We start from the raw sequence: 57,671 nt of genomic DNA, 5'->3' as shown, positions 1-57,671 counted from the left end.
CTTGAAAATGCCTGACGATACCAGTAACTGATTGCGAAACACGGACGCCCCCTATAGGCGGTCTATTTGTTGCAGTCTGGGACAGACATTCGCACGGTGCAGGTGTTGTTGGGCACTCCGACGTCAGCACCCGAGCCTTCATACGATAGTCAACGTCCGCTTTTAGACGTCGAGTCTCAAACACTGTAGATCGGTAGCAGTCGCTCAATAACGATCTATTCCTGTCAGACGCCTCAGTTATGTAGATCAAACTGGTACTGGTCTTTACAAGCCGACTGGTCAGAAGTTCCCGGACCAATGGTCTGTGATTTCCGGAATACGCACACGGGACAAATACGGTCCCCCACAGATGTTGCCGGATATACGACTGCAGGCGCTTCCCCAACAGCCAATCTATCGGTCGGTTATTCCGCTTGTGAGGGCGTCCATGTAGGAAGGGTTAGGCGGCACTTTGCAACCTTCTCTCATTGCAGCCGGAGGCAGCTCACCTGCCTGATCCAGCGACGGCAAACGAAAATCCGTCAAACCCGCAAGCGCCGAATCAACTGTTCCTGCAAGATCGTGATCTCCGCACCCCATGCCACACGCCAAAAAGCAGAACTTTCAGGGCAAAACATGGCGCGTTAGAGTGAGTCACCCACCTCAGATACTCAGGGTTTCTACCGCTACATTGAATAGGCACTGACGCTCAGTGCGCAAGCGCCGGGCCGCAGTGTGAAAAGGTTGCTCTTGGCACTTCCCTCATCAACCTAAAGGAACCGACACCATGTCCAAACGCGAAGAATATACCCAGAAGCTGAAAAACGAACTTGATGCGCTGAATGCCAAGATGGACGCACTGGAAGCAAAGACCCAGGAAGCCAAGGCAGATGCGCGCGACGCTTACAAGGCCGAGGTCGCAAAGCTGCGTCACCAGTCCAAATTGGCAGTTGCCAAATACGAAGAGTTGAAAGCCGCCTCTGAAGACTCATGGGACAAGATGGTTGCGGAAACAGAAAAAATCCGCGACGCATTTGTTCATTCGTTCAACTACTTCAAATCGCAGATCTAAGCCTTACACGTCGTGACTGGCCCGCGTAACATCGGGTCGGGCATTGACTGCCCCCGGGGCGTATCAAGCCTCGCGCAACGCTTTTTTCAGCTCCACACCAATCTCCGGCTTGTGCAAAAACGGGCTGGTCGGGTTGCGCGCCTGCATGATGTCTTCCAGTCGCGTTTGCACCGAGCCAATGGCCTTCGGGTGGCTGTAGATATAAAACTGGTTGGCTGCCACGGCGTCAAACACTTTTTGCGCCACGTCTGCCGCGGTGACCTTGCCCGAGCCCACTGCCTTGTCGCTCATGGCCTGGCCGATGAGCTGGCTTTTAGTGGGTTTGGTGGCGGGCAAATCGCCCGGGCGGTTGCGATGGCTCTGGCTGATGCCGGTGGGCACGAAGTACGGACATAACACTGACGCACTGATCTGGTCGGTGACCAGTGAGAGGTCCTGGTACAGCGTCTCGCTCATGCTGACGACTGCATGTTTGCTCACGTTGTAAATGCCCATGTTGGGCGCGTTGAGCAAGCCGGCCATGCTGGCGGTGTTGACGATGTGGCCTTGCCATGTTGGGTCTTTTTTGGCGGCCTCCAGCATCATCGGGGTGAACACGCGCACGCCGTGGGCCACGCCCATCAGGTTGACGCCGATGACCCACTCCCAGTCCTTGAGCGTGTTTTCCCAGATCAGGCCCCCTGCTCCCACGCCTGCGTTGTTGAAGACAAAATGCGGCGCGCCGAAACGCGCTTGCACTGCTGCACCCAGTGCTTCCACCTCGGCGGCTTTGGAGACATCGAGCCGGAAAGGCAGCACCTGCACGCCGGTGGCAGAAATTTCGGCAACGGCTTTGTCCAGCGCATCCTGCTGCACATCGGCCAGCACCAGGTTCATGCCCAAGCGGGCGCCGATGCGCGCGCACTCCAGGCCAAAGCCTGAGCCTGCACCTGTGAGAACGGCGGTTTTTCCTTGAAAGTTGGTGATCATCAATAACTCCTGATTTTTAAATGGTGCGCAGCATTTCGATATGTGGAATGCCGTCTTCGATATAAGGCGCACCGGCTGTGACAAACCCGTGCCGCCGGTAAAACTTTTCAAGCCGCGCCTGTGCACCTATGCGTATGGGCTGCGGGCCCCATTGCTGCGTGACACACGTGATGGCCTGGCGCATCAGCTCATGGCCGAGGCTGGTGCCGCGCGCGCTCATTCGGGTGATCACGCGGCCAATGCTGGCTTCGGCAAACTTGATGCTGGCTGGAAAGCAGCGCGCATAAGCCACCAGCTCATCGCCGGACATACCCAGCACATGCACGGCTTTGTTGTCAGAGCCATCCATGTCCTGAAACACACACGCCTGCTCGACCACAAAGACCTCGGTGCGCAACTGCAAAACCGCATAGAGCTCGGAAGTGCTCAGCGCAGCAAAGGGCAAAGCCCGCCAAACCAACGCGCTCATGCGGATGCGACGGCTTTCAGAACGTAGCCAATGCGCGGGAAATGTACATGCACGTGGCCGGCGCGCTCGTCGGTGCGGCTCAGCGTGAAGTGTGTGCGTGTGGCAGCAATCAAATCGCCCTCGGTGGGCTCCGGGCCAAAACTCTCGGAAGTGATGGCCACACGGCTACCCAGCGGAATACCGTGATCGTCCTGAAAAGTGCTGTCGCTCAGATAGCCCTGCCCCACTGGCGTTGGTTCAGCTGCTGCGGCAACGGTAATAGCCCGAGTGGAGTCAAACTTTTCCATGATGCCCTGGCCTATGGCCTGCATGCGGTCCATCCAGGCAAGGACGGCGGGGGTGTGATCCAGAATGTCTGCAACCACCGGCGTGCGCACACGGGTGAACCACAGCGGGTGGTAGACCGAAAAGTCGGCAACGCAAGGCGCCTGGCCCAGCAGAAAAGGCTGGCCGTCCAGCATGTCAGACAGGCGGCGCAGGTAAGACTTGTAAGCCGCAGCGGCGTCGGGCGGCCGCAAGCGCGTCATGGCAAAACTCATGGCCTTGCGGTCGTCGCCAAAGGCGCGGGCTGCTTCGGGCGGCATGCCAGCAAACATGTGGGCCGCACCTTTGGGCCCCAGGTTGTGCGCCATGGCCGCCCAGAACAGCGTGCCATCGGCCCACTGGGCCACGGTGCGGGCCAGGCCTTTGCCCGGCTCGGGGTAAATCGACGGGCTGGGCTGCAGGTGCTCCAGCACGTCGCAGATCAACGCGCTGTCGCAATAAATATCAGCGCCAATTTGCAAAAAAGGTGTTTTGCGATAACCGCCGGTCAGTGCCACCACATCGGGCTTGGGCATGAGGGTGGGGATCATCACCGACTTCCAGGCCATCTTTTTGTAGCCCAAAATCAAACGCACTTTTTCCGAGAAGGGAGATGCCGGGTAGTGGTGAAGAATCAGGTCAGCCATGGGAGGTGTCTTTCAGTGAAGTGCTTGCCAGTCAGACAAGCTTGACCAGTTGCTTGCCGAAATTTTTGCCCTTGAGCAAACCCAGAAAAGCCTCAGGTGCGTTCTCAATGCCCTGAACCACCGACTCTCGGAACTTGAGTTTGCCGGTGGCAACCAGGGTCCCCAGCTCTGTCAGGGCTGCGGGCCAGTGTTCCATGTGTTCACTGACGATGAAGCCCTGCACCTTCAGGCGGTTGGTCAGAATCAGCTGCGGCTGCAACAGTGGCAGCGGCTGGCCGTCATAGCCAGCGATCATGCCGCACACAGCAATGCGACCATAGGCATTCATGCCGCTGAGCACAGCGTCAAAAATCACACCGCCCACGTTTTCAAAGTAGCAGTCCACGCCGTCGGGCGTGGCTTCTTTCAATGCGTTGTAGAGCGACTTGGCATCCGGATGCGCCTTGTAATCGATGCAGGCGTCAAAGCCCGGCTCTTCAACCACGTACTTGCATTTGTCCGGTCCACCGGCCAGGCCAACGGCCCGGCACCCGCGCGCTTTTGCCAACTGGCCTACCACACTGCCCACAGCGCCACTGGCTGCGCTGACCACCACGGTTTCACCGGCTTTGGGCTCGCAAATTTTGCTCAAGCCGTACCAGGCCGTCACACCAGGCATGCCAACCGCGCCCAAATAGGCGCTCAAAGGAATGTGCGCTGTATCCACCTTGCGCAAGGCGCCCGGCTGGCTGGCGTCAACCACGCTGTATTGCTGCCAGCCGCCCATGCCGACCACTTTGTCGCCGGCGGAGAACTTCGGATGTTTCGACTCGACCACCTCACCCACCGTGCCGCCGCCCATGACCTGTCCGAGCGGTTGCGGCACGGCATAACTTTTGGCGTCATTCATGCGGCCACGCATGTAAGGGTCCAGGCTGAGGAAGTGGTGGCGCACCAGCACCTGGCCATCCTGCAGAGCCGGAGTTTCAGCGCTGAAGAGTTTGAAGTTGCTGGCGACAGCATCACCTGTGGGGCGGTTGTCTAACAAAACTTGTTGATTGTTTGGCATGTGGAGTCTTTCAATTGCTATGCTATTCATAGCTAACTATGCCCGTCATTAAAGGGCAAAGTGGTGATTTCGCTAATAAGAACGTGCAGACAAGCCGAAACCGGTTAATCCGTCGAAATCCCCGTGTTGAGCGGGTGCACGTTTTTGGGGCCCACGGCGAGCCGTTTCACAAACTTGAAGGTGCCGGTGGCGTGGGCGCAGGGTTTTCCGCTCTCGTCAAAAACCGAGGCTTCGGTAAATCCCATGGTGGATGTGCGGTGCATCAACCTGCCCTTGGCAACCAGCTTGCCCCGCGCCGGTTGCATGAAGCTGGTTTTCATCTCGACGGTGATCACTCCCATTTCCTTATCGACACTGCGCGCTGCCACGGCCATGGCAACGTCCAGCAAGGTCATCAATGCACCGCCGTGCGCGACAGAAAACGAATTGAGATGCTCAGGCTTGGGCTCGTAATGAAGTTCGGACTGCCCGGCTTCGAACATCTGCAGCTCAAAGCCAAGAAGGTTGACGAAAGGGATCTCAATGCCGAATTTCATGACGAAGACTCCATGCAGGTTTCAACGGAACACCTCAGTCAGCATACCGCCAAGCGACTGGCTTCGGGTCAAATGCTCAACCGCCGGTCACTGATGAAACGCCGCCGTCCACCGCCATCCACTGCGCGGTGATATGTTTGCCGGCGTCAGATGCGTAGAGCACGCACAGACCCTTCAAGTCTCCGTCGTCGCCCAGACGACCCAGGGGCGCGTGTGCGGCCAGCGCCTCTTCGCCCAGTGCTTTCAGAGTGCCAATGGTCATCTTGCTGGGGAAAAAGCCCGGGCAGATGGCGTTGACGGTGATGTTGTACTTGCCCCATTCGCAACCCAGCGCACGGGTGAAGTTGATGACCGCGCCCTTGGATGTGTTGTAGGCCACCGTGGTCATTTCACGCGGGTTGCCGCCCAGGCCGGCGATGGACGCGACGTTGATGATGCGACCGGTTTTGCGCGCGATCATGCTGTGTTTTGCAATATGCTGGCTCAGGATGAAGTAGCCGCGGATGTTCAGATTCATGACCTTGTCCCAGGCTTCTACCGGATGGTCTTCAGCGGGCGCGCCCCAGGCGGCGCCAGCATTGTTGACCAGAATATCCACATGGCCCATGCGCTTGATGGTTTCGTCGGCTAGCGCGCGGATGTCGGTCTCCTTCGCGCAGTCAGCGGCAATCCAGTCGACGGCAATGCCGGCAGCCTTGAGCGTGGCGGCGGACTCTTCCAAGTCTTCGGCCTTGCGCGAGCTCAGCATGATTTTTGCGCCTGCCTCGCCCAGTGCTTGCGCCAGTTGCAAGCCCAGCCCGCGCGAGCCGCCCGTGACAAGTGCGGTTTTTCCACTCAGATCAAAAAGTTGTTGAATCGTGCGTGTCATGGTTTGAGTCCTTGTAGCTTCGGAAAGATGACTGCAGTTTCGCGCAATGCGCACTCAGGCGCTGTCGCTTTGTGGACGCTTCAGTTGCCTGGTGTGAGTCGCGAGCGAACGTAGATCAGGAAGGCGCCGATGGCAGCCAGAATGCCCCCGCCCACCACCATGGACCAGCCGATGGCATCGTTGGTCCGCTGGACTGAAACACCCAGCGCCAGCGTGAGCAGCCCGCCGTAGATCAGCGCCCAGATCAGCTTGTGCAGGCGAAGAATTGCCTTGTTCGACGTGGTGTTGTCTGCGTCCTTGAAAAATCCCATCAGAAAGCCTCCTCCGGCAAATCGGCACAGGTCAGATCCCGATTGGCAACGACCCTGAGCCAGGCGTCGATTTTAGGCAATTCATAGTGATAAAAATACCGCACCGCCCCCATTTTTCCGGCGGTAGCAGCTATTGATTTTGTAGCATCTGCCTGCAGCGCTGCGAGGGCAACATCCAGCCAGATCCAGGCCAGCACGGTATGCCCAAAGCCCTGCATATAGGGCACGGCGTTGGCCAGTGCATCCTGCGGGTTGCCGGTGGCCCAGGCGGCTTTGGTTGTGGCGCCAACCTGCTGCAGGGCCTGGCCCAGCGCGTTGGCGTATGCGGCCAGCTCAGGCGCTTGTTTGGCGCGTTCGATGGTTGTGTTGATGCGAGCCGCCAGCAAAGCCAGGCCCTTGCCGCCTTCCATCAGCACCTTGCGGCCCAGCAGGTCGGTGGCCTGAATGCCGTGCGTGCCTTCGTGAATCATGTTCAGGCGGTTGTCGCGCCAGTATTGCTCTACCGGAAAGTCACGCGTGTAGCCGTAACCGCCATGGATCTGGATAGCCAGTGAGTTGGCCTCCAGGCACCACTCGCTGGGCCAGCTCTTGGCAATCGGCGTCAGCACTTCCAGCAACAGGCGTGCGTCGTCGGCGACGGATGCTTCGGCCGTGTGCTGCTCGTCCACCAAACGCGCGCAGTACAGCTCCAGCGCCAGTGCGCCTTCGCAATAGGATTTTTGCGCCAGCAGCATGCGCTTGACGTCGGCATGTTCAATGATGCGCACCTGCGGCTGCGCTGAATCTTTTCCCGCTGGCCCGACCGGCCTGCCCTGCGGCCGATTTTTGGCGTAATCGAGGCTGGCGTAATACCCGGCCATGCCCAGCATGGTGGCGGCCGTGCCTACGCCAATGCGTGCCTCGTTCATCATGTGGAACATGCAGCGCAGGCCTTCATGCGGCTTTCCGACCAGATAACCCACTGCTCCCGCTTGTCCGTCCACCGGATATTTGCCTTCACCAAAATTAAGCAGGGTGTTGGTGGTGCCACGCCATCCGAGTTTGTGGTTCAGGCCGGCCAATGCGACGTCATTGCGCACGCCTGTCAGCTCACCTTGCGTGTCGACCATTTTCTTGGGCACGATGAAAAGCGAAATGCCACGCGTGCCAGGAATCAGCTTGCCATCGGGGCCCGGGATTTTGGCCAGCACCAGATGAACGATGTTCTCGGTCAGCTCATGCTCGCCCGACGATATCCACATCTTGTTGCCCTTGAGGCGGTAGCGTGGGCCGAGCGGGTCGGTTTCAAAATCGTCGCCGTCCGGCACGGCACGTGTGGTCACATCGCTGAGGGACGAGCCGGCCTGCGGCTCTGAGAGGCACATGGTTCCAGAAAAGCGGCCCGAAAATTCATTCTTGGCAAACACCTCTTGTTGTGCCGGCGTCCCGTGCACCATCAGCAAGTTGGCATTGCCCGTGGTGAGCAGCCCAGAGCCTATGCTGACCGATGCCATTGCAAAAAAAGCATTGGCGGCGGCCTCCACCGTGTACGGCAGTTGCATACCTCCCATCTCATAGTCCTGCGCCGCGCTCAGCATGCCGGATGCCGCGTAGGCTTTATGGGCCTCGTGCGTGGCTTGCGGCAGGATGACTTTTTCGCCGTCGAAATGCGGCTCTTGCGTATCCACTGTGCGGTTGAATGGCGCGTACTTTTCCCGCGCAATCCGCTCGCAGGTGTCAAACACCGCGTCAAACGTTTCGCGCGAGTGGTCGGCAAAGCGTTCGCGCTGGTTCAGCGACTCGGCCTCAAGCCAGTTGTACAGGAGGAAGTCGAGGGTGGGACGCAAAGACATGGGAGGATCTCCAGGGAGTTGTCATCCCGGACTCGATCCGGGATCCATGTCACGATGACTGCTATTCCGCGTCACACCACCATGGATGCCGGATCAAGTCCGGCATGACAGCCGGGCGTTGGGATGGCCGACAGACCGTTTTTACAAAACTTCGAAAACACCCGCTGCGCCCATGCCGCCACCAATACACATGGTGACGCAAACGCGCTTGGCGCCGCGGCGCTTGCCTTCGATCAGAGCGTGGCCGGTTAAACGCTGGCCTGTGACGCCGTAAGGGTGACCCACCGCAATGGCGCCGCCGTTAACGTTGAGCTTGTCCATCGGGATGCCCAGCTTGTCTGCGCAATACAGCACCTGCACGGCAAAGGCTTCGTTGAGTTCCCAGAGGTCAATGTCACCGACCTTCAGGCCCAGCTTGGCCAGCACCTTCGGGATTGCAAAAACGGGGCCAATGCCCATCTCGTCAGGCTCGCAGCCTGCCACCGCAAATCCGAGAAAGCGGCCCAGTGGCTTGAGGCCTTTACGTTCGGCGACGGTTTCGTTCATAACTACCACAGCGCCGCCGCCGTCGGAAAACTGGCTGGCGTTGCCAGCTGCGATCACTCCACCAGGGATGGCTGGCTTGATGCCGCTGATGCCTTCCTTGGTCGTGCCTTCGCGAATACCTTCGTCCTTGCTGACCGTCGTCTGTTTGGTGGTCAAGCCCATCACGGCATCGGCCACACCCATGGTCACGGTGATCGGTGCGATCTCGGCATCGAAGAGGCCGCCTGCGAGTGCGGCGGTGGCTTTTTGCTGGCTGGCCGCGCCGTACTCGTCCATACGCTCGCGCGAGATGCTGTAACGCTTGGCGACCTGCTCCGCGGTCTGCAACATGTTCCAGTAGATTTCGGGTTTGTTCTTTGCGAGCCAAGAATCGGCCAGCATGTGGGTATTCATCTCCTGCTGCACGCACGAAATGCTTTCCACTCCGCCGGCAACATAGATGTCCGCTTCGCCAGCAATCACGCGTTGTGCCGCGGTTGCGATGGTCTGCAGTCCGGAGGAGCAAAAACGGTTGATCGTCATGCCTGACACGGTGACTGGGCAACCGGCGCGCAAGGCAATCTGGCGCGCAATGTTGGCGCCAGTAGCGCCCTCAGGGTTGGCGCAGCCCATGATGACGTCGTCAACTTCGGCGGCCTCGATGCCTGCGCGCTTGATGGCGTGCTCAACGGCGTGGCCGCCCAGGGTGGCACCGTGGGTCATGTTGAAAGAGCCCTTCCAGCTTTTTGCCAGGGGGGTACGTGCGGTGGAAACAATTACAGCTGAAGTCATGGAGTTCTCCGAAATGTGTGGGGACGTTAGTTGAAGTTTGCTTTCAGCGGCAATCAGTTGAAGCTCTTGCCCTCAGCGGCAAGACGGGCCAGCAGCGGCGCAGGCTTCCAGAAGGCCGCGTCATCCAGCGGGTTCTGGGCAAAACGGTTCATGCTTTGCACCACATTGAACAGACCCACCTGGTCGGCATAGTTCATGGGGCCGCCGCGGTAAATCGGGAAGCCATAACCCATGAGGTAGACCATGTCGATGTCGCTGGCCTTGGACGCAATGCCCTCTTCCAGAATGTGAGCAGCTTCATTGACCAGCGAATAAACCAGACGCTGAACGATCTCTTCATCAGAAATCTTGCGTGGCGTGACGCCCAGTGCGGCGCGATGATCTTCGATCATCTTCACCACCTCGGCATTGGGGATGGCGTCACGCTTGCCGGGCACATAGTCATACCAGCCAGCGCCTGTCTTTTGGCCAAAGCGACCCTTCTCGCACAGCAGGTCAGCCGTCTTGCTGTACTTCATGTCCGGCTTTTCGGTATAGCGGCGCTTGCGAATGGCCCAGCCAATGTCGTTGCCGGCCAGGTCACCCATGCGGAATGGACCCATGGCAAAGCCAAACTTTTCGATAGCTTTGTCCACCTGCGCGGGTGTGCAGCCTTCGTCCAGCAAAAAGCCGCCTTGACGGCCGTACTGCTCAATCATGCGGTTGCCGATGAAACCATCACACACGCCTGACACCACTGCCGTTTTACGGATCTTCTTGCTGACGGCCATCACGGTGGCCAGCACGTCCTTGCCGGTTTTTTCGCCGCGCACCACTTCCAGCAGCTTCATGATGTTGGCAGGGCTGAAGAAATGCATGCCCACCACGTCTTGCGGACGTTTGGTAAACGAAGCGATCTTGTTGACGTCCAGTGTGGAGGTGTTGGACGCGAGGATGGCGCCGGGCTTCATCACGCGGTCGAGTTCCTTGAACACTTTTTCCTTGACGCCCATTTCTTCAAACACGGCCTCAATCACCATGTCGGCGTCTTTCAGGTCGTCATAACTCAGAGTGGTGCTCAGCAGGCTCATGCGCTGCTCGTACTTGTCCTGCTTGAGCTTGCCTTTTTTAACCTGGGCTTCGTAGTTTTTGCGGATGGTCGCGATGCCGCGGTCCAGCGCATCCTGCTTCATCTCAAGCATCTTCACGGCAATGCCGGCGTTGAGGAAATTCATGGCAATGCCGCCGCCCATGGTGCCCGCGCCAATCACAGCAATCGATTTGATCTCACGCTGGGGCGTGTCTGCAGGTACGTCCGGAATTTTGGAGGCGGCGCGTTCGGCCGCAAAGATATGGCGCAGGGCCTTGCTTTCAGACGTGAACATCAGCGCCGTGAAAATTTCGCGCTCAAAAGCCATGCCTTCGTCAAATTTCTTCTTGGTTGCGGCTTCGACAGCATCGACACACTTGCCGGGCGCAGGAAAGCCTTTGGACATGCCCTTGACCATGTTGCGCGCAAACTGAAAGTAGGCGTCGCCGTTGGGGTGGCGGCATGGCAGATTGCGCACCATTGGCAAGGGGCGGGTATCAGAGATGGATTGCGCAAAGGCCAGGGCTTCTTCAGCCAGGGATTCAGCCGAGGCGGACAGCTTGTCGAAGAGTTTCTGGCCCGGAATCTGGGCCAGCAGCTCACTCTTGACCGGCTCGCCGCTGGCAATCATGTTCAGTGCGGGCTCGACACCTACCGCGCGCGGCAAGCGCTGCGTGCCGCCGGCGCCAGGGATCAAGCCGAGCTTGACTTCAGGAAGCGCGACGCTGCAACCTGGCGCGGCGATACGGTAGTGGCAACCCAGTGCCAGTTCAAGACCGCCGCCCATGCACACCGTATGAATGGCTGCGACCACGGGCTTGGAAGAGTTTTCCACAGCCAGGATGACGCTGAGCAGGTTGGGCTCTGCCATCGCTTTGCTGGTGCCGAATTCCTTGATGTCAGCCCCACCCGAAAAAGCCTTGCCTGCGCCGGTGATGACAATGGATTTGACTGTTGCGTCGGCATTGGCTTTTTGCAGCGCGTCTGTGATGCCCTGTCGGGTAGCGTGACCCAGGCCATTGACGGGTGGGTTGTCCAGCGTGATCACCGCGACGCTGCTGCGGACTTCGTATTTGGCTGTCATGTGCTTTCCTTTATGGGTTGTTCCAGGGAATTCTTGCCGGACGGTGGCAGAACGATTCGGGTCAGGCCGGCAAAAATAGTACGACCGTTCTATTTATCGATTGTAGGGGGCTTATGTGGCACTGTGGTGTATCGCGTTGTCCCAGTTGCGACAAAGTCTTGGGTGCCCTGGTTCGGGATGAGCTGCCCATCACAGGCCCAACAATGTCTGTACCGGAGGGCTCATGATGACTGGGGGAAGCTCACTAATCAGACTTCGAGCCACTCCTTGCGGGTGTACGCATCAGCGCGCAGGCTTTCCGGAGTGCCCTGAAAAACAATGCTGCCGTGTCCCATGACCAGGGCGCGGTCAGAAATGGCCATGGCGATGGTGAGTTTTTGCTCTATCAGCAGGACCGAAATCCCTTTGGCCTTGAGTGTCTGCAGGTATTGCCCAACCAGCTCCACAATCTTGGGCGCAAGCCCCTCGGTAGGCTCGTCAATGATGATCAGGTCCGGATCACCCATCAGCGTGCGGCACAGGGTCAACATCTGCTGCTCCCCGCCGGACAGGACACCGGCCTCGGTGTGCTGACGCTCCTTCAGGCGCGGAAACATCTGGTACATGTCTTCAAAAGACCAGCGGCTGCCCTTGCCCGCCCGCTTTTGTCCGAGCATGAGGTTTTGCTGCACGGTCAGGGTAGGAAAAATGTCGCGATTCTCCGGCACATAGCCAATGCCCAGGTGGGCAATTTCATAGGCCTTGCGGCCCGCTATCTGCTGGCCTTTCCAGGCAATCGCCCCCTGGCAATCCACCAGGCCCATGATGGCCTTGGCCGTGGTGGAGCGCCCAGAACCATTGCGCCCCAGCAAGGCAACGATCTCGCCGGGTTGAACCTCGAAGCTGACGCCATGCAGTACGTGGCTCTTGCCATAGTAGGCGTGAAGGTTTTCGATTTGAAGATTGGCAGCCATAGCTCTAGTGACCCCCTGCCTGAGCGTCGGCAACGTGGGAGCCAAGATAGGCTTCCTGCACCCGCTGATCGGCGCGCACCGTATCGGGCGTGTCAAAGGCCAGCACCTCGCCGTAAACCACCACGGCGACCCTGTCGGCCAGCCCGAACACTACTCCCATGTCGTGCTCCACCGTCAGCAGAGTCTTGCCGATGGTGACCTCCTTGATGAGACTGATGAAGCGGCTGGTCTCACTGCGGCTCATGCCCGCAGTCGGCTCGTCCAGCAGGATCACCCGGGCGCCTCCGGCTATGGTGATGCCGATCTCGAGTGCACGCTGCTCGGCATAAGTCAGGTTGGTTGCCAGCACATCGCGCTTCCTGTCCAGCTTGATCATGTGCATGAGCTCCTCGGCTCGATCGTTGGCGTCGTCAAGATCAGCCAGAAATTTCAAAAAGGTGTACTTGTACCCAAGGCTCCAGAGCACCCCGCAGCGCAGGTTTTCAAACACGCTCAGCTTGGGAAAGATGTTGGTGATCTGGAAGCTGCGGCTCAGGCCAGCCCGGTTGATCTCGAACGGTTTCTTGCCGTCAATGCGCTGCCCCTCCAGCAGTACCTCGCCGCTGCTGGGCTCAAAGCGCCCACTGATCAGGTTGAAAAGCGTCGATTTACCCGCGCCGTTGGGCCCGATGATGCCAACTCGCTCACCAGGGTGAACGGCAAGGTTGACGCCACGGATGATTTCGGTTTTGCCGAAGCTCTTGCGGAGGTTTTTGAGTTCCAGAGAGTAAGTCATGCCGACGTCCGTGCGATCAACTTGGGGGCTCATAGTGCCTCCCTGCGCTTGGCTTCTTTTTCGATGTATTCCTGAATTTCGCCCCACTCGACCAGAAACTGTCGGCGCGTGAGTTCAAACAAGCCCAGCCCCGTGAGCGCAACAAAGGCGGCGCCAAACCAGCTGTTCAGGCTTTTTGCATCCAGCGGGATACCGGCAAAACGCAACTCGGAACCCAGCGTGGTATTGAGCTGCAGGTGGTAGACCATCTCGATCATCGCGGCCGCACCCCCCAGCAAGACGAGCGCCGTGACCGTGAGCGCGAGGTAGCTGACCCACAGCTGCCTGAGTTTGCCGAAAGCGGCCACGCGCAGATTCATCATGAGAAGGCTGGCGATTCCGCCTGGCGCGTACATCACCATGAAAAGGAAAACGAGTCCCAGGTACAGCAGCCAGGCTTTGGTGAACTCTGACAACAACACAAAGGCGAGCACCATGAGAATGCCGCCAATGATGGGGCCAAAGAAGAAGGTGGCGCCGCCCAGGAAGGTGAACAGAAGGTAAGCACCGGACCGCCCCGCTCCCACCACCTCGGCCGTGACGATTTCGAAGTTAAGTGCCGCGAGTCCGCCAGAGATACCGGCAAAAAATCCGGCAATGATGAAGGCGATGTAGCGCACCCTCTGTGTGTCGTAACCGACAAACTCCACACGTTCGGGGTTGTCCCGCACCGCATTGAGCATGCGGCCCAGGGGCGTGCGTGTGAAAGCAAACATCAAACCCACCGCGACAAAGGTGTACACCGCGATCAGGTAATAAACCTGGATCTGTGGACCGAAGGTAATTCCCATGAGTGGTTTGCCGGCCATGCGGTTGCCGGAGACGCCGCCTTCCCCGCCAAAAAATTCGGGAATCATCAAGGACATCGCGAACACCAACTCGCCAAGCCCGAGGGTGATCATGGCAAAGGTGGTGCCTGACTTGCGGGTCGTGACATACCCAAACAAGATGGCGAAGCCCGCGCCGGCGAGGCCACCCACCAGCGGAACTGTCGAGACGGGTATGGGCAGCGAGCCGTCGGTGATGTTGTTGAGAGCGTGAATGGCCAGGTAGGAGCCAAGGCCGGTATACACCGCATGTCCAAAGCTGAGCATGCCGCCTTGCCCCAAAAGGATGTTGTAGGACAGGCAGGCAATGATGGCGATGCCCATTTGCGACAGCACGGTGAGTGCAAGCCCGCTGCCAAACATCAGCGGCGCGATCGCGAGAACCAGGGCGAAAAGGCCCCAGACGATCCATCGCCCGATGTTGAGTGGTTTGAACTGGTGGTATTGGGTGGTCATGACATCAGCCCTCCCGCTTGCCGAGCAAACCGCGCGGCCTGAAGATCAGGATGAGCACCAGAAACAAATAGGGAAGAATCGGCGCCACCTGGGACAGGGTGAGCTTGATATACGAGTTGTTGGCCAGGGCCGCACTCAGCGGCACGCCGGCCTGCTGCGCCAGGGTGGCCAGGGAATAGTCAAAAGCCACGGCAAAGGTCTGGATCACGCCGATCAACAGCGAGGCGAGAAATGCGCCAGAGAGCGACCCCATGCCCCCGACGACAACCACCACAAAAATAACCGACCCTACTGTGGCCGCCATCGCAGGTTCAGTCAAAAAGGTACTGCCTCCAATGACCCCGGCCAATCCGGCCAGCGCAGAGCCGGCGCCGAAAACCATCATGAAGACGCGGGGGACGTTGTGCCCCAGCGACTCAACTGCCTCGGGGTGAGTCAGCGCCGCCTGAATGACGAGCCCGATGCGCGTCCGGGTGAGCAGCAGCCAGACCGATCCGAGCATCACCAGCGCCACCAGCATCATGAAGCCGCGCGTGGCCGGGAACGGCGAACAGACGATGCGCACGGCTGCGTCTGCAGCGCGGCACAGCTCTTCAGGCGCCGCACCCCAGACCAGACTCATGCCCATGACCGAATCATTGATAAGCGTGAAGGCTGGCCCCTGCAGGGAAACAGGTGGACGGAATTCAAGGGCAATACGGCCCCAGACAAGTTGCACCAGCTCGACAATGACATAGGACAAGCCAAAGGTGATCAGCAGCTCGGGCACGTGGCCAAACTTGTGCACCTTGCGCAGGCACAGCCGTTCAAACACGGATCCCAGCACACCCACGAGCACGGGCGCAAGCACCAATGCAGGCCAGAAGCCGACGAACTGGGCCACCGTGTAGCCAATGTAGGCGCCAAGCATGTAAAAGCTGGCGTGCGCAAAATTGAGCACGCCCATCATGCTGAAAATCAGCGTGAGCCCCGAGCTCAGCATGAACAGCAAAAGCCCGTAGCTCAGCCCGTTCAGCATCGAGATGATGAAAAACTCCATTCCGCGTGACCTTCCTAGTAGGCTGAATCAGTGAAATCGCTGGCAAGCGGCTGCAAAGCGGCGTGCCAGGCAAGGCGCAGAGCGGAGACGGGCCCACAGGCCCGGCGAGCATTTGCAACGCCGCATGGCGCGGCGAGGGGCAGACGAGTGACAGTGAATTTCATTGATTCAGACTACGACTCAGTGGACAAAATAAAAGAGCCCGGACGGCAGACCCGTTCGGGCTCCTGTTCAGGCCGGGGCGCTCAGGATGGGCGCTTCATCTGGCAGCTGGTGGGCGTGCTTGAAATGTAGTTGGGGTATTCCTTCAGCGGAACCAGCGTCATGCCGGTGTTTTCAGGGCTGTAGGGATATTTGGCATCGGCCTTCTGCCAGACGGACATGTACAGCGGCTGCTGCAACTGGTGATCGGTCTTGCGCATTTCGACCTCGCCATTGAAGCTCTTGACCTTCATGCCTTCCATCGCAGCGGCCACCTTGACCGGGTCGGTCGATTTGGCCTTGGCCATGGCAGCACCCAGCATTTCATAAATGCGGATGGTCGAGCCGGTGTAGAAGTCATCGTTGTACTTGGCCTTGAACTCTTTCATCCATTTATCCATTTGCCCACCCATGTTGTAGTGGTTGTAGGCAATTTGATAAATGCGGCCGGCACCGTTGTTGCCCAAGGCAGCAGGCGTGCCCGTCACACCCGTGTAGTAGGTGAAAAACTTGCCGTTGTAGCCGTTTTCGTTGGCGGCCTTGATCAGCAGGGACAAGTCCGAGCCCCAGTTGCCGGTGATGACAGTGTCGGCGCCCGAGGCCTTGATCTTGGCAATGTAGGGTGCGAAGTCGCGGGTTTGCGCCAGTGGGTGCAGATCCTCGCCGACGAACTGGATGTCAGGGCGCTTGCGTGCCAGCGATTCCTTGGCGTATTTGGCGACCTGATGACCATGTGAATAGTTCTGGTTCAGCAGATAGACCTTCTTGATGTCTTTCTGGTCCGTCATGAAGCTGGACATGGCTTCCATCTTCATGGACGTATCCGCGTCAAAGCGGAAGTGCCAGTAGCTGCACTTGCTGTTGGTCAAATCCGGGTCAACGGCCGAATCGTTGAGGTACATCACCTCTTTGCCCGGGTTGCGCTCGTTGTGCTTGGTGATCGCGTCAGACAGTGCCAGCGCCACGGAGGATCCGTTACCCTGAACGATGTAGCGTGCGCCCTGGTCAATGGCAGCCTTCAGCGCGTTCAGGCTTTCAGCGGGGCTGAGTTTGTTGTCAATCGCAGTGATCTCAAATTTCACGCCGGCCGGGTTGCCCGCACCGCTGAATTTTTCAGCGAAGAACTGGTAGCCCTTGATCTGGCTGGCACCCACGGGGCCCAACAGGCCAGACAGTGCGTCAATCCTGACCATCTTGACGGTTTCACCCTTTTGGGCAAACGACAGGCTGGCGGCCATCATCATGGCGGCCGCCGCAACAATTTTCATGGTCAATTTCATCAAAAGTCTCCTGGTTTTCAGATAAGGCAGAGTACAAGTTTTTGTGCAGTGCAGCGTCAGGGATTGCCCGTAAGACGGGGTCCCTCTATCGCCCACGTGACACCCGGTAGGCTCAAGTCGGCAATTTGTAGTCCTTCAGCATTTCGCGCAATCGTGTCTTGAGCATCTTGCCGGTGGCGCCCAGCGGAATGGCATCGACAAACACCACGTCATCGGGGATCTGCCATTTCGCGGTTTTGCCTTCGTAAAACTGGATGAGTTCTTCACGCGTGACCTCGCAGCCAGGCTTTTTGACCACCGCAACAATGGGTCGCTCGTCCCATTTGGGGTGCTGGACACCTATGCAGGCCGCCATGGCAACCGCCGGGTGGGCCACCGCGATGTTTTCAATGTCGATGGAGCTGATCCACTCTCCGCCGGACTTGATCACATCCTTGCTGCGGTCTGTGATCTGCATATAGCCGTCGGCATCAATGGTGGCCACGTCGCCCGTTGGGAACCAGCCATCCACCAGCGGATCGCCGCCCTCGCCTTTAAAGTATTCGGCAACGATCCAGGGGCCTTTGACCAGCAGGTCGCCGTAGGCTTTGCCGTCCCATGAGACTTCCTTGCCGTCCTCGCTCACAATTTTCATGTCCATGCCGTAGATCGCTCGGCCCTGCTTCTGCCGGATCTTCATCTGCGCGTCTTTGTTCAGGTCCAGATGCTTGTTTTTCAGGGTGCAAAGGGTTCCCAGCGGTGACATCTCCGTCATGCCCCAGGCGTGCAGAACCTCAACGCCGTAGTCTTCCTGAAAGGCATGGATCATGGCTGGTGGACAGGCCGAGCCGCCAATAACGGTGCGTTTGAGCGTTGAGAACTTCAGGCCGTCGGGTTTCATGTGACTCAGCATCATTTGCCAGACGGTCGGCACCCCGGCCGCATAGGTGACCCTCTCGTTTTCGATCAGTTCATAGACAGATTTGCCGTCCATGCCCGGGCCGGGGAAGACCAGCTTGGCACCTGTGAGCGCTGCCGAGTACGGAATGCCCCAGGCGTTGACGTGGAACATGGGTACCACAGGGAGAATGGAATCGCGTGCGCTGAGGCACATCACATCAGGCAGCGCGGCGGCGTAGGCATGCAGGATGGTGGAGCGATGGCTGTACAGCGCTGCCTTGGGGTTGCCTGTGGTGCCGCTGGTGTAGCACATGCTGGAGGCCGAGTTTTCATCAAAACTGGGCCAATCGTATTGCGGCGCGTGTGGCGCTATCCAGGCCTCGTAACTGCTCAGATTGGGAATGCCACTGCCCTCGGGCACCTTGTCGGCATCGCACAGCGCGATGAAGTGTTTGATGGTGGTGCACTTGCTGTGAAAGGCCTGCACCAGTGGCAAAAATGTCAGGTCAAAAAGCAGTACCTGGTCTTCGGCGTGGTTGGCAATCCAGGAAATTTGATCGGGGTGCAGACGCGGGTTAAGCGTGTGCAGCACTCTCCCAGAACCGCTGACACCAAAGTACAACTCCAGATGCCGATAGCCGTTCCAGGCCAGAGTGGCCACGCGGTCGCTGAACTGGAGCTTGAGCGTATCCAGCGCTCTGGCGACCTGGCGGGAGCGGCTTGCAACTTCTTTGTAGGTGTAGCGGTGAATATCGCCTTCAACCCGGCGGGACACAATTTCTGCATCGCCATGGTGACGATCGGCAAACTCGATCAGCGAAGAGATCAGCAGCGGTTGGCCTTGCATTAAACCCAGCATGGGTGTTTCCTTTTGTTGTGTGATGGCTCAGTATCGCGCAGGGTAAATGGGTATTCCCGAGGGATTGCCCGCAACCGGTAAGCGAAGTTAACAAGCGCGAAGTCTGCCCCCGTTATTCTGAAACTGCAAAACATGTCGCGCAGTGGACAGAGTCTTGGTAGTTACCCTTGCGACATCGGACTGGCAGAAAATACCCTCCATGTTCACCGACACCTCGCGTCCTTCCACACAGTTTCTCCAAAAGCAGCCCTGGTTTTCGCAACTGCCGATGGAAATGCAAGAGCATGTGGCCGATCGCACCTTCACACTTGCAGGACTAAAGGGTGACGTCTTGCTGCACGCGGGTGTGGAGGTCAAAGGCTGGTACGCGGTGTTGTCGGGCCTGGTGAAGCTTCAAAGCACATCGTCTCAGGGTCGCTTGTCTGCCTTTATCGGTGTGCCTGACGGCGAATGGTTTGGTGAAGGCTCAACGCTGAAGGCCGAGCAACGCCGTTATGACGTGATCGCCTTGCGGGACTCTGTGCTGCTGTGCCTGCCGTGCGCGCAATTTGCCGAGCTGTTTGCTACCAGCCTGCCTTTTAATCACTTTTTGGTGGCGCACATGAACCGCCGCCTGGGCCAGGCCATGACCATCATCGAGGCTGGTCGACTGCGCGCGCCGGAGCAAAGGGTGGCCCTGTATCTAAGCCGGGTGTTCTGGTCGGGCCGGCGCAAGCTGGACCTGTCCCAGGAAGAACTTGGCCATCTGGCAGGTCTGTCACGCCAAACTGTGAACCGCGCACTGAAATCCATGGCGCAGGAAGGCCTGGTTTCGCTGGAGTTCGGGCGGGTGACCATCCTGAACGAGCAAGCCCTGGCGGCCTATGCAGATCGTGCTGCTGTGCAGGACTTGCCCCCACAGGCACAAGGAGACGAGCCAGACGCGACAATTGAGGCATGAGTTCTCACGTACAAGATCTGCGTGCCTCCCTCGCTCCCTTGAAATGGTCCAACCGCTTCGCAGGATTGGGGCCTGATTTTTATACCGAACTTGAGCCAACGCCGCTGCCGGCGCCCTACTGGGTCAGCCGCAATACATCTCTGGCCCATGAGCTTGGCCTTGATGCCAAATGGTTCGAGTCGCCTGATGCACTGTCAGTTTTCACCGGCAACACGGTGATCGAGGGATCACAACCGCTGGCCAGCGTCTACAGCGGCCACCAGTTTGGCCAGTGGGCCGGCCAGTTGGGTGATGGCCGAGCCATTTTGCTGGGCGAGATCGAAACGCCGGGCGGCCCGCAGGAAATTCAGCTCAAGGGCGCCGGCATGACGCCCTACTCTCGCATGGGTGATGGACGCGCCGTGCTGCGCAGTTCGATCCGCGAGTATTTGTGCTCTGAGGCCATGCATGGGCTGGGCATACCCACAACACGCGCGCTGTGTGTGACAGGATCGGACGCACGAGTGCGCCGCGAAGAAATCGAGACTGCGGCAGTGGTCACGCGGACCGCACCCAGCTTCATACGCTTCGGGCATTTTGAACATTTCAGCTACAGCGAGCAGCACGATCAGCTCAAAGTGCTGGCCGACTTCGTCATTGACAACTTCTACCCCGACTGCCGCGCCGCCGCCAAGCCCTACGCTGCTCTGCTGCAGGCGGTTAGCGAACGCACGGCGCACATGGTGGCGGCGTGGCAGGCAGTGGGGTTTTGTCACGGTGTGATGAACACCGACAACATGAGCATTCTGGGGTTGACGATTGATTACGGTCCCTTTCAGTTTCTGGATGCGTTTGATCCCGGCCATGTCTGTAACCACTCGGACACCCAGGGCCGCTACGCCTACAACAAGCAGCCCAATATTGCGTACTGGAATTTGTTTTGCCTGGGCCAGGCTTTGCTGCCGCTGATGGACGATCAGGCCGAGGCCTTAGCCGCGCTGGAGTCTTACAAAACCGTATTCCCGGACGCACTTGAAAGCCGCATGCGCGCCAAGCTGGGCCTGCCGGATCGGCAGCCCGGCGACACGGCGCTGATTGAAGACACCTTCAAGCTGCTGGCGGCCAACAAGGTGGACTACACCATCTTCTGGCACCGGCTGGGGGGATTTGACACGGCGCCAGGCCGTGAAGCGGTACGTGACTTGTTTCTGGACCGAGCCGCCTACGATGCTTGGGCGCTACAATATTCAGAGCGCACTGCGCCCGTGGATAAAGGGCAGCGGGCCGATTTGATGCATAAAAACAATGCCCGCTATGTCTTTCGCAACCATTTGGGCGAGCAGGCCATCAGGGCCGCGAAACTAAACGACTTTTCCACTGTCGACACCTTGCTGGCTGTGTTGCAGTCCCCATTTGAAGATCACCGCGGGTGCGAAGCCTATGCCGGGTTTCCCCCGGACTGGGCGTCGTCCATTGAAATCAGTTGCAGTTCGTAACCAAAATGAAGAAGGCTAGAGCCATGACCGAAAAAATCACAAAAACCGATGCCGAATGGAAAGCCCTGCTGGCTGAGAAAGGGGCCGAACCCCGCGCCTTCGAAGTAACCCGCCAGGCCGCCACGGAACGGCCTTACACCGGCAAATACGACAAGAACACGGCTGATGGGACCTACCGCTGCATCTGCTGCGACGCTGAGCTATTTGACTCTTCCACAAAGTTTGACGCCGGCTGTGGCTGGCCCAGCTTTTCCCAAGAAATAAGGGAGGGCGCGATTGAAGAACATGTAGACCGGTCCCATGGCACGGTGCGCACCGAGACTGTTTGCGGTAACTGTGGCGCCCATCTGGGACACGTGTTTCCGGACGGACCGACAGATACCGGCTTGCGTTATTGCATGAACTCAGCTTCGCTGGATTTCAAGAAGAAATAGAGCCCCCACGCTTGTCACTTCGTGTACTGCGCTGCCCCCCGAGGGGGCGCTGCGCCTGCGGCCCGGCGGAGCCGGTTCCGCGGCCCCTGCTTGACAAGAATCTCTCCTCGATAATCACCTCATGAAAATTCTCTTCGACTTCCTGCCCATTGTTCTCTTCTTCGGTATGTTCAAGTACGCCGAAGGCAATACCGAATGGGCTGCCGCTACCGCTACGGAATGGCTGGGCTTTATGGTGTCGGGTGGTGTGGTTGGGCCGGCTGAAGCCCCGGTGCTGCTGGCCACGGTGGTTGTCATTCTGGCGACGATGGCCCAAATCATCTGGCTGGTGGCGCGTGGCCGCAAGATCGAGCCCATGTTGTGGATCAGCCTGGGCCTGGTCACTTTGCTGGGTGGCGCCACGATTTACTTTCACAGCGAGAGTTTTATCAAGTGGAAGCCCACCGTGCTTTACTGGATCATGGGTGGCGCACTCCTGATCGGGCAACTGGTCTTCAAGAAAAACGGCATTCAATCGCTGATGGGCGCGCAAATGACTTTGCCGGATCCGATATGGCGCAAGGTCAACTACAGCTGGGTTGGTTTTTTCGCTGTTATGGGGTTTCTCAACCTCTGGGTTGCCTTCACTTTTTCGACCGGCACCTGGGTGAACTTCAAGCTGTTTGGGGGCATGGGCTTGATGTTCGCCTTCATCCTGGCGCAAGCCGTGTTTTTGAACAAACACATCAAGGCCTGAACCGTGGTGCCAACATCCAGCCCTGCCCCGGTTCATGTCGCACGAATTGAAGAGCAGCTTCGCAGCCGTCTGAGCCCAAGCCACCTGGAAGTCATTGACGAAAGCGCTGCCCACGCGGGCCACGCTGGCGCCAATGCCGAGGGTTTTGGCTCCCACTTTCGGGTGCGCATCGCGAGCCCGGCCTTTGCAGGTAAAAGCCGGGTGGCGCGTCACCGGCTTGTGTATGATGCAATGCAAAATTTCATTGACGATGGCCTGCATGCGCTGGCCATTGAAATCATCGAAACCCCCTGATTCCTGCCAGCCCGTACCGGGCCAGCCTCCACACACATCTTTCAAGGACATTCATGAAAAAACATCTTCTACTCACAGGGGCGCTGGCCGGTTTGATGGCTCTGGGCGCATCTGGCACCTTTGCCCAAAACGTCGCCGTTGTTAATGGCAAGCCTGTTCCCAAAGCGCGTCTGGATGCTTTGGCGCAGCAACTGGCACGTTCAGGCCGTCCGGTCACGCCTGAAATGCAAACGCAGATCCGCCAGGAAGTCATTGCCCGCGAAGTATTTATGCAGGAAGCTGAAAAACGCGGCCTGGCAGGCACTGAGGACTTCAAACTTCAAATGGAACTGGCGCGCCAGGCGATTTTGGTCCGCGAATTGTTTGCCGACCATCAAAAGAAAAACCCGGTGACCGATGCCGACATGAAAGCCGAGTACGACAAGTTTGTCGCCACCAACGGCGGCAAGGAATACAAGGCACGTCACATTCTGGTGGAAAAAGAAGACGAAGCCAAAACCATCATCGCCAGCCTGAAAAAGGGCGGCAAGTTTGAAGACCTTGCCAAGAAGTCGTCAAAAGACAGTGGCTCTGGCGCCAATGGCGGAAATCTGGATTGGGCCAACCCCAGCAGCTATGTTGCCGAGTTTTCTGAGGCGATGATCAAACTGAACAAGGGCCAGACGACCGATGCGCCGGTGAAAACCCAGTTCGGATACCACGTGATTCGCGTGGACGACATCCGCACCGCCCAACTGCCAGGGTTTGAAGAGCTCAAGCCACAAATTTCGCAGCAGATGCAGCAGCAAAGGCAGGCTGCGTTTCAACAGGGTCTGATGGAAAAAGCCAAGGTCGAATAAGCACACGCTGCCCCGCAGCAAAAAAGCCCGGTCAATCGCAGGATTGACCGGGCTTTTTTTATGGGCCTGGAACCCGGGTTCCGCCTAGCCTACCCACTTGCGGGCATTGCGCCAGAGCTGCATCCACCCGCTGTACGCGTTGATGTCCTGGTCTGTCCAGCTCATTTGCACGTTGCGAAACACGCGTTCCGGGTGCGGCATCATGGCAGTGAACCGGCCGTCAGCGGTGGTCACTGCGGTCAGACCGCCTGCGCTGCCGTTGGGGTTGGCCGGGTAGCTTTCGGTGGCTTGTCCATGGTTGTCGGTGAAACGCATGGCGGCAATCGCCTTCGCTGCATCGCCACGGTGCGCAAAGTTGGCATAACCCTCGCCGTGTGCCACCGCGATCGGCAAGCGGGTCCCCGCCATGCCGGCAAAAAACAGACTCGGTGAGTCCAGCACCTCCACCTGGGACAACCGGGCTTCAAATCGCTCGCTGCGGTTGGTGGTAAAGCGTGGCCAGGCCTCCGCGCCCGGGATGATGTCGGCCAGCTCGGCAAACATCTGGCAACCGTTGCAGACGCCGAGGCCAAAAGTGTCCTGGCGGTCGAAGAATGACTTGAACTGCTCCGACAACAAGGGGTTGAAGGTGATGGACCGGGCCCAGCCCACTCCCGCGCCCAACGTGTCGCCGTAGCTGAAACCGCCACAGGCCACGACGCCTTTGAAGTCAGACAGTTTGGCGCGTCCGCTTTGCAGATCCGTCATATGAACGTCGCTGGCCTCAAAACCGGCTTGGGTGAACGCATAGGCCATTTCCACATGGGAATTGACGCCCTGCTCGCGCAGCACAGCCACCCGGGGGCGAGACAGATGCAGCGCTGGCGCTGCAGGCACAGTGGCCGCGTCGAAGTTCAGGTGCACATGCAGGCCAGGGTCCGTCGGGCTGCCGCTGGCGGCATGCTCCGCGTCCGCACAAGCAGGGTTGTCGCGATGCCCGCAGACTTTCCAGCTGACGCTGTCCCAGACCTGATGCAGGTCCTGCAGCTTGGCGCTGAAAACCGCCTTGGTGTCGCGCCAGACCTGAACCTCGCCCTTGCCAACGTCAAGCGACGCATGCTGCGGACGGGTTTTGCCAATGAAGTGGCTGAACTTGGCCAGGCCATGCTCGCGCAGGGTGTGCATCACCTCATTGCGCGTCGAGGTGGCCACCTGAATTACCGCGCCCAGCTCTTCGTTAAACAAGGCTTTGAGGGTCAGCTCTTCACGACGCGCGCCAACCTGGCTTGCCCAGTTTTTGCTGTCGCCGCTGTCCATGCGGCTATCGGAAACACCATCGCCTTCGACCAGCAACATGTCAATGTTGAGCGACACGCCCACATGTCCGGCGAAAGCCATCTCGCAGATGGTGGCAAAGAGCCCGCCGTCGCTTCGGTCGTGGTAGGCCATCAACTTGCCCTGTTTGCGCAAAGCGTTGATGGCGTTGACCAGACTCACCAGATCTTTCGGATCATCCAGATCCGGCACGTCGCCTTGCTCCAGCTCCAGGCCTTGCGCCAGGATGGAGCCACCCATGCGCATGCGGCCCTTGCCCAGGTCGATCAAAATCAGCGTGGTGTCGGCTTCAACTGCATTCAATTGCGGCGTCAGCGTGCCGCGCACATCGGCCAACGTGGCAAAGGCGCTGACGATCAACGACACCGGTGAAGTCACCTTCCTGTTGTCGGCACCGTCCGGCCACACGGTACGCATGGACAGCGAATCCTTGCCGACCGGAATGGACACACCCAGCGCTGGGCACAGCTCCATGCCGACTGCCTTGACGGTTTCGTACAAAGCAGCGTCCTGCCCCGGTTCGCCGCAAGCGGCCATCCAGTTGGCCGAGAGTTTGACGCGCGGCAGTTCAATGGGCGCGGCCAGCAGGTTGGTGATGGCCTCAGCAACGGCCATTCGGCCAGACGCTGCTGCATTCACAACAGCCAGCGGCGTGCGCTCGCCCATGCTCATGGCCTCACCGGCAAAGCCCTGGTAATCGGCCAGCGTCACCGCGCAATCAGCCACAGGCACCTGCCAGGGCCCAACCATCTGGTCGCGATGCGTCAGGCCGCCCACGGTGCGGTCGCCAATAGTGATCAGGAAGCGTTTGGATGCCACGGTTGGGTGGCTGAGGACGGCGATCGCACTTTTTTGTAAATCGACACCGGTCAAATCCAGCGCTTTGACTGGACGCGCAACCGTTTTGACATCGCGGTGCATTTTCGGCGGCTTGCCGAGCAGCACATTCATGGGCATGTCGACCGCTTCCGTTCGGGCTGAGCTTGTCGAAGCCATCCCTTCGACAGGCTCAGGGTGAACGGATGAGTCGGCAAGCACCAGCTGCTTTTCCTCAGTCGCCACACCAATCACGGCAAACGGACAACGCTCCCGCTCACAAAACGCCTGAAACTGCGCCAGCGACTCTGGCGCAATCGCCAAAACATAACGCTCCTGGCTCTCGTTGCTCCAGATTTCCTTGGGGGAAAGGCCACTTTCTTCCAGCGGCACGGCGCGTAAATCAAACTTCGCGCCCCGCCCTGCATCGTTGACCAGTTCCGGGAAGGCGTTGGACAGCCCACCCGCGCCCACGTCGTGAATGGCAAGGATCGGGTTGGCCGTGCCCAGCTGCGCGCACTGGTTGATCACCTCTTGCGCGCGACGCTCGATTTCCGGATTGCCGCGCTGCACAGAATCAAAGTCCAGGCTGGCGGCGTTGGTGCCAGAGGCCATGGAGCTCGCCGCGCTGCCGCCCATGCCAATACGCATGCCGGGACCGCCCAGTTGAATCAGCAATGTGCCGGCAGGAAACAGGATTTTTTTGGTCAATCGGGCGTCAATCGCGCCCAGGCCGCCGGCAATCATGATGGGCTTGTGGTAGCCCCATCGCTCGCCGCCAATCGTCTGTTCATACTCCCGGAAGTACCCGGCCAGGTTGGGCCGGCCAAACTCGTTGTTGAAAGCGGCGCCACCCAGTGGACCTTCGGTCATGATCTGCAGCGGGCTGGCAATGTGGCCGGGCTTTCCATAGCCGCCATCAAAGAGACGGGAAACGGTAAAACCCGTCAAGCCGGCTTTGGGCCGCGAACCGCGACCCGTGGCGCCCTCGTCACGGATTTCGCCACCCGCGCCGGTTGAAGCACCGGGAAATGGGGAGATGGCTGTAGGGTGGTTGTGCGTCTCCACCTTCATCAGCACGTGCATCAGAACGTCGTCCGTGGCGCTATAGTTTTGATAGCTGCTTTCGCCCGTACTATCTGGGCTGGAGGCCGATTTGGCATAAAACCGCTGGACGCTGTTGCCCTCCATGATGGAAGAGTTGTCAGAGTACGCCACCACCGTGTGTTGTGGATGCAGCTTTTCCGTGTTGCGGATCATCGCAAACAGGCTTTTATCCTGCGCCACGCCGTCGATGGTGAAGTCGGCATTGAAAATCTTGTGCCGGCAATGCTCGCTGTTGGCCTGCGCAAACATCATCAACTCGACGTCGGTGGGGTTGCGTTTGAGCTGGGTGAATGCGTTCACCAGGTAATCAATTTCGTCGGCAGCCAGTGCCAAACCAAACTCCACGTTGGCGGTCTCTAATGCCGCTTTGCCGCCCTGCAAAACGTCAATGCTTTGCATGGGAGCGCCGTGCAGTTCGGTAAACAGCCCCCCAGCCTGAGCCAGGTCCGGCATCACGCTTTCGGTCATGCGGTCGTGCAACAGGGCTGCCACCTGCTGGTATTGCGCCTCGTCAAGCGCAACCTTGCCCAAGAGGCTGGACTTGAGCGTGAGCCGGTACTCGGTGACGCGCTCGATCCGTTTGATGGCCAGGCCGCAGTTGTGCGCAATGTCCGTCGCCTTGGACGCCCATGGAGAGACCGTTCCAAAACGCGGTGTCACCACCACACGCAACGCCTCATCAGCTTTGCCTTTGGCCGGCCCGCACGGTTCCCCATAAGTCAACAGGGCTTGAAGCTGCGCCTTGAGCGCTTCCGAAGGCGGTGTCTCGGTCGCTACCAGATGGACAAAACGGGCGCTGATGTCCGTGATCTTGTCGTTAATGGCCTGCAGGGTTGGAAGGAGTTGCTGGACTCGGAAGTCGCTGAGGGCGCTGATTCCGCGGGAATCGCCCTCAAAGGTCGTCAGGTGCAGGGTCACGGTGGCGGCGGCCTTGTGGTTGTTGGCAGCTAGGAGCCTGTCGGACTTGGGGATCGTCGGCTGCAAATTGGCCGCAACGGTCCATTTTTCACCGTCTTCTTGTCCCATAGCTGGGCTATGGGCCTGCAAATCCGGCAAAAACTGTCCTCGCTGGGGCCAATTTTCGCTTTCGACACCCCAAGCCCGACAGGCTCCGAGGCTGCCGGGGTGCTCGTTAACCCTGAATTTTATCAGCGATGCCCTGCGGCGCCGCCCCGCGCAATGTCCGGTGGGATAATTGCGGCATGAGCATTACCTATAAAGACGCCCAGGGCATGGAAGGCATGCGTGTTGCGGGACGCCTCGCCTCCGAGGTGCTGGATTACCTGACCCCGTTTGTCAAACCCGGCATCACCACCAATGAAATCGACCGCCTGGCACATGACTACATGACCCAGGTACAAGGCACGATTCCGGCGACGTTGGGCTACCAGCCGTCGGGTTATTCGGCCTACCCCAAGTCCCTGTGCACCTCGGTCAACCATCAGGTGTGCCACGGCATCCCCAATGACAAGCCTCTGAAAAAAGGCGACATCGTCAACATCGATGTCACCGTCATCAAAGACGGCTGGCACGGCGACACCAGCCGCATGTTCATGGTTGGCGATGTGTCCATCGCCGCCAAGCGTCTTTGCACCATCACCTACGAAGCCATGTGGCACGGCATCATGCGCGTTAAACCCGGTGTGCGGCTGGGCGACATTGGTCATGCGATCCAGACCTTTGCTGAGAAGCAGGGCTTTTCCATCGTGCGCGAGTTCTGCGGCCACGGCATAGGACAAAAATTTCACGAGGAGCCGCAGGTGCTGCACTACGGCCGCCCCGGCACGCTTGAAACACTCAAAACCGGCATGACCTTCACCATCGAGCCCATGATCAATGCTGGCAAGCGCGACATCAAGGACGGCCCCGAAAAAGACGGCTGGAGCATCGTGACACGCGACCACTCTTTGTCCGCGCAATGGGAGCACACCATCCTGGTGACTGAAACCGGTTACGACGTGCTGACCCAGTCTGCAGGCAGCCCGGCCATCCCGTCGTTTGTTCCAGCTCAGACTTCCCAGCCAGTTCCTGCGCGGCAACTGGCCGCCGAATCCACCGCAGATTCTGCAGGTTAGCGTTCGCAGATGCTTCCGGCGCTGACATCCCCAAATACGCCGTTTAGCGACTCCGCCCACTTACGCGAGCAATACCGCGCCGGCAAGACGGCGCTGCTGACCTCGCTGGGCGGCAGCGGCTCATCTACGCGCGGCATCCGCAGCCTGCTGCACAAACTGGCCAGGCATACCGACGTCACACTTTGCCAGCTGTGGCGTCGTGCAGGCTTCCCAGCAGATTGTTCTTTGGTCGCGGTCGGCGGATTTGGCCGGGGCGAGCTGTTTCCCCATTCGGATGTTGATGTTTTGCTGCTCTTGCCGGTCAGCGAGGGCCCGGAGCACGACACCGCGCTCAAATCCCGTATTGAAAATTTCATAGGCTCCTGCTGGGACAGCGGCATTGAAATTGGATCCAGCGTACGAACCATTGCAGATTGCGTGGAGGAAGCAGCGAAGGACGTAACGGTGCAGACTTCCCTGCTGGAAGCGCGTCTGTTGACTGGCTCCGGTACAGCTTTCACCAAGTTGATGCAGCAGCTGGCTGCCGTGCTGGACCCGCAGGCATTTTTTGTGGCCAAGACGCTGGAGCTGCGCCAGCGCCACAACAAATTTGAAGACACGCCCTACTCGCTGGAGCCCAATTGCAAAGAGTCGCCCGGCGGCCTGCGTGACCTGCAAGTCATCCTCTGGGTAGCGCGCGCGGCGGGTTTCGGCAAATCATGGGACGACCTCGCCCAAAGCGGACTGGCAACGGAGTTTGAAGTGCGGCAGATCAAGGCCAACGAGGCCTTGCTCTCCCTGATTCGGGCCCGGTTGCACCTGCTCGCCGACAGGCGCGAAGACCGTCTGGTGTTTGACCTGCAAACGGTTGTGGCCGAGTCTTTTGGCTACCGCACCGTCACGCAGGGAGAGACGGGGCGCGTGGTGTCCCGGGCCAGCGAAGCGTTGATGAAGCGTTTTTACTGGGCAGCCAAGGCAGTGACCCAGCTCAACCAGATTCTGCTTCTCAACATCGGCGAGCGCCTCAACCCGAGTGGTCACGAACCGCAAGCCATCAATCCAAGGTTTTTGAACAAGGCCGGCATGATTGAGGTGGCTAGCGACGACCTTTACCTCAAACACCCCCATGCCATTCTGGAAACCTTTCTGGTCTACCAGACCACGGTGGGGGTCAAGGGCCTTTCGGCCCGAACCCTGCGTGCGCTGTATAACGCCCGCGGTGTGATGGACGCTGGTTTCAGGCGCGACCCGGTCAATCGCGAGACTTTCCGGCAAATATTGCAGCAGCCCGAGGGCATCACCCACGCCATGCGGCTGATGAACCAGACCTCGGTGCTGGGCCGTTACCTCTGGGTGTTTCGCAAGATCGTCGGGCAAATGCAGCACGATCTTTTTCACGTGTACACCGTGGACCAGCACATCCTGATGGTGCTGCGCAATGCGCGCCGGTTTTTCATGGCCGAGCATGCGCATGAGTACCCTTCTTGCTCCCAGCTCGCGGCTGGTTGGGACAAGCCCTGGATTCTTTACACCGCAGCGCTGTTTCACGACATTGCCAAGGGCCGCGGGGGTGACCATTCCGAACTGGGCTGCAGGGACGTGCGTGTTTTCTGCCGCCAGCACGGCATTGCGTCCGAGGACGCCAAGCTCATCGAGTTCCTGGTCGGCCAGCATTTGACCATGAGCCGCGTGGCGCAAAAAGAAGACTTGAGTGACCCGGAGGTCATTGCTGCTTTTGCCAAACGTGTGGGCAACGAGCGCTACCTCACCGCGCTATATCTGCTGACTGTGGCCGACATCCGCGGCACCAGCCCAAAAGTGTGGAATGCCTGGAAAGGAAAGCTGCTGGAAGACCTGTACCGCTACACCCTGCGCGTGTTGGGTGGACGCGCGCCCGACGCAGATGCAGAGGTGGAGGCCCGCAAGCGCGAGGCGCTGACCATTTTGGCATTGCATTCGGAGCCGTTTGAAGCTCACAAGTCCTTGTGGAGCACGCTGGACGTCAGTTATTTCATGCGCCATGAGGCCGGCGACATTGCCTGGCATGCGCGCCACCTGTCCCGTCATGTGGGAAGCGCTAATTGCATCGTGCGGGCGCGGCGTTCGGTCGCCGGTGAAGGCATGCAGGTGCTGGTCTACACACCCGACGCGCCCGATCTCTTTGCCCGCATCTGCGGCTACTTTGAGCAAGCGGGCTTGAGCATCCTTGACGCCAAGGTCCACACCGCCAAGCCATTCAAAGGCTCGCCCGGTTTCGCACTTGACACTTTTCAGGTCGTCAGCCCGACGCTGGCCGAGCATTACCGCGAACTGGCCGCCATGGTCGAAGCCGAACTGGACCGCACCATCGAAGAAAACGGCCCCCTGCCCCCGCCAGGCAAAGGCCGCGTGTCACGCCGCGTAAAGAGCTTCCCGGTCGCACCCCGCGTGGACCTGCGCCCCGACGAAAAGGCCCAGCGCTGGCTGCTGACAGTGTCCGCTAGCGACCGAGTGGGTTTGCTCTATTCCATCGCCCGTGTGCTGGCCCGCCACCGCATCAACCTGCAACTGGCCAAAGTCACCACCCTGGGCGAGCGGGTAGAGGACACCTTTCTCATCGACGGGCCGGAGCTGCAGCAGAACAAGGCGCAAATTGCGATCGAGACGGAGTTGCTGGAGGTACTCGCGTCTTGAACACGAAACCATAATTATTGTTTTAAATCAATATCTTATGAAGCTTTCTTAAAGTTACAAGAAAGCATGGTTTGAGACATGGCGCGGCACACTCCGAGGTAGACAATGAGTTCCCGGAAGCCCAGAATGCATCTTCTGTCTCAAGGCACAACTCGTCACCTGCTGCCTGCAGACACCGGACGCTGCTTCACTTGCACTCAACACGAGGAGCTTTTTGTGCCGCACAAAACACTGACCATCCTGGCCCACGAAGAAGAGTTGCGCATGTCTGGCGCCTGCGCCGATGACGGGCGACCGTTGGCGCACCAGGTATTTTTTGAGGCTGACAACTGGCTGGTGCCTGAGGGATACGAGCAGTTGTTGCAGGCGCACGCGGCCTATCTGTCTGGTCACCCCGAGCTGGCCGCCGTCATATCGGGCCACAGCTACGGCACAGGCAGCCATCGCTTTTTTTGGTTGATGGGCGACCGTCGAGCCATCGCCGTGCGCGCGGCTCTGCTCAAAGCGGGCGCTGCGCCAGAGCAGCTGTTGGCTCAGAGCCAGGGCGCTGCGCGACCGCTGATTGAAATGGCTGGCGAAGACGTGGGGCGCTACCGCCGCCGAGTCACCATTGACTACCTGAGGCTGGACGCCGTGGCCGCACCACCTGTTCCGCCGGATGGTTCAGCCCAATGGTGGCGATCGGTCATGGGTGGCGGCATCCAGTTACCGCCTGACCGGCTGGGCTCCCGCATTTCCTGAATTGCCGTCAGTCGTCGGCCGAGGCATCCAGCCCTGGGAACAGGATTTCGGTGAAGCCGAATTGCGTGAAGTCCCTGATGCGCATGGGGTACAACTTGCCAATAAGGTGATCACACTCATGCTGCACCACCCGCGCATGAAAGCCCTCCACCGTGCGGTCAATCGCATCGCCGTACGGATCAAACCCGGTGTACCGAATCCGCGAAAACCGAGGCACCACGCCGCGCAGGCCCGGCACCGAGAGGCAGCCTTCCCAGCCATCTTCCTCTTCATCTGACAGCGGCGTGATGACGGGATTTAAAAGCACGGTACGCGGAATCAGGGGCGCGTCCGGGTAGCGAGGGTTGACCGCGTCGGTGCCGAAAATCACCAGTTGCAGATCGACGCCGATCTGGGGCGCCGCCAGCCCCGCGCCGTTGACCGAGCGCATGGTGTCGAACATGTCCGACACCAGCAAATGCAGTTCATCGGTGTCGAAGTCGCTCACCGGGGGTGCAATGCGGAGCAGGCGCGGGTCGCCCATTTTGAGGATTTCGCGAATGGTCATTAAAGCCCTGAGTGCCGTGTATTAAAAGCGTCAAGCATACAGAAGGCCACGCATCCCGGTCACGGCAGAATGGGTGCATGTCCGAACCTGAGCACCGACCAACGGCCCCTCCCGCCAGCACATCGACCGCGCTTCCCGTAGCGGCGCGCTGGCTACTCATCGCTTTGGCTGTACTGAGCCTGGTGCTGGGGATTGTTGGCATTTTTGTGCCGGTGTTACCGACGGTGCCTTTTGTCCTGCTGGCCGCATGGGCCGCTGCGCGCAGCTCGCCGCGCCTGCTGGCCTGGCTGGAGCGGCACCCCGCCTTCGGGCCCATGCTGACCGAATGGCGGCGCGGGGGTGTTGTGCGCCGACGCGCCAAATGGGCGGCTACGGTGGGCATGGGGATAAGCGCAACGATGATGCTGGTCGTGGTGCCGACAAAATGGATTGCACTGGCGGTCATCGCCTGCATGGCATGCGTGTTGATTTGGCTGTGGCGCCGGCCTGAACACCTCCCCGAGGAAGAGTTACCTCCGCAGTGATGAGCCCGGTTAGGCGCGGGAGTCCAGCAGCGCGAGCAATTGCGCTTCGTCAATCACCGCAACGCCCAACTCTTGCGCCTTGGTCAACTTGCTTCCTGCTTCAGTTCCAGCCACCACATAGTCGGTTTTTTTGCTGACTGAACCGGCGACCTTGCCACCCGCTGCTTCCACCAGGTCCTTTGCTTCGTCACGGCTGAGGGTTGGCAAGGTGCCGGTGATCACAAAGGTCTTGCCAGAGAAGGGTTGGGGAGCCCGCGCAGCCGGCTCGCCCTCTGTCCAGGTCACCCCGCAAGCGCGCAGTTGCTCGACCACTTCGCGGTTGTGTTCCTGGTCGAAAAAGGTGCGAATGCTTTTGGCGACGATGGGACCCACGTCGCTAACTTCGAGCAGTTGAGCCTCAGATGCTGCGATCACCGCGTCCAGTTTTCCGAAATGGCGCGCGAGCTCTTTGGCGGTGGCCTCGCCCACGTGGCGAATTCCAAGGCCAAACAGGAAACGAGGCAAAGTCGTCTGTTTGGATTTTTCGAGAGCCTCAAGCAGATTGTTGGCGGACTTATCGGCCATGCGCTCCAGACTGGCAAGCGAGGTCAGGCCCAACTTGTAGAGGTCAGGCAGAGTCCGGATCACGTTGGCATCGACCAGTTGCTCAACCAATTTGTCGCCCAGGCCTTCCACCTCCACCGCGCGGCGATGAGCGTAATGCAGGATGGCTTCTTTTCGCTGGGCGCCACAGAACAGGCCGCCGGTGCAGCGGTAATCGGCTTCGCCCTCCTCCCGCACGGCATCTGAGCCACAGACGGGGCATTGGCGCGGCATGGTGAATTGAGGCGAGTCTTGCACACGCTTGTCGGGCAACACGCTGACAACTTCAGGAATCACGTCACCGGCACGCCGTACGATCACCGTGTCGCCGATACGCACATCCTTGCGGCGGGCTTCGTCCTCGTTGTGCAGGGTGGCGTTGGTCACGGTGACACCGCCGACAAACACGGGCGCCAGTTTGGCCACGGGGGTGAGCTTGCCGGTACGGCCGACTTGCACGTCAATGGCCAGCACAGTGGTCATCTGCTCTTGCGCCGGGTATTTGTGGGCAACGGCCCAACGCGGTTCACGCGTGACAAAACCCATCTTTTTCTGAAGAGCAAGGCTGTTGACCTTGTATACCACGCCGTCAATGTCGTAGGGCAACTGGTCGCGCTCTCGTCCAATTTTCTGATGAAACGCTATTAATTCAGTAGCACCTTGCGCGCTCTGCGTAAGGGCAGCAACCGGAAAACCCCATGATTTCAGGGTCAGCAGCATCTGGAAGTGAGTTTCAAACTGGGGCCCGCCCTCTTCTGCCGGTGTCACCTCGCCCAGACCGTAGGCAAAAAAGCTCAGGGGTCGCTGGGCTGCTATTGCCGGGTCCAGTTGCCGCACCGCGCCAGCGGCGGCGTTGCGCGGGTTGACGAAGGTTTTTTCGCCCTTCGCGCCCTTTGCAATTTTTTCCCGCTGCTTGTCATTGAGCGACTTGAAGTCGTCGCGGCGCATGTAGACCTCTCCGCGCACTTCGAGTACCGTCGGCACGTCTCTGGGAAGGCGCAACGGGATTTGCCGGATGGTACGGACGTTTTGCGTCACGTCCTCACCGACTTCTCCGTCGCCGCGCGTGGCTGCCTGGACTAGGACGCCGTCCTCATAGCGCAGGTTCATCGCGAGGCCATCGAACTTGAGTTCGGCGACGTACTCGACGGGGGGCTCCCCGTCCACCAGACCCAACTCCTTGCGCACACGTGTGTCAAAGTTCTGCGCGCCGCTCGCCTCGGTGTCTGTTTCAGTTCGAATGCTGAGCATGGGTACGGCGTGGCGGACACTGGCGAACTGGTCCAACGCCTTTCCGCCCACGCGTTTGGTGGGTGAATCTGGCGGTACCAATTCAGGATACTTTGCTTCTAGAGCTTCGAGTTCGCGATATAGCACGTCGTACTCCGCGTCAGGTACTGCGGGCTTGTCCAAAACGTAATAACTGTGCGAGTGCGAATGCAACTGCGAGCGCAAGGCTTCCATTCGCTTTGCGTCACCGGGATCTTGTGTCAGATCACCAAAGAGATCGGGTTCATCCACCTCGTCAACTCCGAACACAGTTTTTTCGCCAGGCCACCGCGGAACCGGCTTTGCCGGGCCGCAGGTGGCGCCCCCTGCAGGGGGGAAGCGGCCGAAGGTCGCTACGGGGGGGAGACATCATTTCAAGAAAACAAACGCCGTCCCAGCACAGAGCCCGCCGACAAGTCCCGCTCTTCCAGCGTGTCGTAGAGCTTCTCAAGGTCGGCGTGAATCACTTCCATGGCTTCGGGCCGAATGGGCTGGCCCTGATCGTCGATGATGACGCCGCCCATGGACGTGGCCAGACCAATGGCGGCTTCGCACATGCGCACAAAGGGCTGCTCGGAGCGAAGGACTTGGGGCACGTCCAGCGTCAAAGTCACTTCCCGCAAGGCGGTTTGTTCGGGGTCTTCAGCCATGGCGGCCTGTGTGTCAAAGGCCAGGCCGAGGATGGGCGCATGGCCAGACTCGCTGGCCGGTAGCACCATGCGGCCCGGGATGGAACCCGCCACAAACCCCTGTTTGCCGGCGTGTTGCTGCACATAGCCCGGGCTCCAGGCGGTGTCGTTGGCGCGCAGCGTGAAGCTGAGTTGGGCGTCATGCACGCTGGCAAACTGGTCCAGTTCGCGCGCGCGGGCCACTTCGTCCTGCATGTCGGGAAATTCAGGCTGCCCGTCAATCGCATCTGCAAAAGCCTGCGCCTTCATGACAAATTCCGAAAACTCGATTTGGTTGAGCGCCCCGGTGCGGTTGGCCAATTGCACACCGGCCTGAAAAGCGCTGTAACGCTGGCCAGGGGTGGGCATCTCCCAGGTGCCGGTTTCGATGCTGAGGCCTTCGACGGCAAACGGTTTGCTGCCGGCACGGCGCGTGCCCGGCATGGCCGCCAGTGCCGCTTCACCCGACACCACCGAGTCGATGGTGATGGGCGCAATCACGTCGATCAATACGTCAAGGCCCGGTTTTTTGTCGAGCACGGTCAGTGCTGTCAGCGTTGCCAGACCGGAGTCGAGATCAAAGTCCGGTTCTTGGCGCTCCGGCTCGGCATCGCCGACCTGACCTTCATCAGTCGTGGGGGCCGGAGTGACGGGCTCAGGCGTTGCCTGTTTGGGCAAATTCTTGCGCGCAGCCCAAGCTCCGTGGGCGACCACAGCCGCCAAAATAAGCCCGCCGATGATGGCCAACCAGATTTGCAGAGTACTCATGAGGATGTGGCCCCCACGGTCGTTCGCCGCGCGTAACTCCCTGCCCCCCGAGGGGGCGCATTTTTCCTGGGGGCGGCCCGTCGGAAAAACATTCTGCCCAAGTTGGTTCGCAGGCTCGCGAAAATCATGCGGCCTCCGCAAATCCAAGGGCCGCTTCCATGTCCACCGCCACGATGCGCGACACACCCTGCTCCTGCATGGTCACACCTATCAGTTGCTCCGCCATTTCCATGGCGATCTTGTTGTGGCTGATGAACAGGAACTGGGTTTCCTTGCTCATGCTGGCCACCAGCTTGGCATAACGCTCGGTGTTGGCATCGTCAAGCGGCGCGTCCACCTCGTCCAGCAAGCAGAAAGGGGCGGGGTTGAGCTGAAAAATCGCAAACACCAGTGCAATTGCGGTCAGGGCCTTTTCGCCACCCGACAGCAAATGGATGGTCTGGTTTTTCTTGCCGGGTGGCTGGGCCAGCACCTGCACACCGGCGTCCAGAATTTCTTCGCCGGTCATCATCAGTTTGGCGTTGCCACCGCCGAACAGGCGCGGGAACATTTCGCCAAAGTGGCGATTGACCGTCTCAAACGTGCTGGACAGCAAGTCGCGCGTTTCCATGTCGATCTTCTTGATCGCGTCTTCGAGCGTGGCCATGGCTTCGTTGAGGTCGGCCGACTGGGCATCGAGGAACTGCTTGCGCTCGCGGGCGCTGCTCAGTTCGTCCAGCGCGGCCAGGTTGACGGCGCCCAGCGACTGAATTTCCCGGTTGATACGGTCGATCTCGCTTTGCAGTCCGGTCAGCCGCACATTACCGGTCTGGATGGACTGCTCAACGGCGGCCAGGTCAGCCTGCGCATCGGTGAGAAGTTGTGCGTATTGCTCAAAGCCAAGGCGCGCGGCCTGCTCTTTGAGCTGGAACTCTGTGATGCGCTGACGCAGCGGGTCCAGCTCGCGCTCAAGCGCCAGCCGTCTTTCGTCACTCGCGCGCAGTTTGGTGGTCAGGTCGTCGTATTGGCTGCGTTTGGCGCCGAGGTCGGCCTCGCGCTCCAGCTTGACCGCCAAGGCGCTTTGCAGACCGGCCTGCGCGGCGGCATCGGTCAGGCGCGACAGTTCTTCCTGCGCGCGCTGCTCTTCGCTGGCAATGGTGGCCGCCTGCTGCGCGGCAATGTCGATGGAGCGTGCCAACTCTTCCCGGCGTGAGGCCAGGCTGCGCAAGGCAAACTGCGCCTCTTGCGACTGGCGCTCCAGGGCGCGCTGCTGCTCACGCGATTCGTTTAATTTGCGTTCGGCTTCGATCACACGATCGTCCAGCTGGGCGTGGCGCTCCTGGCTGTCTGCCAGTTGCATGTCGAGCTCTTCAAAACGCGCCTCAGCCGTCACCTTGCGTTCTTGCAGATCATCCATCTGGCCATTGATTTCACCCAGATCAACTGCAATTTGTTCGCTGCGCGCACGGGTTTGCTCAGCCAACTGCGTCAAACGCAAAACTTCCACTTGCAACTCATGCGTGCGGCTCTGGCCCTCGGCGGCTTCGCGCCGCGCTGTTGCCAGGCGCTGGGCGGCGTCGGCATATGCAGCCTCGGCGCGAATCAGGGCGCTGCGCGCCTCATCGCTGATCAGCACTTGCCCGCGCAGCTGCTTCTCAAGGTTTTCAATTTCCTGAGCGCGCGCCAGCAAGCCAGCCTGCTCGGAATCTTGTGCATAAAAACTCACGCTGTGGTGGGTGACGGCGTGGCCGCTTTTCACATAAATGGCTTCGCCGGCCTGCAGTTGCTGGCGAGCGGCCAGCGCCTCGTCCAAGGTGTTGGCCGTGAAGCAACCCTGCAACCAGTCGCCCAGCAAAGCAGCTTGCCCTGCATCACCCAGGCGCAGCAGATCAGCCAGCGGTTTCAATCCGCTGGCGGAGGCCTTCGCGGGCGCTGCGGCAGACGGTGGCGAATAAAACGACAGTTTGGCTGGCGGCGCATCGCGCCCATCGGTGCCGGCAAAGCCGCGCACCATGTCCAGGCGCGAGACTTCGAGCGCGCCCATGCGCTCGCGCAGTGCGGCTTCAAGCGCGTTTTCCCAACCTTGTTCAATGTGGATTCGGCTCCACAGTCCCTGGAGGTTGTCCAGGCCGTGTTTGGCCAGCCAGGGTTTGAGCTTGCCGTCGGTTTTGACTTTCTCCTGCAGCGCCTTGAGGGCTTCCATGCGAGCAGACAAGTCGGCTTGTTTGGCGGACTCCGTGTTGACAGCTTGCTGTTTGGCCCGACGGTCTTCGTCAAGCTGGGGCACGCTGTCCGTCAGCTCGTGCAAACGCGCTTCAACCATTTCCTGGTTTTCCTGCGCGGTTGTGAACTGCGTGTTCAGGTTCAGCAGGCGCGCTTCATCGGGCGCGTTGAGGGCGTTTTTGTCGGCCGTGAGCCGCTCATGCCGCAAACCCAGCGCACGAGATTGCTCCTCGATGTTGCGCTGGTCGGCGGCCAGCACCTGAATTTGCTGCTGCACCTGTGCGACGCTGGCGCGTTGCTCGGCGGACTTTGATTGCGCCGTGCGCAGGGCTTCTTCGAGTGCGGGCAACTGGCCGGCCTGGTCTTCGCTCTGGGCAGCCAGCAGTTCAGCCTGCTCTTCGGCCTGCAGGGCTTGCGCAGCCAGGTTTTCGGTCTCCAGTGCGGCGTCTTCCTTGCGGGCTGCCCACTGCGTGGTTTGCTCCTTCAGCTGCAAGAGGCGCTGCTCAACGCGCTGGCGTCCTTCAACCACAAAACGGATCTCGGCCTCTAACCGCCCTACTTCGGCGCTGGCTTCGTACAACTTGCCTTGCGCCTGGTTGACGTGATCACCGGCAGCGTAATGCGCCTGGCGAATGGTTTCAAGGTCGGCCTCGATATGGCGCAAATCGGCGATGCGGCTTTCAAGCTCGTTGACGGTTTTTTCGGCGTCCTGCTTGACCTTGGCCTGATCGGCCTCGCTCTCGGCACGTTTTAAAAACCAGAGCTGCTGCTGCTTCAGCGTGGCGTCGGCGTGGAGCGTGTTGTAGCGCAGCGCTACTTCGGCCTGCTTCTCAAGTTTTTCAAGGTTGGCATTCAGCTCGCGCAGGATGTCTTCGACGCGGGTCAGGTTCTCGCGGGTGTCGCTCAGGCGGTTGGCGGTTTCGCGCCGGCGCTCTTTGTATTTGGAAACGCCCGCGGCTTCTTCGAGGAACAGGCGCAGCTCTTCCGGTTTGGACTCAATGATGCGGCTGATGGTGCCCTGGCCAATGATGGCGTAAGCGCGTGGACCGAGACCAGTGCCGAGGAAAACGTCCTGCACGTCGCGACGGCGCACCGGCTGGTTGTTGATGTAGTAGCTTGATGTGCCGTCCCGCGTCAGCACGCGCTTGACGGCGATTTCGGCAAACTGGCCCCACTGCCCGCCAGCGCGGTGGTCGGCGTTGTCAAACACCAGCTCCACGCTGGATCGGCTGGCCGGTTTGCGCAGATTGGTGCCGTTGAAAATAACGTCCTGCATGGACTCGCCACGCAACTCGGAGGCGCGGCTCTCGCCGAGGACCCAGCGCACCGCGTCCATGATGTTGGACTTGCCGCAACCATTAGGACCCACCACGCCGACCAGTTGGCCCGGCAAAATGAAATTGGTCGGTTCAGCGAACGATTTGAACCCGGATAACTTGATCGAATTGAGACGCACGGCTGACCCTGTTTTATTCTTGGCGCTGTGAAGCTAACTTATTGATTTATATAGCGCTTTTGCCCAGCGCAGAACCCGCGTCAAGCGAGGCATGGCCTGCAATGTTACCCGAGCCTGACAAGGGCGCCCTTGTAAAAAATGGTGATCTACCTCTCGGACGAATCCGAAACCGGCTCAAGACCGCTCTCACGATCGACGATCTTAATCAAATTGCCACTTTGCCCTTATTCCACGAGCGAACATTGCTATATTATTTATAGCATCACACGCCACATTGCAGAGCGCTGCGCGAGCCCTACCCGGCGCCGCTGACGCACGCGGGATAATCCGCGGCATGAATCCATTGTTGAAACGCCTGCAGCCCTACCCCTTTGAGCGCCTGAGGCAGCTCCACGCAGATGTCACGCCCAACCCGGCTTACCGCCCCATCAGCCTCGGCATTGGCGAGCCCAAACACGCGACGCCCGATCTGATCAAAACCGCCCTGAGAGACAGTCTGGCTGGCCTCGCGGCCTACCCTGCCACAGCTGGCGAGCCCAAGTTGCGGCAAGCCATGGCTGACTGGATGCAACACCGCTACGCCCTGGCGCTGGACCCCGCCACGCAAATCCTGCCGGTCAATGGTTCACGGGAAGCCCTGTTTGCTTTGGCGCAGACCGTCATCGACCCGACCCAGCCGGAAGCTACCGTGGTTTGCCCCAATCCGTTTTATCAAATCTACGAGGGCGCGGCGCTGCTTGCCGGTGCCCAGACCTGGTTTGCGCCCAGCGACCCGGCGCGCAACTTTGCCGTCAACTGGGACAGCGTGCCAGACGCAGTCTGGGCCAGGACACAGCTGCTGTTTGTCTGCTCGCCGGGCAACCCGACCGGCGCGGTGATGGGTCTGGATGAATGGAAGCTGCTGTTTGAGCTAAGCGACAAATACGGCTTTGTGATTGCCTCGGACGAGTGTTACAGCGAGATTTACTTCCGTGACGAGCCGCCCTTGGGTGGGCTGCAGGCAGCAGCCCGGCTGGGCCGGCCTGACTTTAAAAACCTGATCGCGCTGACCAGCCTGTCCAAACGCAGCAACGTGCCCGGCCTGCGCAGCGGTTTTGTGGCGGGTGACGCGGCTTTGATCAAGCCCTTTTTGCTGTACCGCACCTACCACGGCAGTGCCATGAGCCCGGTGGTGCAAAGCGCCAGCATTGCGGCGTGGAACGACGAGCAACACGTTGTTGAAAACCGCGCGATGTATCGCGAAAAATTTGCGAAAGTAACGCCCATGCTGTCTGCAGTGATGGACGTGGCCCTGCCCGATGCCGGTTTTTACCTGTGGGCGCAGATCCCTGAGCAGTTCAAGGGCTCGGACACCGCGTTTTCGCGCGAGCTGCTTGGCTTTTACAATGTGGTGGTGTTGCCGGGCAGTTATCTGGCCCGCGAAGCCCAGGGGCGCAACCCGGGCGCCGGGCGTATCCGCATGGCACTGGTGGCGCCAACCGCGGAATGTGTTGAGGCTGCCGACCGAATCGTTCAATTTATTCAATCCACTGCAAAGTCACCATGAACCAAGACCAACTCGAAAGCATCATCAACGCCGCCTGGGAAGACCGCGCCACGCTGTCCCCAAGCGCTGCCTCCAAAGAAGTGCAGGACGCGGTGGAGCACACTATCTCCGAGCTCAACGCCGGTCGCCTGCGCGTGGCCACGCGTCAGGGCGTGGGCCAGTGGACGACACACCAGTGGATCAAAAAAGCAGTGCTGCTGAGCTTTCGCCTCAAAGACAACGTGCTGATGCGCGCCGGCGAGCTGGGTTTTTATGACAAGGTGCCAACCAAGTTCTCGCACCTGAGCGAGCAGGAAATGAAAGCAAGCGGCGTGCGCATCGTGCCGCCGGCCGTGGCGCGCCGCGGTAGCTACATCGCCAAGGGCGCAATTTTGATGCCCAGCTACGTCAACATTGGCGCCTATGTCGACGAAGGCACCATGGTTGACACCTGGGCCACCGTGGGCAGCTGCGCACAAATCGGCAAGGGCGTGCACCTTTCGGGTGGTGTGGGCATTGGGGGTGTGCTGGAGCCGGTGCAGGCCGGCCCCACCATCATTGAAGACAACTGCTTCATCGGCGCACGCTCCGAAGTCGTCGAGGGCGTGATTGTTGAAGAAAACTCCGTGATTTCCATGGGCGTGTACATCGGACAAAGCACGCCGATTTACGACCGTGAAGCCGACACCGTGACCTACGGCCGTATTCCTGCGGGCTCGGTTGTGGTCTCTGGCAACCTGCCCAAAGCTGGCGGCAAGTATTCGCTGTATTGCGCGGTCATCGTCAAGCGCGTGGACGCCAAGACCCGCGCCACGACCAGCCTCAACGACCTGCTGCGCGATTGATTCCCCATGGCTGAAGCACCCACCCCGGCACCGAAAGGCGCGCCCATGAGCACAATGGAACGCATTTTGCGTTTGATGGCCGAGAAAAAGGCCTCTGACGTGTACTTGTCGGCCCATTCGCCGGCGCTGATCAAGATCAATGGGGAAGCCATCCCCATCAACAACCAGATCTTGCCGCCGGAAGCGCCACGCAACTTGCTGGCCGAGGTGCTTCCGCCCGAGCGTATTGAAGAGCTCGAAGAGCTGGGTGAACTCAACATGGCGCTCCCGCTGGCAGGGGTAGGCAACTTTCGTATCAGCGGGTTCAAGCAGCGCAGCACGTATGCCGCCGTGATCCGTTTTGTGCCGACAGAAATCCCGGCGCTTGAAAGCCTCAAGGTGCCGCCGATTCTGGCGGACCTGATCATGGAAAAGCGCGGGTTGCTGCTGATGGTCGGTGCCACCGGCGCCGGCAAAAGCACCACGCTGGCCGCCATGATGGACCACCGCAATGCCACGGCGCCCGGCCACATTTTGACGATTGAAGATCCAGTGGAGTTCTTGTTCACCAACAAGAGGTCGGTGGTGAATCAGCGCGAGGTTGGCAGCGATACGCAGTCGCTGCAGGTCGCGCTGAAAAACGCGCTGCGTCAGGCGCCAGATGTGATTCTGATCGGCGAGATTCGCGACCGTGAAACCATGTCTGCCGCGATTGCCTATGCGCAGTCGGGGCATCTGTGCCTCGCCACCATGCACGCCAACAACAGCTACCAGGCACTTAACCGTATCCTGAGTTTTTACCCGGTGGAAGTGCGCAACACCCTGCTCGGCGATCTGGGTGCGGCCATGAAGGCCATCGTCTCGCAGCGCCTGCTGCGCACACAGGCCGGCGGACGTACACCTGCGGTTGAGGTCATGCTCAACACCAAGCTGATTTCTGAACTGATTGAAAAAGGCGACTTCTCAGGCGTCAAGGAAGCCATGGAAAAATCCATGGCTGAGGGCTCGCAGACGTTTGAGCAGGACATCGCCAAACTGATCATCGACGGCACCGTCACCCGCAAGGAAGGGTTGCTGCACTCCGACTCGCCAACCAACCTGATGTGGCGCCTGGAAAATGACTTTGCGGTGGCAGCCAAGGCTGCAGCCGAGCCTGAGGACGACCCGGACGACGAAGCGTCTTTCACCGAAATCACACTCGATATTCGCCACGATGGCAAAACCGGTAACACCGGTTATGGCAATTTGTGATTCCCCGGAAAAAGCGCCCGTCTGATGTCCCACACCCTGCGTCTTGCTGAACAGCTGATCTCCCGCCCCTCCGTCACGCCAGATGACGCCGGCTGCCAGGCCATTTTGGCTGCACGACTTGAGCCACTCGGCTTTGTTTGCGAAACCATCGTCAGTGGCCCTGAAAACTTTCGCGTGACCAACCTGTGGGCGAAATTCAAGGGTTTTGAGGCTTCTGCCCAGGCAGGACGGGCGCAAGGCGCTACTGAATCCATAGCACCCAAAACTCTGGTCTTTGCGGGCCATACCGACGTGGTCCCCACCGGTCCGCTGGAGCAGTGGTCCAGCCACCCCTTCACCCCCACCCACCGGGATGGCGTGCTTTATGGGCGCGGCGCTGCCGACATGAAAACCTCGATCGCAGCCATGGTGGTGGCGGTCGAAGAGTTTTTGGCTGCCAATCCCAAGCCTCACCTGTCCATTGCATTTCTGATCACCAGCGACGAAGAAGGCCCTTCAGTCGACGGCACCGTGGTGGTCTGCCAGCAATTGAAAGAGCGCGGCGCGGTGCTGGACTATTGCATCGTCGGGGAGCCGACCTCGGTGAATCAACTCGGCGACATGATCAAGAACGGCAGGCGCGGCACGCTCAGCGGAAAGCTCAGCATCAAGGGCGTGCAGGGTCACATCGCCTACCCGCATCTGGCTGACAACCCCATTCACCGTTTTGCACCCGCGTTGGCCGAACTGGTGGCAACCGAATGGGACGCTGGCAACGAATTTTTCCCGGCCACCAGCTGGCAGGTTTCCAACATTCACGGCGGCACCGGGGCGTCCAACATCATTCCGGGTGAACTGGTGGTGGACTTCAATTTCCGCTTTTCCACGGAATCGACCGCAGACAGCCTGAAGGCACGGGTTGAGGGCATTCTGACCAAGCACAAGCTTGACTACGCCCTGCGCTGGACACTGGGCGGCATGCCCTTTCTGACCACGCCGGGCGCACTGGTAAAAGCGGTCAGCGAATCCATCCAGGCTGAAACGGGTCTCACCACCGAGCTGTCCACCACGGGCGGCACCAGCGACGGGCGTTTTATCGCCAGCATCTGCCCGCAGCTCATTGAGTTCGGGCCAATCAACGCCTCTATTCACAAGATTGACGAGCATGTCCTCGTCAGCTCGCTGGACCCGCTAAAAAATATCTACAAAGGCGTTCTGGAGCGCCTGGCTGCGCTGTGAGCGACGCGCAAGTGCAGACTGTTCTGGGTCTGGTCGAATACTGGGCAGACCGCCTGGAAGCTGCTGGCCTGACCCAGGCCGACGGCTTCGGCCAGGGCACCCTCACCGCGTTCGACGAGGCCGCCTGGCTGGTGCTGTGGCGACTTGGCTTGCCCCTGGACGAGCTGGATGAGGTGGAAAATCAGACTGTAGCCAGCGACGCCATTGCGCAGGTTGCTACTCTTTTGGAAGCACGCATCAGCACCCGCAAGCCCGCCGCCTACCTGACTCGGGAGGCCTGGCTGCAAGGCGTGCCCTTTTATGTCGATGAACGCGTGATCATTCCGCGCTCACTGATTGCCGAGTTGCTGGTCGACGAAAGCATAGACCCGTGGCTCAGCGAAGCAACGCACCGCGTGCTGGATCTGTGTACCGGCAACGGCAGCCTGGCGGTGCTTGCGGCCATGGCCTATCCGGACATCGCTGTCGACGCGGCCGACATCAGCTCGGATGCATTGGCGGTGGCGCGTATCAATGTGGACGTCCATGAGTTGCAGGACCGCATCACGCTGATTGAATCTGATGGTCTGACTGCCTGCCCCGGGCCCTATGACCTGATTTTGTGCAATCCGCCCTATGTCAACGCCAGCACCATGGCCGGTTTGCCACCTGAATTTCGTGCCGAACCGGCCCTGGCGCTGGCTGGTGGGGAAGACGGTATGGACTTCATCAGAAGTCTTTTTCTAAACGCAGCCCGCCATATGAGCGAAAATGCTGTTTTGGTGCTGGAAATCGGCAATGAGCGCAAGAACTTTGAACGCGCCTTTCCCGAGCTTGAACCCCTGTGGTTTGAAACCAGCGCAGGCGCTGACCAGGTTTTACTGCTTACGCGCCAGCAATTGGCCTGAAACCTGCGTCGCGGTCTTAGGGCCTGTTCACACTATTTATGCAAGATGCGTTGCGAGTCAAAAAGGTCATGCGCGAGGCGCAAAATGCAGCCGGGCTGAAGCCCGGCAAGGCTTTGCAACGCTGCGCATGGCCTTTTTGGCCGCAACCCGCAGGGAAGGTGGGTAAAACAACGCCACTCGTTGTTGCACTCCTAGCCCAGCCCACCAGGCTGAGCGTCGTCGCGCGCCTAGATTGGCGCTGTTTTATCCACCTTCGCACTTGCATAAATAGTGTGAGCAGGCCCTGTACTGCTTATTTTCCCGAGTTTGTCTGTTTTAAATGATTACCCTTAAAAACGTGGTGCTGCGTCGCGGCGCCAAAGTGATTCTCGACAGCGCGTCTGTCACCCTCAACCCTGGCGAAAAAATCGGCCTTGTGGGGCGTAATGGCGCGGGCAAATCTTCGCTGTTTGCCATGCTCAACGGCACCTTGCATGAAGACGGCGGCGAGTTCTACATTCCGCAGCAATGGCGCATGGCGCAGGTCGCTCAGGACATGCCAGAGACCGAACAAAGCGCCACCGACTATGTGATCGAGGGCGACGTGGTGCTCCTGGCTGCTCAAGCCGAGGTCACCGCCTCTGAAGAAAGCGGCGACGGCGACCGCATGGCGCACGCCTACATGGACCTTTATGATTCGGGCGCACACGACGCGCAGGCACGCGCGCAGGCGCTGATCCTGGGCCTGGGCTTCAAAGTCAGTGAACTCGACAACCCGGTCAATAGCTTTTCCGGCGGCTGGCGCATGCGTTTGCAATTGGCGCGCGCGCTGATGTGTCCGTCAGACCTCCTGCTGCTTGACGAACCGACAAACCATCTGGATTTGGACGCATTGGTCTGGCTGGAGGCCTGGCTGCAGCGCTATCAGGGCACCATGCTGGTCATCAGCCATGACCGCGAGTTTTTGGATGCGGTGACCGACGTCACCGTGCATATCGAACGCGCCAAGCTCACACGCTACGGCGGCAACTACAGCAAGTTTGAAGACCTGCGCGCCGAACAAATGGCGCTGCAACAAGGCGCATTCAACAAGCAGCAGGACAAGATTGCTCACCTGCAGAAGTTCATTGCGCGCTTCAAGGCCAAGGCCAGCAAAGCCAAGCAGGCGCAAAGCCGGGTCAAGGCGCTGGACCGGATGGAGAAAATTGCGCCCCTTCTGGCAGAGGCCGACTTCACCTTTGAATTCAAGGAACCGGCCAACCTGCCCAACCCGATGTTGTCGATGCAGAACGCATTTTTTGGCTACCCCGCGCCAGAAGACGCGCCCGAAGGCACACCGCCCATCGTCATCGTGCAAAACGTCAGCAAGTCGGTGCTGGCCGGTCAGCGCATCGGAATTCTGGGCGCCAACGGTCAGGGTAAATCGACCCTGGTCAAAACCGTTGCCCGCGCCCTCGCCCCCATCAGTGGCGACATGACCGAAGGCAAGGGCCTGAACATTGGTTACTTCGCCCAGCAAGAGCTCGACGTTCTTCGCCCGGCGGACAACCCGCTTGAGCACATGATTCGTCTGGTCAAGGAAATGACGGCCGCCGGCAAGCTGGGCAGCCAGCCCACGCGCGAACAGGATTTGCGCAGCTTTCTGGGTAACTTCAACTTCGGCGGCGACATGGTCAAGCAGGCCGTGGGCAGCATGAGCGGTGGCGAAAAAGCCCGCCTGGTGCTGTGCATGATCGTCTGGCAGCGCCCCAACCTCTTGCTGCTCGATGAGCCAACCAATCACCTGGACCTGGCGACGCGCGAGGCGCTGTCCATGGCCCTTAACGAGTTTGAAGGCACCGTCATGCTGGTGAGCCACGACCGCGCACTGCTGCGCGCGGTGTGTGACGAGTTCTGGATGGTCTCGCGTGGCGGCGTCGCACCGTTCGACGGCGACCTGGACGACTACCAGCGTTATCTGCTGGACGAAGCCAAGCGCCAGCGCGAAGAAGCCAAAAAATCGAACAATGCCGCCACCTCAGGTGTTTCCGCTTCTGCTACCAAAACAATAGCTACTCCCGCCGTGTCTGCTGGGCCAACGGCCAGTTTGGATGCCAAAAAGCCAGGCAACAAGAAAGAAGACGCCCTGAAGCGCCAGCAGCAATCAGATACCACCAAACCACTGCGCAAAGAGCTGGAAAAGACGGACCAGCAGATGCAGGCTTTGACTGCCGAGCGCGACACTTTGCAGGCAGCACTAACGGCAACGTCCACACCGGCAGAAATGGCCCAATCCGGCAAGCGCCTGAAGGCCATAGACGCTGAACTGGGCGCGCTGGAAGAACGCTGGCTGGAGTTGACCGAACAGATTGAAACCGCAACGGCCTGAAAAAGCCCGCAAGCCTGGATCTGCGCCTCTACCGCGCCCGGTCAATTGGCGCTAGAGTGTCTTCATGCCCTCTGCACTGAACCTTGCCGCCCACGACGCCGCTTTGACCGCGGCTGTCACCCGCAGCCGCAAACTGCTCAACAAGCGTGCCATGGTGGCCGCTGCCGCCAGCGCCGTCCCGGTGCCTGGTCTGGACTGGGCAGTTGACGCGGCCATGCTGTCCAAACTGATTCCCGAAATCAACAAAGAGTTTGGCCTGACCCCCGAACAACTCGACAAGCTCGACCCCAAAAAGCGCGACCAGGTTCAAAAAGCCGTGACCATGGTTGGTTCGGTGCTGATCGGCAAACTCATCAGCCGCGACCTGGTGATCAAGGCTGCCACCAAAATCGGTATGCGCCTGACCACCAAACAACTGGCCAAGTACGTGCCCTTTGCGGGGCAGATTGTTTCAGCAGCCGTCGGTTATGCCGCTATCCGCTATTTGGGCGAGGAGCACATGAAGGACTGCATACGTGTCGCCAAACAGGCGCACCTTGAGGTGCCTCTGCTGGGTTACACAGCCTGAGAAGCGCCACCCGCCCGCCCTACCGGAGCAGGTTCACGGAACAGCCTGCAGACGGGAAAAAAACAGGTTCATGAGGTTTCCAAATGCCTCGGGCGGAACAGTTTCCTTGCGGTGCGCGTCGAGCTCGGCGATATGTGCCAGTTCCACTGGAAGCGCCTGCAGCGCGGCCATGGACACGCCCTCGAACAAACGCTCGACGGCAGTGGTGATGTAGACAACCCGGCAATTACGGTGCCGCTCGTCGCTCATGACCTGCACATATTTTTTGAGAACCCCACCCTCGGGCCCCTCAAGTACCTGCGCAAACACGCCGCCTCCGAAAACGAGCATTCCGGTGATGCCGAGCGGCGGATTGTTCTTTCCGGCGCTCTTGAGAATCGCCGTGACGGCTTCTTCGCCAAGGCCTTCAGTTGCGTCACTGATGTAGAGGAGCCTGATGATGGGAGTGTGCATGGTTGGTCATGCGATATACCGCAGCGTCATTGAGCGGTTTCTGAGCATGCGCCTTTCGGCTCTGATTTTGCACCGGGTTGCGCCGCCCCGGGTTCGCTGTTTTCCCCAGTTGCGTCCGCGTCCGCAAAACGCACTAACGCTCCCTGTGGAGCGCGCCAAAATAACGCGACGGTATGGGTGGTGGCTGGTTTCGATTTTTCGAGCCCGCCAAAAGAAAAAGCGCCTGACTTTTCAGTCAGGCGCTTTCAATATCTGGTGGGGCCTGCGGGGGTCGAACCCACGACAAACGGATTAAAAGTCCGCTGCTCTACCAACTGAGCTAAGGCCCCAAGGTTGCATCTTGCGATGCTCCCGGGTTTTTGCTGCATCGTGTGCAGCAAAGCCTTGAATTATAGCGTTATTTTTTACCCCTCCGCAAACTCACTTTGCAATTTTATCGAGAACCCATCCTGCCGCACACAGGCCGAAGGTCGAGGTCACACTGACGACAGATCCGTAGCCGTGACAGTTCAGGCTTCCATCACTCTGTGCGTCCATGTTCGCGTCGTTCTGCACATTGCAGGCAAGCTGCTCATCGCTCTGATTTGACGCATCGGATTGCCCGGCAGCCACGGCTGCGGGTTGCATCACCGCCTCGCGGCTGAATACGCAAGCCACACCGATTTTTCCCTTGCGCGCTGCGCTGTGCTCTCTGCGCAGGCGATAACGCAGTTGCGCAAGCAAGGGGTCGTGCGTGACCAGCGCCAGGTCTTCAATATCGACCTTGTGCGCATGACGTTTGCCGCCCGCTGCGCCAACGCTGATGAAATTGATGTTGTGTTGAACAGCCCAGGCAGCCATCGTCGTTTTGGCCCGCACCTGATCGCAGGCATCAATCACAGAGACCTCGCCATCAAGCCCTGCAATGACGGGCCAATTAGCGGCGTCTACAAACTCTTCTACACAGCGCACATCACACGCGGGGTTGATGTGCGCTATGCGCTCACGCATGGCTTGCACCTTGGCCTGTCCCAAGGTCGTGTCCAGCGCATGGACCTGGCGGTTGATATTGGATTCAGCGACGTGGTCCAGATCAATCAAGGTCAGCCGCGGCACGCCACTGCGCGCCAGGGCTTCAGCCGCCCACGAGCCAACGCCACCCAGGCCAACCACCACGACATGGGCCGAACGAATTCTTTGTGCGCCTGCAGCGCCGTAAAGCCGCGCCAGACCACCGAAGCGGCGCTCCAGATCGGCATCCACTAAGCGGCTTTCTCTAACCGCCAGATCTGGTAGCGAACACCCGCGATGCATCCCACAATGATGGCCGCCACCGCCACAAAACTAGTCGCACTCAAAGTGGAGATGCCGGAGAGTCCCTGCCCGATGGTGCAACCCATGGCGGCCACCCCACCTACCCCCATAAGCACCGCGCCAGCCAGATGATTGCCCGTGTCCTCTGCGTCACGAAAGCCTTCCCAGCGGAAACTGCGCGTCAGCAGAGAGTAAAGAGCAGAACCCACCACAACGCCAAACACGGCGACGATGCCAATCGTGAGCAGCTTGGCCTTGTCGCTGAAAAACATGAGCCAGTCCAGGGTGTAAGCCATGGGAGACACAAAGCTCAGCGCTTCCATGCGGCCTGAATTGGTTGCCAGAAAGGCCTCCTGCAAGGTGTCAGGGTGCTCGGCAATGTAGCCCAGCCTGCCGCTGACCCACCACATGGCGGCGATCACCGCGCCTATGCCGAGGCCTGCCAGCAGATTGTCAAAACGCCGAAAGTCAGGTCCGACAAGCGCCCAGACGATAAGCCCACCACCAAGCATGAGGGCAATCACCAGGCCGGCCATGGCGGGAGAGGTGGCAGCCATACCTGCCGCCCAGTTGGACAAAGCGGCATTGCTGGTGAAGTCGATGGCCACGCGGTCTACTGTGGCAACACGCACCACTGCAGTAATGCCTTTAAGCGTCGCAAACGCCGCAACGCCCATGACCAGAAACACCACCAATGACTTGAGGTTTCCGCCCCCGATGCGCACCAGCGTCTTGCTGCCGCAGCCTGACGCCAGCACCATGCCAAAGCCAAACATCAGTCCGCCGACCAGTGCGGACAGCCAGATGAAACGGTTTGATGCGTAGAGCGTCTTTGAAGGGTCAATCACTCCAGCTGCGGCCATGCCGTAAAAGCCGATCATCGCCACGCCTATGGCCATGCCCCACATGCGCATGCGGGTCCAGTCACCCATGTTGATAACGTCGCTTACTGCGCCCATGGTGCAAAAGTGTGTGCGCTGCGCAATGGCGCCAAACACTGCGGCAAGGATGAAGGCCGCCCAGAGAACCTGGGTGGTGAGTGCATTGAGTTGGGAGATGTCCATCCCCTGATTTTAGGGCTGTCTATCGTGGATGCCTCGCACACCCACTCGCCCCCCCTTTCCCCCATCCAGTTCAGCCGGGGCCGCGGATCTGGCTTCGCCAGTCTGCAGGCGCAGCGGCCCCCTCGGGGGGCAGGACGCTACGCGAAGCGAGCAACCGTGGGGGCTATTTCAACTTGCTCAGTCGCTCTTTAGCCACCGATGCAGCTTCTGACTGTGGATAGGCTTTCACCAGGTCTTCAAGCGTCTTGCGAGCCGATTTGACGTCCTTGAGTTCGACCTGACAGTTGGCAATGGCCAGCACCGCCTCGGGGGCGCGCACATGCTCTGGGTCCGCTGCCACCAATGCGCGGAAGTTGACAACCGCATCCCGGTAGTTGCGCAGAGCGTACTGGGCATTGCCGAGCCAGAACAAGGCCATCGGCTTGTAGCCGGTTTGCGGATAACGCTTGAGAAAATTGGCAAAAGAAGTCTGGGCAGGCGCAAACTCGCCTTTGCGCAAAACCGCCAGTGCCGCTTCAAACTCCTGCTTTTCAGCAGGGTCGGCTACAAACTCTTTCCCGTCAACCGTCACCTTGGACGGCTCAAACTTGCTCAACCGGTCGTTCACCCCTTGAGAAAGGTCTTTCTGTCGGCGCTGAATTTCGGCCAGTTCCCGCGCCATCAGCTCCTCTTGTCCGCGGATTTTGGCCATTTCGGTACGCAGGGTGTCAATCTGGCCGGATAAATCAAGAAGACTGCGGCGCAGTTGTGCGTTGTCTTCATTGGCCTTGCGCAGCTCTTCTGTCGTACGTTGCTGGGATAAATCTAGCCGCTGACGTATGTCCAGAATGGCTTTGCGGGCTTCATCGTCCTCAAACAGGCCGGCGCTGGCACCGAACGGCAACACCAGGGCCAACGTGCAACCCGCAGCAAGCAGAACGTTTCGCAGGGATTTCAACACCATCGCTCCAGCTTAACGGTAAAAAATCTCGGCGCGGCGATTTTTGGCATAGGCCTCTTCGTCGGAGCCGGCGGCCGCTGGTTTTTCCTTGCCAAAGCTCACGGCCTCAACCTGAGCGTCAGTGACGCCGAGCAAGCCCATGGCGCGGCGTACGGCTTCAGCACGCTTTTGTCCCAGGGCGAGGTTGTATTCGCGTCCACCACGCTCATCGGTGTGGCCTTCAATGGCCATCTTACGGGTCTTGTTGGCGCCGAGGAAGCGCGCATGGGCCTCAACGGTGCCCTGGAACTCTGGTTTGATGACGAAGCTGTCGTAGTCGAAGTAAATGACCTTGGCAGTCCCGATCGGGCCAGCGGCAGAAAGGTCAGACGCGCCAATCTGCACCGGTGCCACGCGGCTGGCGGCGGCATTGGGATCTGTTGCGGTACTGGCCGTGGGCGTTCTGTTTTCGACAGGAACATCGTTGAGTTTGACGTTGGAGCCGCAACCCACCAAGGCGGCGGTCAGGGCGAGGGTGCTTGCTAACGAGATCAGGATGCGTTTCATAAATACCTTCGATAAAAATAATAGGGGTCAGTAATCAGATTGAATGGTTTACCTAGAAAAAGGTCCCCAGTCAGGCTCACGAATGTCTCCAACAGCTCCCGTCAGTCTGGCCTTGATCTTGCCGTCCAGAGTGGTGGTGAGCAGGGCTTCTTTACCCTGCTGCTGCGTGGCGTAAACGATCAGGCGGCTGTTTGGCGCAAAACTCGGGCTTTCGTCGGCACTGGTATCGGTGATGGCGACTGAAGTGCCCTTGCCAAGCTCCATCAGATGCAACTTGAACGCGCCGCCTATGCGGGAAATATAGGCCAGCCAGCGGCCGTCCGGGCTGACCGCGGGCGATATGTTGTAACTCCCCGTAAAGGTCACACGCTCCGGATTGCCCCCACCTGCTCCCATGCGGTAAACCTGTGGCGAGCCGCCGCGGTCACTGACAAAGTAAATGAATTTTCCGTCTGGGGAAAAAGCCGGTTCGGTGTCGATGCTGGATGACTGTGTCAGCCGTCGCGGCTCCCCCCCTGCAGCGGAAATGGCGTAAAGCTGGGAGCCACCGTCACGGCTCAATGTTGCAACCAGCTGGTTGCCATCAGGCGCCCAGGTCGGTGCGCTGTTGGAACCGCGAAAATTGGCCAGCAAGCGGCGTTTGCCGCCCGCCACATCGTGGGCATAAATGACTGGCTTGCGCGATTCAAATGACACGTAGGCCAGCTGCGAGCCATTGGGCGACCACGATGGCGAGATAATCGGCTCGGGGCTGGCCAGCGCCGACTGTGCACCCTCTCCGTCGGAATCAGCCACCCACAAGTTGTAGCGGTGGGCGGCTTTCGTCACATAGGCAATACGAGTGGAAAAAATTCCCTTCTCGCCGGTGAGCTTTTCGTAAACGAAGTCGGCAATGCGGTGCGCGGACAAACGCAAATCGCCCTGGGGCACCACAAAACTCTGCCCACCCAGATCCTGCCCCCGGACCACGTCCCACAGCCGGCATCGCACGTCAAAACGGCCGTCGGCCAGTCGTGTGGTGCTCCCGGTCAGCAGGGAGTCGGCTGCGCGCTGGCGCCAGATCGAGAGATCGGGTCTTGCGCTTTCGTCCAGGTTGGCCCCGCTCGCGTCAACCGCCCGGAACTGCCCGCTGCGCTCCAGATCAGCCTGCACAATGGCGGCGATTTTCTGTGGCGCTTGAGCGTCGCCTTTGAAGGTGGCAATAGCAATCGGCAGCTGGGTCAGACCTACGCCGGAGACCTCTACCCGGAACTGCGCCCATGTTGGTAATGCCGCAAAGGTGCCAAGGCCGGCTATAAAAGTGCGGCGCTTCGCCAACAGAAATTGCTGCGCGGAAAGGTCAGGTTTTTTTGGATGCATCTTGCTGGTTTAAACAATACAAAGTGAAGTATTTGCCAAAAGCGGCTTGGGCCTGCATGGCGCACACGGCAAAGCCCATGCTGCCATCAAGGATGCCAAGCCGAAAGACATAACTCTTGACAAAGGCCATCAGGCCGGATATTACCGCCCGGGGCATGGAGCTGGTCTTGCCGCGCGCATGCGACTGCTGGGCCCAGGCCATGCTGTACTGCTCCAGCTTGCGCCAGTAATGGGCAGGGGTTGGGTAGCTGTAGTGCAGGATCCGGGATTTAAGTTGAAACAGGGTGCCGGACTTCAGGATCACGCGCTCATGAACCAGGTCCGCACTGAATTCAGCCTGCCCGCGGCGAAACAGCCGCAAGACACGGTCGGGCGTCCAGCCGCAGTGGTGAATCCACTTTCCGCAAAACTGGGTCAGGCGGGGAATCTCAAACGCGTTGGCATCAGACATTTGCATGGCGGCCTGGATTTCTGCAGCCAGTTCGGGGGGAATACGTTCATCCGCATCAATGGACAGAATCCAGTCCTTCGTGGCCAGACTCAGAGCCAGATTTTTTTGTGGCCCATAACCCGGCCACACCGCCGTGTTGGTCACCTCGGCTCCAAAGGCCGTGGCAATCGCGCGCGTGTTGTCGGTGCTCGCACTATCAACAACCACCCATTGGTCGGCAAAACGGACGGACTCCAGGCATGCCTGCAAATTGGCCTCTTCGTTTTTGGTGATGATGATGACGGACAGGCTCATGGCGCTCAGGTGTGGTGGACGAGTCCCGACGGGACACCCGGTTTATAACCTGCTGCGCTCAAGCAGATATTGTGGGTGCCGGGCCCTCCCCTGTTTGTAGGAATTGGCCTTCAATTGTTCCACGATAATGCAGGGCAGCTTCCTGCGCATTTTCAACAAGGCTCTAGTTTGACGACGACTCCCACCGCCAGCCCGGATCCAGCGGCTGGCTTACCAGCACCCATAGGGCAGCGCCTGCGACGAATCTGGCCGTACTTCAGCCAGTCTCCCAGCGCCTGGGTCATCGCAGTCGGTGCAACGGTCGTGGCCTCTGCCACCGAGCCTTTGATACCCGCCCTGCTTCAGCCACTGCTGGACAAAGGTTTCGGCAAGGGAAACATAGACCTCTGGAAGGTGCCGGCGGCGCTTCTGTTGTTATTCGGCGTGCGCGGCTTCGCCGGGTTTCTGGCGCAAATTGCACTGGCCAAGGTGACCAACCTGGGCCTGCTGACGCTGCGCCGAGCCATGTTTAACAAACTGCTGAGCGCGCGGCTTGACCTGTTTTCAAACCAGTCCGCCAGCGCCCTGGCCAACACCGTGGTGTATGAGGTGCAAAGCGGCTCGTCCATGCTGGTCACTTCGGTTATGGGCCTTACGCGTGACAGCATGACACTCCTGGCTTTGTCAGGCTACCTGCTTTACCTGAACTGGAAGCTGACACTCATTGTCACCCTGCTGATTCCGGCGATTGCCTGGGTGATGCGTGTGTTGTCTACCCGGCTCTACCGCCTGACCCGAGCCAGCCAGGCCGCTACTGATTCACTGGCCTATGTGGTCGAAGAAAACGTCATGGCGCACCGCGACATCCGTCTGCATGCGGCACAGCCCGCGCAGGCAGAACGTTTTGCCCAGCTGAGCGACGCCCTGCGCCGCCTCTCGATGAAGTCGATCGCTGCATCGGCGGCCATGACTCCCACGACACAAATGCTGGCTGCAGTGGCCCTCTCGGCGGTGATTTCGATCGCGCTGCTCCAAAGCGCAACGGATGGCACGTCGGTCGGCTCCTTCGTGGCGTTTGTCACCGCCATGCTGATGCTGATTGCGCCCATCAAACATCTGTCTGAAGTGGCCAGCCCGATCACGCGCGGCCTGGCGGCCCTGGAGCGCGGGTTGGACCTGATGGAAAAAATACCTGATGAACTGGGCGGCTCATTCACCAAACCGCGAGCCGACGGCAACATCCGCTTCACTGACACCCGGGTGGCCTACGGCGACGGCAGCGCCTTGGCCGTTGATAACGTTAACCTGAACATTCTTCCGGGCGAAACCGTTGCGCTGGTAGGCGCTTCAGGCGCAGGCAAAACCACCCTGGTGAATTTGCTGCCGCGCTTTGTTGAGCCCACCTCGGGAACGATTGAACTCGACGGTCACGCGCTGCGTGATTGGAAGATCGACTCCCTGCGCAGCCAGTTTGCACTGGTGAGCCAGCACGTGGTGATGTTGAACGACACCGTGGCCGCCAATGTGGCGCTGGGCATGCCGCTTGATCGCGAGAAGGTGCTTGCGTGTTTGAAGGCCGCCAACCTGGCACGTTTTGTCGAAGACTTGCCGCGCGGCATTGACACCCTGACCGGACATAACGCCACCCAGCTGTCGGGTGGTCAGCGTCAACGTCTGGCCATCGCCAGAGCGCTCTACAAAGACGCACCGGTGCTGATCCTGGACGAAGCAACCTCGGCACTGGACACAGAGTCTGAACGCGCGGTGCAAGAGGCCTTGCTGCGCCTCATGCGCAATCGCACGACGCTGGTGATTGCGCACCGGCTCTCCACAGTTCAGCACGCCAGCCGCATCGTCGTCATGGACAGCGGACGTATCGTCGAAACCGGCACCCACACCGAACTGATTGAGCGCGGTGGCCCTTACTCGCGCCTGTACAAACTCGGTTTGTACGACGCCGATTTATCTTCAACCGCAGCCGCAACAGCCACGCAGGCCTCATGACAGCTTCCATCAGTGGTTTTACCTTTATCCGCAATGGCGTTGAGCTGGGCTTTCCGTTTGAGGCTTCGATCCGCTCCCTGCTGCCGCTGGTGGATGAGTTTGTGGTGGCCGTGGGCGAAGGGAGCGACGACACACTCGCCCGAGTCCTGGCGATAGGTGATCCGAAGATTCGCGTGATCGAGACACGCTGGAACGAACGCATGGCTGACCGCGGCTTTGTGTATGCCCAGCAGAAAATGATGGCGCAATACGCCTGCACCGGCGACTGGGCGTTTTACCTTGAAGGCGACGAAGTGGTGCATGAAGGTGAGCTGGCAGCCATACGCGCAAGCGTCGAGCGTCACCACGGCAACCCGGAAGTCGAAGCGCTGGTTTTTGACTACCACCACTTTTATGGCTCTGCGCAATGGGTGTCCA

48 protein-coding genes and 1 tRNA gene (1 of these 49 only partly in view) are annotated in these 57,671 nt (G+C 59.5%); 20 read left to right on the top strand and 29 right to left on the bottom strand.

Annotation, left to right across the window (positions count from 1 at the left end):
* Positions 1 to 766: 766 nt before the first annotated feature.
* Positions 767 to 1,051 carry a hypothetical protein gene (locus tag VE934_RS17515; protein WP_324889917.1) on the top strand — a complete coding sequence of 95 codons (285 nt, stop codon included), beginning with the start codon at positions 767 to 769 and terminating at the stop codon, positions 1,049 to 1,051.
* Between the two features lie 63 nt (positions 1,052 to 1,114).
* Here the strand turns inward: VE934_RS17515 and VE934_RS17510 are convergent, their stop codons facing one another.
* From VE934_RS17510 to VE934_RS17435, 16 genes are all read right to left on the bottom strand, one after another.
* Positions 1,115 to 2,020, bottom strand: coding sequence for an SDR family oxidoreductase (locus tag VE934_RS17510; RefSeq protein WP_324889915.1), 906 nt, complete (start codon positions 2,018 to 2,020; stop codon positions 1,115 to 1,117).
* 16 nt (positions 2,021 to 2,036) lie between these two features.
* The gene (locus VE934_RS17505; RefSeq protein WP_324889913.1) at positions 2,037 to 2,489 is read right to left on the bottom strand and encodes a GNAT family N-acetyltransferase; all 453 of its coding nucleotides are present in this window, start codon (positions 2,487 to 2,489) and stop codon (positions 2,037 to 2,039) included.
* Entirely contained in the window at positions 2,486 to 3,439 is a 954-nt protein-coding gene (locus VE934_RS17500) for a glutathione S-transferase family protein (RefSeq protein ID WP_324889911.1), read from the bottom strand. Before VE934_RS17500 ends, VE934_RS17505 begins: the two co-directional genes overlap by 4 nt.
* Positions 3,440 to 3,470: 31 nt before the next feature.
* Positions 3,471 to 4,487, bottom strand: coding sequence for an NADP-dependent oxidoreductase (locus tag VE934_RS17495; protein ID WP_324889909.1), 1,017 nt, complete (start codon positions 4,485 to 4,487; stop codon positions 3,471 to 3,473).
* Positions 4,488 to 4,591: 104 nt separating this feature from the next.
* Positions 4,592 to 5,023: a PaaI family thioesterase gene (locus VE934_RS17490; protein ID WP_324889907.1), complete on the bottom strand. Its 432-nt coding sequence runs from the start codon at positions 5,021 to 5,023 to the stop codon at positions 4,592 to 4,594.
* 76 nt (positions 5,024 to 5,099) lie between these two features.
* Entirely contained in the window at positions 5,100 to 5,891 is a 792-nt protein-coding gene (locus VE934_RS17485) for an SDR family oxidoreductase (protein WP_324889905.1), read from the bottom strand.
* Between the two features lie 80 nt (positions 5,892 to 5,971).
* Positions 5,972 to 6,202 (bottom strand): hypothetical protein, encoded by a 231-nt coding sequence (locus tag VE934_RS17480; RefSeq protein ID WP_324889903.1) that lies wholly within the window; start codon positions 6,200 to 6,202, stop codon positions 5,972 to 5,974.
* Positions 6,202 to 8,034, bottom strand: coding sequence for an acyl-CoA dehydrogenase (locus VE934_RS17475; RefSeq protein WP_324889901.1), 1,833 nt, complete (start codon positions 8,032 to 8,034; stop codon positions 6,202 to 6,204). Before VE934_RS17475 ends, VE934_RS17480 begins: the two co-directional genes overlap by 1 nt.
* A 141-nt stretch (positions 8,035 to 8,175) precedes the next feature.
* Positions 8,176 to 9,351 (bottom strand): acetyl-CoA C-acyltransferase, encoded by a 1,176-nt coding sequence (locus VE934_RS17470; RefSeq protein ID WP_324889899.1) that lies wholly within the window; start codon positions 9,349 to 9,351, stop codon positions 8,176 to 8,178.
* A 53-nt stretch (positions 9,352 to 9,404) separates the two neighbouring features.
* Positions 9,405 to 11,504, bottom strand: a complete 2,100-nt coding sequence (locus VE934_RS17465; protein ID WP_324889897.1) for a 3-hydroxyacyl-CoA dehydrogenase NAD-binding domain-containing protein — start codon at positions 11,502 to 11,504, stop codon at positions 9,405 to 9,407.
* 248 nt (positions 11,505 to 11,752) lie between these two features.
* Positions 11,753 to 12,457: an ABC transporter ATP-binding protein gene (locus VE934_RS17460; protein ID WP_324889895.1), complete on the bottom strand. Its 705-nt coding sequence runs from the start codon at positions 12,455 to 12,457 to the stop codon at positions 11,753 to 11,755.
* A 4-nt stretch (positions 12,458 to 12,461) separates the two neighbouring features.
* A complete protein-coding gene (locus tag VE934_RS17455; RefSeq protein WP_324889893.1) occupies positions 12,462 to 13,265 on the bottom strand; it encodes an ABC transporter ATP-binding protein in 804 nt (267 codons plus the stop codon).
* Positions 13,262 to 14,554 carry a branched-chain amino acid ABC transporter permease gene (locus VE934_RS17450; RefSeq protein ID WP_324889890.1) on the bottom strand — a complete coding sequence of 431 codons (1,293 nt, stop codon included), beginning with the start codon at positions 14,552 to 14,554 and terminating at the stop codon, positions 13,262 to 13,264. The genes VE934_RS17455 and VE934_RS17450 overlap by 4 nt, the downstream gene beginning before the upstream one ends.
* Positions 14,555 to 14,558: 4 nt before the next feature.
* Entirely contained in the window at positions 14,559 to 15,593 is a 1,035-nt protein-coding gene (locus VE934_RS17445; RefSeq protein WP_324889888.1) for a branched-chain amino acid ABC transporter permease, read from the bottom strand.
* A gap of 245 nt (positions 15,594 to 15,838) precedes the next feature.
* Complete coding sequence (locus VE934_RS17440; RefSeq protein ID WP_324889886.1) at positions 15,839 to 17,074, bottom strand: branched-chain amino acid ABC transporter substrate-binding protein; 1,236 nt, start codon at positions 17,072 to 17,074, stop codon at positions 15,839 to 15,841.
* Between the two features lie 112 nt (positions 17,075 to 17,186).
* Positions 17,187 to 18,812, bottom strand: coding sequence for a 3-(methylthio)propionyl-CoA ligase (locus VE934_RS17435; protein WP_324889884.1), 1,626 nt, complete (start codon positions 18,810 to 18,812; stop codon positions 17,187 to 17,189).
* 199 nt (positions 18,813 to 19,011) lie between these two features.
* On the opposite strand from VE934_RS17435, the gene VE934_RS17430 reads away from it, so the two are divergent.
* From VE934_RS17430 to VE934_RS17405, 6 genes are all read left to right on the top strand, one after another.
* A complete protein-coding gene (locus VE934_RS17430) occupies positions 19,012 to 19,752 on the top strand; it encodes a Crp/Fnr family transcriptional regulator (RefSeq protein ID WP_324889882.1) in 741 nt (246 codons plus the stop codon).
* Entirely contained in the window at positions 19,749 to 21,227 is a 1,479-nt protein-coding gene (locus tag VE934_RS17425) for a protein adenylyltransferase SelO (RefSeq protein WP_324889880.1), read from the top strand. The genes VE934_RS17430 and VE934_RS17425 overlap by 4 nt, the downstream gene beginning before the upstream one ends.
* A 23-nt stretch (positions 21,228 to 21,250) precedes the next feature.
* Positions 21,251 to 21,661, top strand: a complete 411-nt coding sequence (gene msrB / locus VE934_RS17420) for a peptide-methionine (R)-S-oxide reductase MsrB (protein WP_324889878.1) — start codon at positions 21,251 to 21,253, stop codon at positions 21,659 to 21,661.
* A gap of 121 nt (positions 21,662 to 21,782) precedes the next feature.
* Positions 21,783 to 22,397: a septation protein A gene (locus VE934_RS17415; RefSeq protein ID WP_324889876.1), complete on the top strand. Its 615-nt coding sequence runs from the start codon at positions 21,783 to 21,785 to the stop codon at positions 22,395 to 22,397.
* Positions 22,398 to 22,403: 6 nt separating this feature from the next.
* Positions 22,404 to 22,691: a BolA family protein gene (locus tag VE934_RS17410; RefSeq protein WP_414693875.1), complete on the top strand. Its 288-nt coding sequence runs from the start codon at positions 22,404 to 22,406 to the stop codon at positions 22,689 to 22,691.
* 53 nt (positions 22,692 to 22,744) lie between these two features.
* The gene (locus tag VE934_RS17405; RefSeq protein WP_324889871.1) at positions 22,745 to 23,530 is read left to right on the top strand and encodes a peptidylprolyl isomerase; all 786 of its coding nucleotides are present in this window, start codon (positions 22,745 to 22,747) and stop codon (positions 23,528 to 23,530) included.
* Between the two features lie 84 nt (positions 23,531 to 23,614).
* Here VE934_RS17405 and purL read toward each other — a convergent pair whose 3' ends face one another.
* Positions 23,615 to 27,685 carry a phosphoribosylformylglycinamidine synthase gene (gene purL / locus VE934_RS17400; protein WP_324889927.1) on the bottom strand — a complete coding sequence of 1,357 codons (4,071 nt, stop codon included), beginning with the start codon at positions 27,683 to 27,685 and terminating at the stop codon, positions 23,615 to 23,617.
* Between the two features lie 284 nt (positions 27,686 to 27,969).
* Here purL and map point away from each other — a divergent pair, with 284 nt between their 5' ends.
* The 3 genes from map (at position 27,970) to VE934_RS17385 (ending at position 32,235) form a co-directional block, all read left to right on the top strand.
* Complete coding sequence (gene map, locus VE934_RS17395; RefSeq protein ID WP_324889869.1) at positions 27,970 to 28,842, top strand: type I methionyl aminopeptidase; 873 nt, start codon at positions 27,970 to 27,972, stop codon at positions 28,840 to 28,842.
* A 9-nt stretch (positions 28,843 to 28,851) separates the two neighbouring features.
* The gene (locus VE934_RS17390) at positions 28,852 to 31,494 is read left to right on the top strand and encodes a [protein-PII] uridylyltransferase (RefSeq protein WP_324889867.1); all 2,643 of its coding nucleotides are present in this window, start codon (positions 28,852 to 28,854) and stop codon (positions 31,492 to 31,494) included.
* A 216-nt stretch (positions 31,495 to 31,710) separates the two neighbouring features.
* Positions 31,711 to 32,235 carry an OmpA family protein gene (locus VE934_RS17385; RefSeq protein WP_324889864.1) on the top strand — a complete coding sequence of 175 codons (525 nt, stop codon included), beginning with the start codon at positions 31,711 to 31,713 and terminating at the stop codon, positions 32,233 to 32,235.
* A gap of 7 nt (positions 32,236 to 32,242) precedes the next feature.
* On the opposite strand, the gene def is transcribed toward VE934_RS17385, so the two are convergent.
* Positions 32,243 to 32,782: a peptide deformylase gene (gene def / locus VE934_RS17380; protein WP_324889862.1), complete on the bottom strand. Its 540-nt coding sequence runs from the start codon at positions 32,780 to 32,782 to the stop codon at positions 32,243 to 32,245.
* Positions 32,783 to 32,859: 77 nt separating this feature from the next.
* Here def and VE934_RS17375 point away from each other — a divergent pair, with 77 nt between their 5' ends.
* Positions 32,860 to 33,306, top strand: coding sequence for a YbaN family protein (locus VE934_RS17375; RefSeq protein ID WP_324889860.1), 447 nt, complete (start codon positions 32,860 to 32,862; stop codon positions 33,304 to 33,306).
* Positions 33,307 to 33,315: 9 nt separating this feature from the next.
* On the opposite strand, the gene ligA is transcribed toward VE934_RS17375, so the two are convergent.
* The 3 genes from ligA to smc all read right to left on the bottom strand — a co-directional run bounded on the left by ligA (position 33,316) and on the right by smc (position 40,251).
* Positions 33,316 to 35,352: an NAD-dependent DNA ligase LigA gene (gene ligA / locus VE934_RS17370; protein ID WP_324889925.1), complete on the bottom strand. Its 2,037-nt coding sequence runs from the start codon at positions 35,350 to 35,352 to the stop codon at positions 33,316 to 33,318.
* A 179-nt stretch (positions 35,353 to 35,531) separates the two neighbouring features.
* The gene (locus VE934_RS17365) at positions 35,532 to 36,593 is read right to left on the bottom strand and encodes a cell division protein ZipA C-terminal FtsZ-binding domain-containing protein (RefSeq protein WP_324889858.1); all 1,062 of its coding nucleotides are present in this window, start codon (positions 36,591 to 36,593) and stop codon (positions 35,532 to 35,534) included.
* Positions 36,594 to 36,717: 124 nt separating this feature from the next.
* Positions 36,718 to 40,251: a chromosome segregation protein SMC gene (gene smc / locus VE934_RS17360; protein ID WP_324889855.1), complete on the bottom strand. Its 3,534-nt coding sequence runs from the start codon at positions 40,249 to 40,251 to the stop codon at positions 36,718 to 36,720.
* Positions 40,252 to 40,585: 334 nt separating this feature from the next.
* Here smc and dapC point away from each other — a divergent pair, with 334 nt between their 5' ends.
* The 7 genes from dapC (at position 40,586) to VE934_RS17325 (ending at position 48,871) form a co-directional block, all read left to right on the top strand.
* Positions 40,586 to 41,797, top strand: a complete 1,212-nt coding sequence (gene dapC / locus VE934_RS17355) for a succinyldiaminopimelate transaminase (RefSeq protein WP_324889853.1) — start codon at positions 40,586 to 40,588, stop codon at positions 41,795 to 41,797.
* Entirely contained in the window at positions 41,794 to 42,621 is an 828-nt protein-coding gene (dapD, locus tag VE934_RS17350) for a 2,3,4,5-tetrahydropyridine-2,6-dicarboxylate N-succinyltransferase (protein ID WP_324889851.1), read from the top strand. Before dapC ends, dapD begins: the two co-directional genes overlap by 4 nt.
* Positions 42,622 to 42,666: 45 nt before the next feature.
* On the top strand, positions 42,667 to 43,851 hold the full coding sequence (locus VE934_RS17345; protein ID WP_324889849.1) for a PilT/PilU family type 4a pilus ATPase: 1,185 nt from the start codon (positions 42,667 to 42,669) through the stop codon (positions 43,849 to 43,851).
* 24 nt (positions 43,852 to 43,875) lie between these two features.
* Positions 43,876 to 45,069, top strand: coding sequence for a succinyl-diaminopimelate desuccinylase (gene dapE, locus VE934_RS17340; RefSeq protein ID WP_324889847.1), 1,194 nt, complete (start codon positions 43,876 to 43,878; stop codon positions 45,067 to 45,069).
* Between the two features lie 11 nt (positions 45,070 to 45,080).
* Positions 45,081 to 45,956, top strand: coding sequence for a 50S ribosomal protein L3 N(5)-glutamine methyltransferase (gene prmB / locus VE934_RS17335; protein ID WP_324889923.1), 876 nt, complete (start codon positions 45,081 to 45,083; stop codon positions 45,954 to 45,956).
* A 319-nt stretch (positions 45,957 to 46,275) separates the two neighbouring features.
* Positions 46,276 to 48,303, top strand: coding sequence for an ABC-F family ATP-binding cassette domain-containing protein (locus VE934_RS17330; protein ID WP_324889845.1), 2,028 nt, complete (start codon positions 46,276 to 46,278; stop codon positions 48,301 to 48,303).
* 64 nt (positions 48,304 to 48,367) lie between these two features.
* Positions 48,368 to 48,871 carry a hypothetical protein gene (locus VE934_RS17325; RefSeq protein WP_324889843.1) on the top strand — a complete coding sequence of 168 codons (504 nt, stop codon included), beginning with the start codon at positions 48,368 to 48,370 and terminating at the stop codon, positions 48,869 to 48,871.
* Positions 48,872 to 48,904: 33 nt separating this feature from the next.
* Here the strand turns inward: VE934_RS17325 and VE934_RS17320 are convergent, their stop codons facing one another.
* From VE934_RS17320 to VE934_RS17285, 8 genes are all read right to left on the bottom strand, one after another.
* Positions 48,905 to 49,324 carry a BLUF domain-containing protein gene (locus VE934_RS17320; protein ID WP_324889841.1) on the bottom strand — a complete coding sequence of 140 codons (420 nt, stop codon included), beginning with the start codon at positions 49,322 to 49,324 and terminating at the stop codon, positions 48,905 to 48,907.
* A gap of 253 nt (positions 49,325 to 49,577) precedes the next feature.
* Positions 49,578 to 49,653: transfer RNA gene (locus VE934_RS17315), tRNA-Lys, on the bottom strand.
* Positions 49,654 to 49,744: 91 nt separating this feature from the next.
* Positions 49,745 to 50,617: a tRNA threonylcarbamoyladenosine dehydratase gene (locus VE934_RS17310; protein WP_324889839.1), complete on the bottom strand. Its 873-nt coding sequence runs from the start codon at positions 50,615 to 50,617 to the stop codon at positions 49,745 to 49,747.
* On the bottom strand, positions 50,566 to 51,681 hold the full coding sequence (locus VE934_RS17305; RefSeq protein WP_324889837.1) for a YeeE/YedE family protein: 1,116 nt from the start codon (positions 51,679 to 51,681) through the stop codon (positions 50,566 to 50,568). Before VE934_RS17305 ends, VE934_RS17310 begins: the two co-directional genes overlap by 52 nt.
* 163 nt (positions 51,682 to 51,844) lie before the next feature.
* Complete coding sequence (gene ybgF / locus VE934_RS17300; protein ID WP_324889835.1) at positions 51,845 to 52,624, bottom strand: tol-pal system protein YbgF; 780 nt, start codon at positions 52,622 to 52,624, stop codon at positions 51,845 to 51,847.
* Between the two features lie 9 nt (positions 52,625 to 52,633).
* Positions 52,634 to 53,167, bottom strand: a complete 534-nt coding sequence (gene pal, locus VE934_RS17295; RefSeq protein WP_324889833.1) for a peptidoglycan-associated lipoprotein Pal — start codon at positions 53,165 to 53,167, stop codon at positions 52,634 to 52,636.
* A gap of 48 nt (positions 53,168 to 53,215) precedes the next feature.
* On the bottom strand, positions 53,216 to 54,526 hold the full coding sequence (gene tolB, locus VE934_RS17290; protein WP_324889831.1) for a Tol-Pal system beta propeller repeat protein TolB: 1,311 nt from the start codon (positions 54,524 to 54,526) through the stop codon (positions 53,216 to 53,218).
* A complete protein-coding gene (locus tag VE934_RS17285) occupies positions 54,507 to 55,271 on the bottom strand; it encodes a glycosyltransferase family 2 protein (protein ID WP_324889829.1) in 765 nt (254 codons plus the stop codon). Before VE934_RS17285 ends, tolB begins: the two co-directional genes overlap by 20 nt.
* A gap of 168 nt (positions 55,272 to 55,439) precedes the next feature.
* Between VE934_RS17285 and msbA the strand changes: the two genes are divergently transcribed.
* Both msbA and VE934_RS17275 read left to right on the top strand, forming a co-directional pair.
* Entirely contained in the window at positions 55,440 to 57,254 is a 1,815-nt protein-coding gene (gene msbA, locus VE934_RS17280) for a lipid A export permease/ATP-binding protein MsbA (protein ID WP_414693874.1), read from the top strand.
* Positions 57,251 to 57,671 carry the start of a glycosyltransferase gene (locus VE934_RS17275; RefSeq protein WP_324889827.1) on the top strand. Its footprint extends 449 nt past the window's final position, so only the first 421 of its 870 coding nucleotides appear in the window; its start codon is at positions 57,251 to 57,253; the stop codon falls past the right edge of the window. The genes msbA and VE934_RS17275 overlap by 4 nt, the downstream gene beginning before the upstream one ends.

This window comes from Polaromonas sp. (assembly GCF_035638815.1).
Classification (GTDB): Bacteria; Pseudomonadota; Gammaproteobacteria; order Burkholderiales; family Burkholderiaceae_C; genus Polaromonas.
This window is presented reverse-complemented; position numbering and strand designations above follow the sequence as displayed.

Coding starts and splice junctions, on each gene's coding strand:
- VE934_RS17505 (WP_324889913.1), bottom strand. CDS start 2,489: ATGAGCGCGTTGGTTTGGCGGGCTTTGCCCTTTGCTGCGCTGAGCACT.
- VE934_RS17345 (WP_324889849.1), top strand. CDS start 42,667: ATGAGCACAATGGAACGCATTTTGCGTTTGATGGCCGAGAAAAAGGCC.
- VE934_RS17325 (WP_324889843.1), top strand. CDS start 48,368: ATGCCCTCTGCACTGAACCTTGCCGCCCACGACGCCGCTTTGACCGCG.
- VE934_RS17445 (WP_324889888.1), bottom strand. CDS start 15,593: ATGGAGTTTTTCATCATCTCGATGCTGAACGGGCTGAGCTACGGGCTT.
- map (WP_324889869.1), top strand. CDS start 27,970: ATGAGCATTACCTATAAAGACGCCCAGGGCATGGAAGGCATGCGTGTT.
- VE934_RS17460 (WP_324889895.1), bottom strand. CDS start 12,457: ATGGCTGCCAATCTTCAAATCGAAAACCTTCACGCCTACTATGGCAAG.
- VE934_RS17480 (WP_324889903.1), bottom strand. CDS start 6,202: ATGGGATTTTTCAAGGACGCAGACAACACCACGTCGAACAAGGCAATT.
- VE934_RS17450 (WP_324889890.1), bottom strand. CDS start 14,554: ATGACCACCCAATACCACCAGTTCAAACCACTCAACATCGGGCGATGG.
- VE934_RS17305 (WP_324889837.1), bottom strand. CDS start 51,681: ATGGACATCTCCCAACTCAATGCACTCACCACCCAGGTTCTCTGGGCG.
- VE934_RS17320 (WP_324889841.1), bottom strand. CDS start 49,324: ATGCACACTCCCATCATCAGGCTCCTCTACATCAGTGACGCAACTGAA.
- VE934_RS17375 (WP_324889860.1), top strand. CDS start 32,860: ATGTCCGAACCTGAGCACCGACCAACGGCCCCTCCCGCCAGCACATCG.
- msrB (WP_324889878.1), top strand. CDS start 21,251: ATGACCGAAAAAATCACAAAAACCGATGCCGAATGGAAAGCCCTGCTG.
- dapD (WP_324889851.1), top strand. CDS start 41,794: ATGAACCAAGACCAACTCGAAAGCATCATCAACGCCGCCTGGGAAGAC.
- VE934_RS17515 (WP_324889917.1), top strand. CDS start 767: ATGTCCAAACGCGAAGAATATACCCAGAAGCTGAAAAACGAACTTGAT.
- VE934_RS17390 (WP_324889867.1), top strand. CDS start 28,852: ATGCTTCCGGCGCTGACATCCCCAAATACGCCGTTTAGCGACTCCGCC.
- VE934_RS17485 (WP_324889905.1), bottom strand. CDS start 5,891: ATGACACGCACGATTCAACAACTTTTTGATCTGAGTGGAAAAACCGCA.
- VE934_RS17405 (WP_324889871.1), top strand. CDS start 22,745: ATGAAAAAACATCTTCTACTCACAGGGGCGCTGGCCGGTTTGATGGCT.
- VE934_RS17470 (WP_324889899.1), bottom strand. CDS start 9,351: ATGACTTCAGCTGTAATTGTTTCCACCGCACGTACCCCCCTGGCAAAA.
- VE934_RS17285 (WP_324889829.1), bottom strand. CDS start 55,271: ATGAGCCTGTCCGTCATCATCATCACCAAAAACGAAGAGGCCAATTTG.
- VE934_RS17330 (WP_324889845.1), top strand. CDS start 46,276: ATGATTACCCTTAAAAACGTGGTGCTGCGTCGCGGCGCCAAAGTGATT.
- VE934_RS17495 (WP_324889909.1), bottom strand. CDS start 4,487: ATGCCAAACAATCAACAAGTTTTGTTAGACAACCGCCCCACAGGTGAT.
- dapE (WP_324889847.1), top strand. CDS start 43,876: ATGTCCCACACCCTGCGTCTTGCTGAACAGCTGATCTCCCGCCCCTCC.
- pal (WP_324889833.1), bottom strand. CDS start 53,167: ATGAAACGCATCCTGATCTCGTTAGCAAGCACCCTCGCCCTGACCGCC.
- VE934_RS17435 (WP_324889884.1), bottom strand. CDS start 18,812: ATGCTGGGTTTAATGCAAGGCCAACCGCTGCTGATCTCTTCGCTGATC.
- def (WP_324889862.1), bottom strand. CDS start 32,782: ATGACCATTCGCGAAATCCTCAAAATGGGCGACCCGCGCCTGCTCCGC.
- VE934_RS17415 (WP_324889876.1), top strand. CDS start 21,783: ATGAAAATTCTCTTCGACTTCCTGCCCATTGTTCTCTTCTTCGGTATG.
- VE934_RS17475 (WP_324889901.1), bottom strand. CDS start 8,034: ATGTCTTTGCGTCCCACCCTCGACTTCCTCCTGTACAACTGGCTTGAG.
- ybgF (WP_324889835.1), bottom strand. CDS start 52,624: ATGGTGTTGAAATCCCTGCGAAACGTTCTGCTTGCTGCGGGTTGCACG.
- VE934_RS17490 (WP_324889907.1), bottom strand. CDS start 5,023: ATGAAATTCGGCATTGAGATCCCTTTCGTCAACCTTCTTGGCTTTGAG.
- VE934_RS17430 (WP_324889882.1), top strand. CDS start 19,012: ATGTTCACCGACACCTCGCGTCCTTCCACACAGTTTCTCCAAAAGCAG.
- VE934_RS17500 (WP_324889911.1), bottom strand. CDS start 3,439: ATGGCTGACCTGATTCTTCACCACTACCCGGCATCTCCCTTCTCGGAA.
- VE934_RS17310 (WP_324889839.1), bottom strand. CDS start 50,617: ATGCATCGCGGGTGTTCGCTACCAGATCTGGCGGTTAGAGAAAGCCGC.
- VE934_RS17365 (WP_324889858.1), bottom strand. CDS start 36,593: ATGAGTACTCTGCAAATCTGGTTGGCCATCATCGGCGGGCTTATTTTG.
- VE934_RS17510 (WP_324889915.1), bottom strand. CDS start 2,020: ATGATCACCAACTTTCAAGGAAAAACCGCCGTTCTCACAGGTGCAGGC.
- VE934_RS17425 (WP_324889880.1), top strand. CDS start 19,749: ATGAGTTCTCACGTACAAGATCTGCGTGCCTCCCTCGCTCCCTTGAAA.
- VE934_RS17455 (WP_324889893.1), bottom strand. CDS start 13,265: ATGAGCCCCCAAGTTGATCGCACGGACGTCGGCATGACTTACTCTCTG.
- VE934_RS17440 (WP_324889886.1), bottom strand. CDS start 17,074: ATGAAATTGACCATGAAAATTGTTGCGGCGGCCGCCATGATGATGGCC.
- dapC (WP_324889853.1), top strand. CDS start 40,586: ATGAATCCATTGTTGAAACGCCTGCAGCCCTACCCCTTTGAGCGCCTG.
- ligA (WP_324889925.1), bottom strand. CDS start 35,352: ATGGAAGCCTTGCGCTCGCAGTTGCATTCGCACTCGCACAGTTATTAC.
- VE934_RS17465 (WP_324889897.1), bottom strand. CDS start 11,504: ATGACAGCCAAATACGAAGTCCGCAGCAGCGTCGCGGTGATCACGCTG.
- tolB (WP_324889831.1), bottom strand. CDS start 54,526: ATGCATCCAAAAAAACCTGACCTTTCCGCGCAGCAATTTCTGTTGGCG.